At 62.6% G+C, this 57,671-nt stretch carries 40 protein-coding genes (2 of these 40 cut by a window edge); 20 read left to right on the top strand and 20 right to left on the bottom strand.

Annotated features, from left to right (window positions below):
* From ade to BC363_RS08085, 3 genes are all read right to left on the bottom strand, one after another.
* A protein-coding gene (ade, locus tag BC363_RS08095) for an adenine deaminase (RefSeq protein WP_065787372.1) crosses the window boundary here: on the bottom strand, positions 1-1,346 show its 5' portion. The gene continues 445 nt to the left of window position 1, outside the view; only the first 1,346 of its 1,791 coding nucleotides appear in the window; it begins with the start codon at positions 1,344-1,346; the stop codon falls past the left edge of the window.
* A gap of 71 nt (positions 1,347-1,417) precedes the next feature.
* Positions 1,418-2,821, bottom strand: coding sequence for an NCS2 family permease (locus BC363_RS08090; RefSeq protein ID WP_083223773.1), 1,404 nt, complete (start codon positions 2,819-2,821; stop codon positions 1,418-1,420).
* Between the two features lie 58 nt (positions 2,822-2,879).
* Entirely contained in the window at positions 2,880-4,682 is a 1,803-nt protein-coding gene (locus tag BC363_RS08085; protein WP_065787373.1) for an adenine deaminase, read from the bottom strand.
* A gap of 108 nt (positions 4,683-4,790) precedes the next feature.
* Here BC363_RS08085 and BC363_RS08080 point away from each other — a divergent pair, with 108 nt between their 5' ends.
* Complete coding sequence (locus BC363_RS08080) at positions 4,791-5,753, top strand: LysR family transcriptional regulator (RefSeq protein ID WP_065787374.1); 963 nt, start codon at positions 4,791-4,793, stop codon at positions 5,751-5,753.
* Between the two features lie 18 nt (positions 5,754-5,771).
* On the opposite strand, the gene BC363_RS08075 is transcribed toward BC363_RS08080, so the two are convergent.
* The 3 genes from BC363_RS08075 to BC363_RS08065 all read right to left on the bottom strand — a co-directional run bounded on the left by BC363_RS08075 (position 5,772) and on the right by BC363_RS08065 (position 8,207).
* Entirely contained in the window at positions 5,772-6,122 is a 351-nt protein-coding gene (locus tag BC363_RS08075) for a DUF1801 domain-containing protein (RefSeq protein ID WP_202618549.1), read from the bottom strand.
* A 67-nt stretch (positions 6,123-6,189) separates the two neighbouring features.
* Positions 6,190-7,545 (bottom strand): ATP-binding protein, encoded by a 1,356-nt coding sequence (locus tag BC363_RS08070; protein WP_065787376.1) that lies wholly within the window; start codon positions 7,543-7,545, stop codon positions 6,190-6,192.
* Positions 7,545-8,207, bottom strand: coding sequence for a response regulator transcription factor (locus BC363_RS08065; protein WP_065787377.1), 663 nt, complete (start codon positions 8,205-8,207; stop codon positions 7,545-7,547). The genes BC363_RS08070 and BC363_RS08065 overlap by 1 nt, the downstream gene beginning before the upstream one ends.
* 108 nt (positions 8,208-8,315) lie before the next feature.
* On the opposite strand from BC363_RS08065, the gene BC363_RS08060 reads away from it, so the two are divergent.
* Positions 8,316-9,077, top strand: coding sequence for a L,D-transpeptidase (locus BC363_RS08060; protein WP_065787378.1), 762 nt, complete (start codon positions 8,316-8,318; stop codon positions 9,075-9,077).
* Positions 9,078-9,172: 95 nt separating this feature from the next.
* Here BC363_RS08060 and BC363_RS08055 read toward each other — a convergent pair whose 3' ends face one another.
* A complete protein-coding gene (locus BC363_RS08055; RefSeq protein ID WP_065787379.1) occupies positions 9,173-10,141 on the bottom strand; it encodes a DUF808 domain-containing protein in 969 nt (322 codons plus the stop codon).
* A gap of 221 nt (positions 10,142-10,362) precedes the next feature.
* Here BC363_RS08055 and BC363_RS08050 point away from each other — a divergent pair, with 221 nt between their 5' ends.
* The 4 genes from BC363_RS08050 (at position 10,363) to BC363_RS08035 (ending at position 16,209) form a co-directional block, all read left to right on the top strand.
* On the top strand, positions 10,363-10,971 hold the full coding sequence (locus BC363_RS08050) for a TetR family transcriptional regulator (RefSeq protein ID WP_065787380.1): 609 nt from the start codon (positions 10,363-10,365) through the stop codon (positions 10,969-10,971).
* 108 nt (positions 10,972-11,079) lie between these two features.
* Positions 11,080-12,189 (top strand): efflux RND transporter periplasmic adaptor subunit, encoded by a 1,110-nt coding sequence (locus tag BC363_RS08045; RefSeq protein ID WP_141690253.1) that lies wholly within the window; start codon positions 11,080-11,082, stop codon positions 12,187-12,189.
* A gap of 26 nt (positions 12,190-12,215) precedes the next feature.
* The gene (locus tag BC363_RS08040; protein WP_065787483.1) at positions 12,216-15,368 is read left to right on the top strand and encodes an efflux RND transporter permease subunit; all 3,153 of its coding nucleotides are present in this window, start codon (positions 12,216-12,218) and stop codon (positions 15,366-15,368) included.
* A 262-nt stretch (positions 15,369-15,630) separates the two neighbouring features.
* Entirely contained in the window at positions 15,631-16,209 is a 579-nt protein-coding gene (locus BC363_RS08035) for a DUF922 domain-containing protein (RefSeq protein WP_065787382.1), read from the top strand.
* Positions 16,210-16,492: 283 nt separating this feature from the next.
* Here BC363_RS08035 and BC363_RS08030 read toward each other — a convergent pair whose 3' ends face one another.
* The 4 genes from BC363_RS08030 to BC363_RS08015 all read right to left on the bottom strand — a co-directional run bounded on the left by BC363_RS08030 (position 16,493) and on the right by BC363_RS08015 (position 21,094).
* Entirely contained in the window at positions 16,493-17,260 is a 768-nt protein-coding gene (locus BC363_RS08030) for a response regulator transcription factor (RefSeq protein WP_320416822.1), read from the bottom strand.
* 167 nt (positions 17,261-17,427) lie between these two features.
* Positions 17,428-18,108, bottom strand: coding sequence for a Crp/Fnr family transcriptional regulator (locus BC363_RS08025; RefSeq protein WP_244512660.1), 681 nt, complete (start codon positions 18,106-18,108; stop codon positions 17,428-17,430).
* 257 nt (positions 18,109-18,365) lie between these two features.
* On the bottom strand, positions 18,366-19,649 hold the full coding sequence (locus BC363_RS08020; protein ID WP_065787383.1) for a polysaccharide pyruvyl transferase family protein: 1,284 nt from the start codon (positions 19,647-19,649) through the stop codon (positions 18,366-18,368).
* Positions 19,649-21,094 carry a hypothetical protein gene (locus BC363_RS08015; protein ID WP_202618548.1) on the bottom strand — a complete coding sequence of 482 codons (1,446 nt, stop codon included), beginning with the start codon at positions 21,092-21,094 and terminating at the stop codon, positions 19,649-19,651. Before BC363_RS08015 ends, BC363_RS08020 begins: the two co-directional genes overlap by 1 nt.
* 241 nt (positions 21,095-21,335) lie before the next feature.
* Here BC363_RS08015 and BC363_RS08010 point away from each other — a divergent pair, with 241 nt between their 5' ends.
* From BC363_RS08010 to BC363_RS07990, 5 genes are all read left to right on the top strand, one after another.
* Positions 21,336-22,091 carry a glycoside hydrolase family 16 protein gene (locus BC363_RS08010; RefSeq protein WP_065787384.1) on the top strand — a complete coding sequence of 252 codons (756 nt, stop codon included), beginning with the start codon at positions 21,336-21,338 and terminating at the stop codon, positions 22,089-22,091.
* A gap of 347 nt (positions 22,092-22,438) precedes the next feature.
* Positions 22,439-24,388, top strand: a complete 1,950-nt coding sequence (locus tag BC363_RS08005; protein ID WP_083223774.1) for a non-ribosomal peptide synthetase — start codon at positions 22,439-22,441, stop codon at positions 24,386-24,388.
* Positions 24,385-32,472, top strand: a complete 8,088-nt coding sequence (locus BC363_RS08000) for a hybrid non-ribosomal peptide synthetase/type I polyketide synthase (protein ID WP_065787385.1) — start codon at positions 24,385-24,387, stop codon at positions 32,470-32,472. Before BC363_RS08005 ends, BC363_RS08000 begins: the two co-directional genes overlap by 4 nt.
* Complete coding sequence (locus BC363_RS07995) at positions 32,469-35,276, top strand: condensation domain-containing protein (protein WP_065787386.1); 2,808 nt, start codon at positions 32,469-32,471, stop codon at positions 35,274-35,276. The genes BC363_RS08000 and BC363_RS07995 overlap by 4 nt, the downstream gene beginning before the upstream one ends.
* Positions 35,277-35,300: 24 nt before the next feature.
* The gene (locus BC363_RS07990) at positions 35,301-36,887 is read left to right on the top strand and encodes a hypothetical protein (protein WP_065787387.1); all 1,587 of its coding nucleotides are present in this window, start codon (positions 35,301-35,303) and stop codon (positions 36,885-36,887) included.
* On the opposite strand, the gene BC363_RS07985 is transcribed toward BC363_RS07990, so the two are convergent.
* Both BC363_RS07985 and BC363_RS07980 read right to left on the bottom strand, forming a co-directional pair.
* Positions 36,808-37,608, bottom strand: a complete 801-nt coding sequence (locus tag BC363_RS07985) for a 4'-phosphopantetheinyl transferase superfamily protein (RefSeq protein ID WP_065787388.1) — start codon at positions 37,606-37,608, stop codon at positions 36,808-36,810. The two genes, BC363_RS07990 and BC363_RS07985, sit on opposite strands and share 80 nt — an antisense overlap.
* Positions 37,598-38,779: an aminotransferase class I/II-fold pyridoxal phosphate-dependent enzyme gene (locus tag BC363_RS07980; RefSeq protein ID WP_065787389.1), complete on the bottom strand. Its 1,182-nt coding sequence runs from the start codon at positions 38,777-38,779 to the stop codon at positions 37,598-37,600. The genes BC363_RS07985 and BC363_RS07980 overlap by 11 nt, the downstream gene beginning before the upstream one ends.
* Before the next feature lie 275 nt (positions 38,780-39,054).
* On the opposite strand from BC363_RS07980, the gene BC363_RS07975 reads away from it, so the two are divergent.
* Positions 39,055-40,779: a GMC family oxidoreductase gene (locus BC363_RS07975; RefSeq protein ID WP_065787390.1), complete on the top strand. Its 1,725-nt coding sequence runs from the start codon at positions 39,055-39,057 to the stop codon at positions 40,777-40,779.
* Positions 40,780-40,812: 33 nt separating this feature from the next.
* Here BC363_RS07975 and BC363_RS35070 read toward each other — a convergent pair whose 3' ends face one another.
* The 7 genes from BC363_RS35070 to BC363_RS07945 all read right to left on the bottom strand — a co-directional run bounded on the left by BC363_RS35070 (position 40,813) and on the right by BC363_RS07945 (position 49,727).
* Positions 40,813-40,965, bottom strand: coding sequence for a hypothetical protein (locus BC363_RS35070; protein WP_161952444.1), 153 nt, complete (start codon positions 40,963-40,965; stop codon positions 40,813-40,815).
* Between the two features lie 46 nt (positions 40,966-41,011).
* Positions 41,012-42,532, bottom strand: a complete 1,521-nt coding sequence (locus tag BC363_RS07970; RefSeq protein WP_161491358.1) for an oligosaccharide flippase family protein — start codon at positions 42,530-42,532, stop codon at positions 41,012-41,014.
* 441 nt (positions 42,533-42,973) lie between these two features.
* On the bottom strand, positions 42,974-43,681 hold the full coding sequence (locus tag BC363_RS07965; protein WP_244519819.1) for a sugar transferase: 708 nt from the start codon (positions 43,679-43,681) through the stop codon (positions 42,974-42,976).
* Between the two features lie 171 nt (positions 43,682-43,852).
* Entirely contained in the window at positions 43,853-45,160 is a 1,308-nt protein-coding gene (locus BC363_RS07960; protein ID WP_065787392.1) for a glycosyltransferase family 4 protein, read from the bottom strand.
* A gap of 4 nt (positions 45,161-45,164) precedes the next feature.
* The gene (locus BC363_RS07955) at positions 45,165-46,082 is read right to left on the bottom strand and encodes a glycosyltransferase (RefSeq protein ID WP_065787393.1); all 918 of its coding nucleotides are present in this window, start codon (positions 46,080-46,082) and stop codon (positions 45,165-45,167) included.
* On the bottom strand, positions 46,082-48,355 hold the full coding sequence (locus BC363_RS07950; RefSeq protein WP_065787394.1) for an exopolysaccharide transport family protein: 2,274 nt from the start codon (positions 48,353-48,355) through the stop codon (positions 46,082-46,084). The genes BC363_RS07955 and BC363_RS07950 overlap by 1 nt, the downstream gene beginning before the upstream one ends.
* 46 nt (positions 48,356-48,401) lie before the next feature.
* Complete coding sequence (locus BC363_RS07945; RefSeq protein WP_083223776.1) at positions 48,402-49,727, bottom strand: polysaccharide biosynthesis/export family protein; 1,326 nt, start codon at positions 49,725-49,727, stop codon at positions 48,402-48,404.
* Between the two features lie 331 nt (positions 49,728-50,058).
* Between BC363_RS07945 and BC363_RS07940 the strand changes: the two genes are divergently transcribed.
* From BC363_RS07940 to BC363_RS36205, 8 genes are all read left to right on the top strand, one after another.
* Positions 50,059-51,237: a glycosyltransferase gene (locus BC363_RS07940; protein WP_083222430.1), complete on the top strand. Its 1,179-nt coding sequence runs from the start codon at positions 50,059-50,061 to the stop codon at positions 51,235-51,237.
* A 111-nt stretch (positions 51,238-51,348) separates the two neighbouring features.
* The gene (locus tag BC363_RS07935) at positions 51,349-51,561 is read left to right on the top strand and encodes a hypothetical protein (RefSeq protein ID WP_065787396.1); all 213 of its coding nucleotides are present in this window, start codon (positions 51,349-51,351) and stop codon (positions 51,559-51,561) included.
* 343 nt (positions 51,562-51,904) lie between these two features.
* A complete protein-coding gene (locus BC363_RS07930) occupies positions 51,905-52,432 on the top strand; it encodes a DUF992 domain-containing protein (protein ID WP_065787397.1) in 528 nt (175 codons plus the stop codon).
* Between the two features lie 369 nt (positions 52,433-52,801).
* Entirely contained in the window at positions 52,802-53,797 is a 996-nt protein-coding gene (locus BC363_RS07925; protein WP_065787398.1) for an LLM class flavin-dependent oxidoreductase, read from the top strand.
* Between the two features lie 53 nt (positions 53,798-53,850).
* Positions 53,851-55,200, top strand: a complete 1,350-nt coding sequence (locus BC363_RS07920) for an LLM class flavin-dependent oxidoreductase (protein WP_065787399.1) — start codon at positions 53,851-53,853, stop codon at positions 55,198-55,200.
* 19 nt (positions 55,201-55,219) lie between these two features.
* A complete protein-coding gene (locus tag BC363_RS07915; protein WP_065787400.1) occupies positions 55,220-56,407 on the top strand; it encodes a M20 aminoacylase family protein in 1,188 nt (395 codons plus the stop codon).
* 25 nt (positions 56,408-56,432) lie between these two features.
* Positions 56,433-56,984 (top strand): GNAT family N-acetyltransferase, encoded by a 552-nt coding sequence (locus BC363_RS07910; protein WP_065787401.1) that lies wholly within the window; start codon positions 56,433-56,435, stop codon positions 56,982-56,984.
* Between the two features lie 47 nt (positions 56,985-57,031).
* Positions 57,032-57,671: the 5' portion of an amino acid ABC transporter permease/ATP-binding protein gene (locus BC363_RS36205; protein WP_083223777.1), read on the top strand. Its footprint extends 1,136 nt past the window's final position; 640 of the gene's 1,776 nt are visible here — the first part of the coding sequence; its start codon is at positions 57,032-57,034; the stop codon falls past the right edge of the window.

Genomic DNA, 57,671 nt, shown 5'->3' with positions numbered 1-57,671 from the left:
GCGATCTGGCAGACGTCCTGGGCGCGATCCATCTCGATGATGCCCCCGCTCGCTGAAAGTTCGGCCTCAAGCGCACGCGTCGGCGCCTGGTTCTCGACGACGCCGATCACCCGGACGCGCGCACGGGTCGCGGTGGTGTTGAGGCCGATGTCGAAATCGCGGGCCTTGAGCGTCTTGCCGAGGTGCACGGTGTCGCGGGCACTGGCAGGGTAGACGAAGGGCGGGATATCGCGCACCAGTGCGCCGGACTCTGCCAGCAGTTCGCCGCGGGCAAACACCATCTCGATCGGCAGCGAAGCCAGGTCCGAGGTGATGATCAGGTCGGCACGCCGGCCGGGTGCGATTGAACCGAGTTCCCGTTCGACACCGAAATGCTGGGCCGTATTGAGTGTCGCCATCTGGATGGCGGTGATCGGCTTCAGCCCTTGCGCGATGGCGTGGCGCACCACCCGGTTCATATGGCCATCGTGGACCAGCGTGCCGGAGTGGCTGTCATCGGTGCAGAGCAGGAAGTTGCGTGGATCGACGCCGGCCTCGGTGATCGCCTTGACCTGAGCGGCAACGTCGAACCAGGCGGAGCCGAGCCGGAGCATGGCGCGCATGCCCTGTCTGACGCGGGCGATGGCGTCCTCGACGGTCGTTCCTTCATGGTCGTCGGCCGGGCCGCCGGCGGCATAGGCGTGAAATTCACGGCCGAGATGCGGCGAGGCATAGTGCCCGCCGACGGTCAGCCGCGCATCCTGGGTTGCCGCGATCTCGGCGACCATCTTGGGGTCGTTGAAGGCGACGCCCGGAAAATTCATCATCTCGCCGAGGCCGATGATATTGGGCCAGCTCAAGGCTTCGGCGACGTCCTTGGCCGAGAGTTCGGCGCCGGCGGTTTCAAGCCCGGGCGCGCTCGGCACGCAGCTCGGCACCTGGACATACACGTTGATCGGCAGGCTCTGTGCTTCATCGTTCATCAGCCGCACGCCGGCAAGGCCGAGCACGTTGGCGATCTCATGCGGGTCGATGAACATCGTCGTCGTGCCGTGCGGGATGACGGCGCGGGCAAACTCGGTGACGGTGACGAGGCCGCTTTCGACATGCATATGCGCGTCGCAGAGCCCCGGCACGAGATAGCGGCCGCTAGCGTCGACGACCTTGGTGCCTTCGCCGATCGTATGGCTGGCGTCGGCCCCGACATAGGCAAAGCGGCCGGCTTTGACGGCGATGTCGGTGTGCGGAATGATCTCGCCGGAATAGACGTTGACCCACTTTCCGTTGCGGATCACGAGGTCCGCCGGCGTCCGGCCCATGGCGACGTCGACGAGCTCGGGTGCGGTCCTCGACCAGGATTGAAGCATGACAGGTTCCTTCGAATGGAGACGGTGCCGGCGCCCTTTTTCACTTCTCAACAAAAGGGCGCCGGCAGGCTTTACTGGGTCTGTGCGACGAGCGCTGCGGCCAGCAGGGCGACGAACCACATGACCGGCTTTACATCGCGGGGGCGGCCGCAGACCAGCTTGATCAGCACATAGGCGATGATCGCCAGCGACAGACCGAGCGTGATCGAGAATGTCAGCGGGATCAGCACGATGGCGAGGAAGGCGGGAATTGCCTCGTCGATGTCGGTCCAGCGGATCTTGCTCATCGGCTCGGACATGAACAGACCAGTGAGGATCAGCACTGGTGCGGTTGCCACCGCCGGAACGAGCGACAGCAGCGGCGACAGGAACAGGAACGGCACGAACAGCAGGCCGGCGACAAGGGCGACAAGGCCGGTTCGGCCGCCTTGGGCAATGCCGGCGCCCGATTCCAGGTAGACGGTGGCGGGGCTGGTGCCGAGCGGCGCGGAGATCAGTGCGGCGACGGCGTCGACATGCATGGATTGCTTGATGTTGCGCGGCAATCCCTGCTCGTCCTTGAGATCAGCCGCTTCGGCAAGGCCGAGGAAGGTCGAGAGCGCCTCGATGAAGTTGGTGAACAGGAAGACGAAGATGAACGGCACGTAGATCAGGCTCAAGGCGCCGACGAGATCGATCTGGCCGACGAAGCTGAAATCAGGCGCTGCGGAAAAGCCGCTCCAGTTGACCAGCGTGTGCACATCAGGCGTATCCGGCCAGAAGGCGCTGCCATCGCCCCACCAGCGGCCGATCGGGATGGAGAGGATGGTGGTGAGGATCATGCCGGCCATCATGGCGCCGGGAACCCGGCGGACCACCAGTGCCACCGTCAGGATAAAACCGGCGATGAAGGTAAGCGTGACCGGGTTGAAGGTCGTCAAGCCGACGATCGTGTCCGGATTGGCGACGATGAACTTGGCGTTTTCAAAGCCGATCAGCGCGATGAACAGGCCGATGCCGCAGGCGATGCCGTAGCGAAGGTCGACCGGGATCGCCTCGATGATCGCCTGTCTGAGATTGAAGAAGGCCATGATGGTAAAGAGCACGCCGGCCCAGAAGACGCAGCCGAGCGCGATTTCGAGCGGCACCTTGGCGCCGACGACCATCGTATAGGCAAACAGCGCGTTGATGCCCATGCCCGGCGCCACCAGGATGGGGCTTCGCGCATAGAGCCCCATGGCGCAACTGCCGATGAAGCTGACGAGCACGGTCGCCGTGACGCCGGCCGAGAAAGGAATGCCGGCATGGGACAGGATCGAAGGGTTGACGACGATCACATAGGATGCGGCGAGAAAGGTCGTCAGCCCGGCGAGAATTTCGGTGCGGATGGTCGAGCCGAATTTGGAGATCAGGAAGTAACGGTCGAGCAGGTTGGCGAGCCAGGAGGCTTGCGCCTTGCCCGATGCCGGCTCAACGGCCTTGGGTTGGTAGTTCATTTTGTTCCCCTTTTTTTGAAATGAGGAAGGGGCCGGCGATGCCGACCCCTCCAAGGCTTTATTCCGCTGCGGCGGCGTGCTCTTCCTCGCCGCCGTTCCCAGCGAGCGGCGAGATCACCTTGAGCTGAACGCAATCGACGACGCCGAGATCGGTAATGGCATATTCCGGGATCGCCGTGATCTGCAGCACGAACATATACATGAACGGCCATGGCAGCGTGCAGCCGAGCGCCCGTGCCGCATCGTCCAGTTCCTCCTCCAGCGCCGCCATTTCGGAGGGCTCGATGTCGGAGACGATGCCGCCGATCGGAAGATGCAGGAAGGCGACGACCTGACCGTCCCTGACCACCACCTGGCCGCCATGGTTGGCGATCAGGTGGTTGATGGCGACCCGCATGTCCTCCGGGTTGGCGCCGATGCAGATGATGTTGTTGTCGTCGGGCGCGGTGGAACTGGCGATTGCGCCTTCCTGTAGTCCGAAGCCGGAGGTGAAGGCGACGGGGCGGTTTTTCGTCTTGCCGTAGCGCTCGACCACGGTGACATATTGGATGTCCTGGGCCAGGTCGGCGAGCACGCAGCCGTCCTTCACCGGCAGGGTCACGTCGCGGCGCGTGCGCACGAAGATCTTCTCCGGCGTGACGGCGATCGCCATGGCCGCGGCGCTGTCGCCGGCGCCGTCGTAGCGCAGCTTCAGATCGTCGAGCTCAAGCGGCGCGACCTTCATCGACGTCAGCAACGCGGCGCTGCGCGGCGGCGGCGCGAGCTTGATCGTCAAACGGCCGTCGCGCGCGACTTCCTCGCCCTTGGCGATGACGGCTTCAATCCTGAATTCGCGCAGGTCGTTGACGAGCAGGATGTCGGCGGCGCGGCCCGGCGAGATCGAGCCGACCTTGTCGTCGATGCGAAGCGCATCGGCACCATTGATCGTTGCCATCTGGATCGCCGCCATCGGCGAGATGCCCATGGCGATCGCCATGCGGACCATGTTGTCGAGATGCCCGCGCTTGAGAATGTCGCTGGCAACGACGTCGTCGGTGCAGAAGCTGATGCGGCGCAGGGCCTTGACGCCCATCTCGGTGACGATGCGCAGATTGTCGGAAAGGAAGTGCGAGATCGAGGATTCGCGCACGACGACATGCATGCCGGCCCTGAGCTTCTCGAGCATTTCCTCCGGCGAGTAGCTTTCGTGGTCGGCGCGCACACCCGATTGCTGGTAGCCGTTGAGACGGGCGCCGCGGGTCATCGGGCAGCAGCCGAGCACCGGAAGCCGGCTCTTTTCGGCGAGCTCGAGCGCCGCCAGAACGTCGCTGTCTTCCTCCTGGATGAACTCGCGCACCGTTTCCCAGATGCCGACGCATTCCGGCCAGTGATGGGTGGCCTGGTGATCGGCCGGGCTGAAATAGTGGCCGACGGTCGAGCGCGGCATGGTGTAGGGGGTCTTGCACGGCGCGCCCCAGAACACCTTGAGCGGCGTCTCTCTGGCCTCGTCGAGGAATTCGCGCGCGGCGGCCGGCCCGCCGACGACGATGATCTGGTCAAGCCCGGTGACGATCGACGTCGTGCCGAGCGGCACGACCGCCTTGGCAAAGCTGGTCAGCGACATCTTCGAGCATTCGACATGCAGATGGCCGTCGATCATGCCGGGCGCCAGATACTTGTCGGTGGCGTCGACGATTTTCGTCTCCGGCCCGACATAGTCGGAGATGTCGCCGACAGCGATGATCCGTTCGCCATAGATCGCGACATCGGCCTGGTAGATTTCTTCCGACACGACGTTGACAAGCCGGCCGCCGCGGATCGCCAATGTGGCCTTGTTGCCGGTGCCGGAGGCTGCCCGGATGAATTCTCTGATATTGCTCACTGAAACCTCTCCCTTAGCGTCGGCGAATATTCCCAGTTTGGTTTCGTTTGTACAATGGGCCGAAATGGCGTATTTGTGGGACATATCATCCAAGATTTTGGACGAAAAATGGACCTCTCGCTTCTCGACTGCTTCGTGAAAGTTGCCGATTCCCGTTCGATTTCAGCGGCTTCGCGCCTGCATCGACTGCCGAAATCGACCCTCAGCCACAAGATCCGGCAATTGGAGGACGAGTTCGGCATCGAGCTCTTCGTGCGCGAGGGGCATCAGCTCCATGTGACCGATGCCGGAGCCGAACTCCTGCGCTACGCCAGGCTCATTCAGGCGAATTGCGAGGATGCGGCAACGGCGATGGCGGAGATGCGCCAGGAAGTAGCCGGCACGCTGCGCGTCGGCTCGACCGGCGAATTCGGCACGACGATCACCTCCGAACTGCTCTATGCATTTCGGCAGCAATATCCGCAGGTCAATCTCGACGTTGTGTTTCTGAGCTCCAGGCAGCCGTTCTCCGATGTCACCGAGCAGGCGCTCGACGGCATCTTTCACTGGGGCGAGCCGTCAGATGTCGACTACATCAGCCGGCGGCTCTCCGTCTCGTCCTACGGCCTCTTCGCCAGCCCCGAATATGTCGCCCGCCATGGTTCGCCGACAAAGCCGGATGAACTGTCCGGGCACCGCGGTCTTGTCTTTCGCCAGCCGACGCGCCTGCAATCCTGGTATCTCACGCGGCCCGGTCAAGTGGAGATGGATCTGCTGCCGGCTGCGACCTGCACGACCAACGACTACTGGACGATCAAGTATTTCGCGGTTGCGGGCGAGGGGATCGCCTACCTGCCGGAATTCTTCGTCGAGACGGAGCGACAGGCCGGCCTGCTTCAACCCGTTCTTGCCGAATGGCGTTCGCCGAAAACGGCGATCAACCTCATCTATTCGCGCCGGCGGCACGTGTCGAAGCGCTTCAGGGCCTTTGTCGAATTCTGCATCGACTTTTATCGCGATCGCGAGCGCACCAGCATTCCGCGCTACTACGTCGAGAAAGTCAGCCTGCCGTCGGATGGCGCGATCCGCTGACGCGGCGTCTCATCTTGATCAGCCGGCGGCTCCCAGAGCCAAGTCGACATAGGCGGCCACATGCTTTGCCGCGATGTCGGACAGGGACTGCATCTTGATATGGCGGCGCCCTTTGCCTTGGCCCATCAGCACCCCATGCGCGTCCGGCAATGCCGCGCCCTCGCTGAACTCCAGCGTGACATGAGCGGAATAGGGAAATATGCCGCAGAACGGCTGCGCCGCCGAAAACAGCAAGCCGCCATATTTGATTTCTTCCGAGATGCCCGCTCCGGAACCCAACACAATCTCGCGCAGCCGCGAAACGATCGCGAACTGGATCTCGCCACGGTCGCGGATATCGGCGAGGAAGGTTTCAATACGCTTGTCCATCATCGTTGGCTCACGACTCGCTGCAGAAATTGGTTTTGCCGATATGGCAGAGTCGGGCCAACCATGCTCACGCGATCAGGTGTTTGGGCAGGACGATCCTGGCGGACAATCCACCCCCGATCCTGTTTCGCAATTCCAACGCAGCGCCGGCGTGATCGAGCGCGAGTTCGGCAATGCTGAGGCCGAGGCCGCTGCCGATCGCGGCCTTGAAGCGACCGCGGAAGAAACGCTCGGTGACGTGGGCCATCTCCTCCGGCGGGATCCCCGGGCCATCGTCATTAATCGCGATTGTCGTGGTGCCGTCATCGTTTTCGAGCGAGCAGTGGATGGTGCCGCCGGCTGGCGAGTGGTGGAGTGCATTTTCCATCAGATTGCGCGCCGCAAGCCGTAGCAGGTCCGGATTGATTTTGACCCGCAATTCGAGGAGGTCGGGATCGACGACAACCATGGCGGCACTGCCGGCATGGCCAAGCAGTTCATTCCTGAGCGAAACCAGCATCTCGCCCGCGCTGACCTCCACCGCGGCGCACACCGTTTCGGATGCTTCGACCGAGGCGATGTCGAGCAATTGCTTCACGAGCCGTCCGGTACGGTCGACGCCGGCAACGATCTGGCCAAGGGCCTTTTCCCGGATCTCGGCATCGTTGCTCGCCAGCGCCACCTGGGCCTGGGTTTTCAATCCGGCCAGCGGCGTTCTCAGTTCATGGGCGGCAAAGGCGATAAAGTTCTGCTCGCGCTGACGCGCGCCGGCGACGCGGCCGAAAAGGCCGTTGAGCGCCCGAAGCACGGGGCTGATCTCGCTCGGCGTCGCGGTCTCCTCGATCGGGTGCAGGTCCGAGGCGTCGCGCGCGGCGAGATCGCCGGCCAGTTTTCTGAGCGGTGCCAGTCCGCGCCCGACGCTGAGCCAGATAAGGGTTGCCAGCAGCGGTATGATCAAGAGGGCCGGAAAGAGCAGGCCCTTGACGACGTCGTTGACCAGCCTGTCGCGGATGCGCAGGTTGTCGCCGACCAGCACGCGCACGCCGAGCTCGGCGTTCTCGACCGCATAGACCCGCCAGGTTTCGCCGTTGATCACCGTTTCGGAAAGGCCGGTCGCATGCGCCGACAGCGTCGTTTCCGGCGCGCTTTCCGACTTGCCGATCAGGGTGCCGTCCAGTGACCAGATCTGGCAGGAAAGCTGCCGGTCGTAGTGCGGGTGGTCGAGAACCGGGATCTTTGCCTTCGTCTGTGCCGGCCTGTCCGGGTCGATCTCCTGGTTGACCACCAGCGAGCTGACCATCTTCGCCGCCTCCATCAGCCGGGCGTCGAGCACCTGCTCGACCTCGGCGCGGGTGCTGAAGAAGATCCATAGGGTGGCCGACAGCCACATGAGCCCGGTGGTGACGAGCAGGATGAAGAAGAGCCGTGCGCGGATCGAGCGCATCAGATGTCGCTGCCGAGCCGGTAGCCGATGCCCCTGACGGTTTCGATCAGGCCGGCTCCGAGTTTGTTGCGCAGGTGATGGATATGCACCTCGACGGCGTTGCTTTCGACCTCTTCCTGCCAGCCGTAAAGCTTGTCCTCCAGCGTTGCCTTCGAAAAGATGGCGCCGGGCTGCGACATGAGCGTATGCAGGACGGAATATTCCCGGCGCGAGAGCCGGACCGGGATGCCGGCCTTTTCCACCGATTGCCGGGCCGGATCCAGCCGGATCGTCGCCCATTCGATGAGGGCGGTCGACCGGCCGGCAGAGCGACGCGCGAGCGCACGCAGTCGCGCTGCGACCTCATCGAGATCGAAGGGTTTGCCGAGGTAATCGTCAGCGCCCATGTCGAGCCCGCTGACGCGATCGGCCACCGTGTCACGGGCCGTCAGCAGCAGCACCGGCGTATCGTTGCGGGCGTCGCGCAGTTTCTTCAGCACGTCCGTGCCGGAGCCGTCCGGAAGCATGAGATCGAGCACGACGGCGTCGAAGCTGCCGGCGGCCAGCGCCGCCTCGGCGCTCTCTCGGGTGGCGACGGCATCGGTCGTAAAACCGGCGAGCGCCAGCCCGACCTTCAGCCCGTCCCGCAAGATGTCATCGTCTTCGACAATCAGTACCCGCACTTAGATCTCCACGACATAATCGGCGGTCGTTGTTTAGCACCTCCCTTAAGGCAGCCTTAAGGTAGCGCATTCCTTTGGGCGTCATCGTAACAAGCCCTGAGTCGATGAATGTCCGATAGAGTTGAACCGAACCAGTTGTCATCAGCCAAACCCGATATGTGGTCAGGCGGCGCGCTGACGCGCCGCAGCCTTTTCGTTGGTGCGGCTGCCATGCTGCTTTCAGGCTGTGCAGCAACCGCGCGTCCGACACCGAAACCGGCGGTGGTCGAGATGACGCCGCCGTCCAAGGGCGGCGTTCCGCCGATGTACTACGCGATGCCGGAGGAGCCGTTTCCCATTCCCGCGGTCGATGTCTCCCAGGTCGATCCGAAGTTCTGGCGCCAGGAAGTCGACTATCTCAGTGAGGAGCGTCCGGGCACGATCATCGTCGATACGCCGGCGAAGTATCTCTATCATGTGCTGCCCGGCCAGCGGGCCATGCGCTATGGTATCGGCGTCGGCCGCGAGGGCTTTGCCTGGTCCGGGCGGGCGGTCGTGGCCTATAAGCGGAAATGGCCGCGCTGGACGCCGCCTGACGAAATGGTGGCGCGGCAGCCGAAGCTCGAGCCCTTCAGCATCAAGAACGGCGGCATGGGGCCGGGCCTGAAGAACCCGCTCGGCGCGCGCGCGCTCTATATCCACAAGGACGGCAAGGACACGCTCTACCGTATCCACGGCAGTCCCGAGGCACGTTCGATCGGCAAGGCCGTCTCGTCAGGGTGTATCCGCATGCTCAATCAGGACGTGGTCTATCTCCACGATCAGGTCCGTGACGGCAGCCCGATCGTCGTTATTCCCGACCCGTCGAAGGCGCACCTCGCAACCAGTTGATCGCGGCTTGCCGGCTCGGCAGGTGTTGCCCAATGAACGTACATGTCTCTGGCCCCGATAGGGCCGGAGCTTGGTGGCGCCGGTACGGGACGAAGTCAGTGGCGTGCGGGTCTCAATCGGCCCCAGACCGGGGCGACAATGTTGCCCATCACGGCGATCGTTACTGCGCCGACGACGATCGCGAGCAGGGCTTGCTGCGCCGACGTGGCGATCCAGCCGACAAGACCCGGGGCAACAGACAGGGCGTGGACCATGGCTTCGGTGATGTCATGGATGATATGTTCCGGGCCCGGATATCCCATCTGCGCGAGGCCATGGACGAGAATGCTGCCCCCGACCCAGAGCATCGCGGCGGTGCCGATGGCGGCGAGAATTTTCAGAAAGATCGGCATGCCGACGACGAGGCCGCGGCCGATGGCACGCAGGGCCGAAACGGAGGTTTTGGCCAATGCGACACCCGCATCATCGGCTTTGACGATCAGTCCGACGACGCCATAGACGGCGAGCGTGATGGCGATGCCAACCGCGGCAAGCACTGCGGCCTGGGTATAGATGCTGGCGTCGGCAACGGTTGAGAGCGTCAGCGCCATGATCTCGGCCGACAGGATGAAGTCGGTGCGCACTGCGCCGGCAACCTTCTCGTTTTCCAGCGCGACGGGGTCGGTCTTGTGTCCGAGCACGGCGTTTTCGTGCTGGTGGGCCGCGTGCGGAAAAAAGACGCCATAGAGCTTCTCGGCACCCTCGTAGCACAGGTAGATGCCGCCGAGCATCAGCAGGGGAGTTATCGCCCAGGGGGCGAAATAGCTGAGCAACAATGCGCCTGGCAGCAGGAACAAGAGCTTGTTCTTGAGCGAGCCGAGCGCAATGCGGCCGATGATCGGTAGCTCGCGCTCCGGTGTCAGCCCGACGACGTAGCGCGGCGTCACGGCTGCGTCGTCGATGACCACGCCTGCCGCCTTCGTGCCGGCCTTTGCGGTCTGCGCGGCGATGTCGTCAAGCGAAGCGGCTGCCATCTTGGCGATGGCCGCAACGTCGTCGAGCAGGGCGATGAGACCAGTAGCCATTGAACGCTAACCCTTTGCGCTGAAATTCCGTGGAGCGGTTACTCCAGAGGATTCGGCAGTAACCACCGCAACGTGTCGAGTCAACGACATGCAAAACGGCTGGTCGGCGGACACCATATTGTGAGGCGAAAAACGGCTCGCTTGGATTGACGCAAAGTCGCTTTCGATTTACGACTGACGAAATACGAAAATCGTCAGTAGTAAATCGAAAGCAAGCTTATATGGACGACAGCATCGAAAGCCAGCTGGACACCACGCGTCAGGAAAACGTCTCGCGGATTCTGGATTCGGCCGAGCAGCTCTTCCGGCATTTCGGCTACTCGAAGACCAATGTCGCCGACATCGCTCGCGATCTCGGCATGTCGCCGGCCAACATCTACCGCTTCTTCGCCTCGAAGGCCGAGATTCACCAGGCGATCTGCGGTCGCATGCTGGCGGCCAGCTACCAGCAGGCCCAGGAGATCTGTCGGTTGCAGCTGAGCGCGACCGAGCGCTTGCGGCAATATATCCGCGCACAGCATCAGATGACCGTGGAGGTCATGCTCGACGACCAGAAGGTGCACGAGATGGTCGTCATCGCGATGGAGCGCGACTGGCATGTGATCGACAAGCATATCGATCGCCTGCACGCCCTTGTCGCCGAGGTGATCCGCGAAGGCATTCTTGCGGGCGAATTCCCCGAACAGGACGCCGATGCTGCCTCCAGATGCTTTGGGGCTGCAACCGTGATCCTCTGCCACCCGCAGATGGTGGCGCAATGTCTCTCGAAGGAAAACCGGGCGACGCCCGATGAGCTGATCGAATTTGCGATCAAGGCACTGAAAAACTGACCTGGCCGCCTGCGGCCCCGATGTGAACCGTTTGGCTGATGCCACCCCAGGAGTGCGGAAATGCCCTTGCCCGTTCAAACCCGTAGCCGTTTCGCGTTCCGCGGAAGGATGGCTCTTCTTGCTGCGATCTCCGTTGTTCTCGCGGCCTGCTCCGAGGAGGCCGAGGAGGCCAAGCCGGTCGTGCGGCCGGTCAAGGTGGTCGAAATTGGCGATGCCGGCGAAGCGCGGACGATGAACTATTCCGGTGTCGTGCGCGCCCGAACGGAGATGAACCTCGGCTTCCGCGTCAATGGCAAGATCACCGAACGTCTGGTGAACGTGGGTGACCGGGTGAAGTCCGGCGACCGGCTCGCCCGCATCGACGCGACGGACTATGACCTTTCGGTCAAGAGCGCGGCCGCGAACCTTGAGGCCGCGGAGCGTCAGGTCGAAACCACGGCGCTGGTCCGCACGCGGGCCGAACAGCTCTTCGCCAAGAAGGTCGCCTCCAAGGCGCAACTGGATCAGGCGACACTCAGCCATAACCAGGCCGCGGCAACGCGCGACGCCGCGAGCTCGGCGCTGTCTCAGGCGAAGAACCAGGTGACCTATACCGAACTGGTTGCCGACCGCAGCGGCATCGTCACCGCGATCGCGGCCGATGTCGGTCAGGTGGTCGGCTCAGGTACCCCGGTCGCCACGGTTGCCGTCGACGGCGAGAAGGAAGTGCTCATCGCCGTTCCGGAGGTCGACGTTGCCAATTTCAAGCCTGGCATGGCGGTCAAGACCGCCTTCTGGTCGGACCAGGGCCTGATGCTCGATGGCAAGGTGCGCGAGGTGGCCGGCAGTGCCGAACAGCCGTCGCGAACCTTTGCTGTGCGCGTCAGCCTGCCCAACGATCCGCGCGTTCTGCTCGGCATGACCGCGACGATCCTGGCGTCGGCAGGTGATGCCGAGCGTCACATGTCCGTGCCCCTGAGTGCTCTGGCTCAGAAGGACGGTGGGACAACGGTGTGGGTCGTCGACCCTGAAAGCCAAACCGTGAAAAGCCGGTCGATCGCCATTGCCGATTTTACCGGTGAGGGCGTGCGCGTGATGGACGGGCTGAAGCGCGGCGATCTCGTCGTTGCGGCCGGCACGCAGTTCATGACCGAAGACCTGAAGGTAGCGATATCGGGCGATGTCGTCCGGCAGTCTGCTGCGGCCGACAAGACCGCTGCCGCCGAAATCGTGCGCTGAAACAACCCAACCGCGGAATGATGCCGATGTCCATGCCCACCGAAGAAAAGCGGCCTTTCAATCTTTCGCGCTGGGCGATCGCCCATCCCAGCATCGCGCGTTTCCTGTTCGGCCTGATCATCATCACCGGTGCCCTCGGTCTGATGCGCATGGGTCAGAAGGAAGATCCCGATTTCACCTTCCGCGTCATGGTCGTGCAGGCTTTCTGGCCGGGCGCCTCGATCCAGGAGATGGAGGACCAGGTCGTCAACAAGATCGAGCGCAAGCTGCAGGAGACCCCGCATCTCGATTTCGTGCGCTCCTACACGCGCGCCGGAAGCGCGATCATCACCCTGCAGGTGGAGGGCGACACCAATGCTGAGCAGGTGGCTGACGCGTTCTACCAAGTCCGCAAGAAGGTCGGCGATATCGCCAATGAGCTGCCCGAAGGGCTGCTCGGGCCGTATTTCAACGACGAGTTCGGCGACACCTTCATCACCCTGCATTCATTGAGCGGCGACGGATACAGCTATCCCGAGCTGAAGAAGTTTGCGATCGAGGCGCGTGACATGCTTTTGACGACGCCGGGCGTCGAGAAAGCGGTGATCCTCGGCGACCAGCCCGAGAAGATCTATATCGACGTTTCCTCCAAGGTGTTGGCTGCGCGCGGTCTGACGCTCAACGATCTTAGAAATACCATCGCCGGACAGAACAATGTCGATCCGGCGGGCTCGGTCGATACCGGTACGCGCTCCGTGCGCATTTCCGTCGAGGGCGGCCTCGACAAGGTCGAGGATCTGCGCAACCTCAGCCTGCGCGCCGGCGATCAGGTCACCCGCCTTGGCGATATCGCCACCGTCACGTCTGGTCTTGAGGATCCCTATTCGCGCAAGTTCCGCTTCAATGGCCAGGACAGCGTCCAGATCGGCGTGGTGATGGCCAAGGGTTTCAAGGTCACCGATGTCGGCACTGCCGTCGAAGAGACCTATCAGCGTTTCGAGGCGGCCTTGCCTTACGGCGTCGTCGTCGACCAGATCTCCAACCAGCCGGAAGTGGTCACGGAAGCCGTCGGCGAATTCATGAAGGCGCTCGGCGAAGCGCTGGTGATCGTCCTTGTCGTCTCGTTCCTGTCGATTGGCTGGCGCTCCGGCCTGGTCATCGCCATCACCATCCCGCTGGTGCTCGCGGCGACCTTTGCCATCATGTACGAGCTTGGCATCGATCTGCAGCGCATCTCGCTTGGGGCGCTTATCATTGCCCTCGGGCTTTTGGTCGACGACGCGATGATCGTCGTTGAAATGATGGAGCGCAAGCTGGAGGAGGGGCTAGTCAAGGTCGAGGCCGCCAGTTTCGCCTACTCCTCGACGGCCTTCCCCATGCTGACCGGCACGCTCATCACCACCGCCGGCTTCATTCCGGTCGGCTTTGCCGCCTCGACGGCGGGCGAATATGTCCGCTCGCTGTTTTATGTGGTAGGCATCGCCCTGGTGGTCTCCTGGTTCGTTGCCGTCTATTTCACGCCGTGGCTCGGCAATATGATCCTGAAGCAGCGCCACCATGCCGGCGGCCACCACGATGTCTTCGACACGCGCTTCTATCGGCGCCTGCGCTCGACGGTGTCCTGGGCGGTTCACCATCGCATCATCGTGCTGTCGATGACGCTTGTCGCCTTCGTCGTCAGCCTGTGGGCGTTCCAGTTCATTCCGAAGAACTTCTTCCCGCAATCCTCCCGGCCGGAAATCCTCGTCGATCTGTGGCTGCCGGAAGGCACCAGCATCAAGGAAGTCGAGACCCAGGCCAAGGCGCTCGAAGCGCGGATGATGGACGATGCGGACAAGCGCTTCATTGCGACCTATATCGGCGAAGGCGCGCCGCGCTTCTTCCTGCCGCTCGACCAGCAACTGCGCAATCCGAACTTCGCCCAGCTCCTCGTCATGGCCAATGACGAGCCGGCGCGCGAACGGCTGATCGTCAAGCTGCGCAAGATCCTTGCCGAGGATTTCCCGTCGATCCGCTCCAAGGTCGATCGCCTCTTCCTCGGCCCGCCGACCGGCTGGCCGGTGCAGATGCGCGTGATGGGGCCGGATCGCCAGGAGGTTCGCCGCATCGCCGATCAGGTCAAGGCGAAGTTCGCCGAAAACCCGCAGCTCGGTGCCGTGCATGACGACTGGCTGGAGCCGGTGACGGCGATGAAGCTGGTGATCGACCAGGATCGCGCCCGTGCCCTCGGCGTCACCTCGCAGCGTGTCCGGCAGATGCTGCAGGCCACCATGTCCGGCGTGCCGCTCGACAACTTCCGCGATGGCGAGGAGACGGTCTCGATCGTCGCCCGTGAACCGGACGCCACACGCGCGCTGCTGTCGTCGGTGGAGTCCATCTATATCCCGACCGATTTCGGCAGTTTCGTTCCGCTTTCGCAGGTGGCCAAGGTCGTGCCCGTGCTCGAACAAGGTATCGAATGGCGGAGGGATCGGCTGCCGACCATTACCGTTCGCGGCACCTTGCCCGACGGTGTGCAGCCGAACGATGTGGCGTTGAAGATGTATGGCGACATGCAGACGCTACGCGATGGTCTTGCTCCCGGATACAGCATCAGCATCCAGGGTGGTGCCGAAGACGCGGCCGAAAGCCAGGGTTCGATCGCCGCCAAGGCGCCGATCATGCTGGCCGTCATCGTCGTGCTGCTGATGGTCCAGCTCCAGCATTTCGGCAAGGCGATGCTGGTTCTGGCAACCGGTCCGCTCGGCATTATCGGAGCGGCGGCAGCACTGCTGATCAGCGGCGCGCCCTTCGGTTTCGTTGCGATCCTCGGGGTTATCGCGCTGCTCGGCATCATCATGCGCAACTCGATCATCCTGGTGGACCAGATCGATCAGGATATCGCTGCGGGCATGGATCGCTCCGAAGCCATCATCGGCTCGGCGGTGCGCAGGTTCCGTCCGATCATGCTGACGGCACTGACAGCGGTTCTGGCGCTGATCCCGATCTCGCGCGGCGTGTTCTGGGGGCCTTTGGCCTATGCGATGATGGGCGGCATCCTTGTCGCCACCGTTCTGACAATTCTGGTGCTGCCGGCTGGCTACGCGCTGTTCTTCGGCCGGGAGCCGAAGAAGCAGACGCCCGAGCCGGAAACCGCTCAAAAGGGTGAAGCCGAGCCTGCCATACCGATGATCTATCCGCCGGCGGTCGCCGCCGAATAGCACTGCCGACGGGGGTGGCATCCAATGCCGTCGGTGGGCGGCGGCCGGTAGGATCAAATGACAGCGCAGCCGCCAAAGCTGTTGCAAGCTCGGCGGCGCCAGGAAAGTCGGTTGAATGAAGGCGGGCGCGCGAACGTGAAAACGTGCGGCCGCCTTTCTGCTTAAATCGATGCCGATCTCAGGAATTATGCAGTAGTGTCACGCGCGTTCAGGTGCCTTCCAGGGGATTCGGGTGAAGCTAGGCGTTCTCTTTTGCAGCATTATGATCTGCGCATTTTCGTGGCCGCACATGGCGCATGCGGAATGGCAGGCGGTCGAAAAGGTCAGCACCTATGCGATCTCCGGCCAGACGGGGGCTGAGCTCTATGCGTCGATCGGCGAGCGGGGACCAAAGGTCGGCGGATTGGTTCGCGCCATTGCTCACACCGATTTCAAACTGACCTGGACCAGGAAATATGAGCCGCAGGGCAATGCCTGCACGCTTGTTTCGGCCAAGCCGAAGCTCATCATCACCTATACACTGCCCAAGCCGTCGACACCGCTGCAGGGAGCCATGGCGCAGAATTGGGAAGCCTTTATCTCAGGCGTTCGCAGGCACGAGCTGGTCCATGGCGACTTCATCAAGGATCTGGTCAAGGCGATAGAAAGCACGTCGGTCGGGCTCTTCGTTGACGCTGACCCCAACTGCCGCAAGATCAGGACCGAGCTGACAAGGCGTCTGGGCGAGCTGTCCGTTGCTCAACGCCAGAGGGGCCGGGACTTCGATCGGGTCGAACTCAGCGACGGCGGCAATATCCACCAGCTCATCCTCAAACTCGTCAATGGTGCCGCAAGTCGTTGACGCAGGCGCATCTCCACCCGCACCTCGGAACGCAGGTCATCAGCACAGACCGCCTTGAAGGCCGATCGGCGCGCTGAAACAAGACGTCCACGTCGAGCTCTTGCCAAGCCTGGCGAAGGCGGGTGATTTCATCGCCACACATGTCTCCCCATGCCGGCCGCATTGCCGGACATAGGAGGGACGTGCCAGCCGGTCAGAGCCGCCGTCCGCAGACGGTGATCAAAACACGCCTGTCGGTGCCTTCATTGTTCGTGAGGCCTGCCGGGTCGTTTGCGCAGCCGGCCTACTTCATGAACTCCCTGATCTTGTAGGCGACCTCGGTGCGGTTGGTCGCGTTCAGCTTTTTCATGATGTTTCTGATGTGAACCTTCACGGTGCTTTCACACAGATCCATCTCATAGGCGATGATCTTGTTTGCCTTTCCACGGCGCAAGGCTTCGGCAACTTCGATTTCCCGCGGCGTGAACAGGCTGTCGGAGCAACGGGCGCCATTGACGACGGAGTTGATTGCCTCTCTCATCGTCAGGATGCTGCTTGCCGGAACGAAGACGCCACCAGCGCGCGCAAGCGCAATCGCTTCGGCGGCGACATTGATGCCGACATTGCTTGGAATGTAGCCACGGGCACCGCATTCCAATGCTTTGAGAATCTGGCCGAGTTCATCCGTTTCGGCGACCACGATCACCGGGCTGTACTTGAACTTCTCAACCAGCGTCTCGATCTTTTCGCAGACTGCGAGGTCGCCCACTTTGCTGCCGCCGACGATAAGAAGAATCGCGGAAGGGTCGGTCTGCAGCTTGCGGCTGCGCCATTCGTCAAACGATCCGACGGTGACGATCGTCAGCCCGGGGTCGTAGCCCGTCAGGCTTTTCGACAGACACTCCCGGTCGAGAGCACGAGGGTCGATGAGCAGGATGTAGTCGAGGTCCTCCTCCTGATCGGTCATATCCGAACCGGCCAGGCTTTGCGGCGGACGCTGCTCCAGTACGCTTGGGAAGGATGTCGGCCGCGTCGTGGTGTTTCTTGCAATTGTTGCTGTACGAATATCCATTGAATTTGCTCCTTCTTATTCTTATTTTCATGGGTGTAAATATTCTACATACAAGTATTGGTATTAGTATTCCTTCGGGTTCCTCTCATATTTTGTTGTTATATCTTGGCAATCAGACCACATATATTGGTGGTGCGCATTAACACAGGTTAAAGGACAGCCAGGAATCAACCGGGATTCGTGCTGAGATAGCCCGGATCGAAGTCGACCAGTTCGGCGAGCCGTCTGCGGTCGAGAAATTCGACGATGCCATTCCTGAAGGATAACAATCCCTTCAACCTCATCTCCTTCAGAACGCGATTGATGTGCACGGTCGACAGTCCGACGGCGTCGCCGATGTCGGACTGCGTCAGCGGGCATTCGAAGCCGTCAAATCCCGGCCTGTCGGGTTTACCCGCCCGGACTGCGAGCTCGAGCAGAAGGTGCCCCGTACGCTCCAACGCGTCGCGACGTGCGATGTTTGCCAACCGCTCTGTCAGTCTGGCCTGGCGCTTCAGCATCTCGTGCACGAAGTTCTGCTGGATTCTGGGTGACAAATCGGGTCCCCTGGTGCCGGGAGGCACCGCGAACTCGTAGGCGGTAACGTCGGAAAGTGCCTGGATCGTTTCCTGCGTCATGTCCGAAGACAAGGTCCAGACCATGTCGCCGCGCAGCATGAATTCGATGACAATGCGGGTACCGTTCGCCAGAATCTTGCGGCTGACGCTCCAGCCGGAGATGAAGAACAGAACGCATGATCTGCCTTCGGGCTCGAAAAGAATCGAGCCCGCCGGGAACACCCGCTTTCGCGCGATGGAGAGTTCCGACTTCTGCTGGTCTGTGTCGAAACTCGACGGTTCGCGATACACGGGCGAGCCTATCGATGCACCAAGTTGCCCCACCATAAAGGCGCACTCTCTCTTCGATCTTTTCGATTGTACTTAAGTATATAGCAAACAACCGGTGGTTAGGAATATTACCCAAGATGGTTAGTAATGGCGGGAAAACACATCGATATGAGCTTAATCCGGCTGGGTGGGGCCGGTGGTAAGAGGCTGAAGCGCTTGTGCTTTAGGCGTCGGCCGTGCCGAAGACCGCGCGCCGCAGTGGGCGTGACCCGTGATGGCTAGAGACCGTTTGACCAGGCGTAGTCGGCCATGCCTCTGTCGCTCGGCTCAACCACTGGCTGGGTATTCCGGCTCACGCCGCGGTTTTGATGTGCTACCAGGCAATCTCGCAGCTGGCTGATGCCTTCGCGGGCCTGATGGAGGACCGAGCCGTGGACCGCGGGGTCGATGCCCTTGCGCGCCGCCTCCTCAAGCAGCGAGGCCACGTGCTGTGCGGAGATATCGGCTTCTCCGGCAAAATACTCCGACCGGCCGACGAACTGGAAGAAGCCGTCGACTTTTGGATCCCAGCCAAGACCGACCTGTGGCACGCCGAGCGAATAGGCGGCGATGCAGGCGTGCAGGCGATGCGCCAGTATGACCTGAGTCGATGCGAGGATGTGGATCAGTTCCTCGGGCGTTTTGGGGCGGGGGGCGAGATAGAGATTACCGCTGTCGATATGGGCAGCGAGACCCCCGCCGTTGAGAACGCGCCGCGCAAAGGCCTGGTCTTCCTGCGCTCCATTGGTGAAGAGGCAGACCCGATATCCGGCATCGAGCATCAGGTCGAGCAATTGGTGATAGTCATCGGCGTGTCGGAACGGAATTCCTTGCGAACGGTGGCTGGAATGACGCCGCAGGATGAGCGGATCGGTGACGCAGATACCAATTGCCCGGTCATCGACTTTCAGCGGCTCGAGTGCGTGGCTTGCGACGATCTCGCGAACGAGCAACCCGGGGTCGGGCAGTATCCGGGCGTGCGGCCCGGCTGGAAAATGGCCGAGCCAGTTGCGGCCGGCAATGGTATCGCGAACCGAGACGTGGACGAGTTGGCTTTCCTCGAGCACGCCGAAGAGTTGCCTTGCCTGCGACGACCAGTCCCGGCTGGTGCCGACGGCATAGACAGCCAACGGTTTGCCGCTGCGTTTGACGCAATCGAGCGCTGCGCCGACCTTGAGCGGGAAGTTCAGATCATCGTCCTGAAACAGGTTTCCCCCGCCAATGACAACAGCATCGGCATCGTAGATCTCCTTCTGCCATTCCACTTGTAATCGGCGGAGTGTCGGACCAAGTGCCTGCCTTACGACCAGCCGACGCGCGAATGACGGCAGTGCTTGCAGCACCTTCAACAACTGCCGGCGCCGCCCGCCACCGCCGGTACCGAAAGCCGTCCTGCCGGCGAGATCGATCGTCTTGACCTCCAGTCCCCTGGCGCCGCGCGCCAGCGCCGTCTCCAGGCACTGGGCAAGGATGCCGTCGCCGAGGTTTTCGCTGTATTTGACGTTGAAGATGACGATCTTCATCAGGAGCCTCCCATGCGGCGCGGACTGGTCGCATCAACCAACCGCGGTCTTGCCGTTCTTGCCTCGACGATTTGCCGGCATGTCAGCGCCGACACGCTACCGGCGAGGATGTAGAACATCAGGCCCAGGTCATAGACGGTGCCCGATACGAGAGCCGTGCTGAGTGCGGCGATAACGCCGGCTTTCGCCGCCCTCAGCGCGGCAACGCTTTCTGTTCTCCGCTGGGCGCCTGGCGCCACGCGAGCGCACAGGATGGTCGTGACAAAGACGCAGAAAATGACGAGCCCCAGGATGCCGACATTCGAAAGGAGAACCATCAGATAGCTCGAGGCGCGTGCACTCCCCAGGCCCGCCCCCATGCCGAAGGTGTTGACGAAGGCCTCGTAGGCGGCAGCGTTCCACATCGCCCGCTCGCGGCCGGACTGGCTGTCGACCTTTGACAGGAGCATCTCATCGAGAAAGTCGTAAACAGTCGACACGGTTTCCGGAAACACGTTGACGACGGTGAGTATGACGAGCGGCACGACCAGGAAGAGAGCGGCCAGAAAGACTGGACGTGCCGGCTTTTTTCGCTCAAAGACCGTCACCAGCGCGCGTATCCAGAGAAATGGGAAGACGACCGCAAGCCCGAGCAGTGCGGTCGCCGAGGTGGAGAACACCAGCCCTGCGAGCGAGGCGGTCGCGAGGAAGGCTGTCGCTGGCGAACGCACCCGGTCGAGCCACAGGCTGGCGGTCGCGCCAAACAGGACCAGGGTGTAATCGGCAAAGGCCGATGCTTCGGGGAACGATCCGGAAATCCGCTTCAGACCACCTTTTTCCGCCGCGGTCAGAAGGGCGTAGTTGGCCGTCCGCACCACGCTCAGCAGATATTCGGTGCCGGAGAAATAGGTGACAATGTCGGCCGCCGCGAAGGCGAGGTTGACCGCTGCAGCAATGAGGATGGCGTTGACGAGGTGTGACGGTGCGGCCGTCCGGCGCAGATAGGCATGACAGAATCCGAAACAGGCAAGGCCGCCGAGCGCATAGACTGCCTGCGTTATGTTGTTGGACGAAAATCGCAGCGGCGACAGCGATATGAAACTTCTCGCGCCGACCGATCGCTCGACTGTCATCACGTCGACGGCGCCCTGGAAGAGGCGAGGCGACAGGACCGCCGTCAGCACGCCGAAAAAAGTGAGCACCATCAGCCAGAAGCCGGCACCGGCCGGCGCGAAGGCAGCAAGCACGGGCCCCTCGCCATAGGCCATCAGGATGCGAAGGCCGAAGAACAACAGGAGAACATTGGGAACGAGGATGGATGCACCACCGAGCGCGGGAAGGTTGATGGCGGCCGCAGAGCCGAGAGCCGTTGAAACGACCATGAACGTCAATGCCCAGTGGATCGGCGCCATCAGGACGCCCACTCCAACGAGTACGGTAGCGAAGCCGATCAGTTCGAAGCTCATGCCACTAGTTCCAGTTACCGGAACAATCCTATCAAAGGCGGCATGTCGCGTATTTACGCCTGCGGCTAAGCCTTTCGCATAAAGCGGCGGCCTGAATCGGTAATGGACCCTTGATGGGGGGCCGCGTTAGTTTTGCAGCATGACCCCATCTGTTCGCGAAGCTTGCCCTTGCCCGGCCCGCCGCCTGCCAGTTCGGTTTTTCATCCGGCCTGTCGTCGGCTGCCTGTGGTTGATGATGCATATGTCGGTGACCTATGCCGACGGATATACGGCCGGCGATACGGGCGATGAGCTTCCGATCGACGACATGCCGCTGACCTTCGACGAGAATTTCGACGATCTGAGCGTATCTGCCTGGGGCCCCGGCACCCGGTGGATCGCACATACGCCGTGGTCGGGGGATTTCGGTGGAGCTCGCTTTGCCAATCCCGGTCAACGCACTCCGTTCAAGACCGAGAATGGCATACTGAGGATCGAAGCCAAGCGTGACCCGGAAGGCGACTGGCAGTCCGGCCTGCTGGCCTCGGTGGACGCCAAGGGCAATGGCTTTGCCCAGCAATACGGCTATTTCGAAATGCGCGCGCGTTTGCCGGTCGGCCCGGGCGTGTGGCCCGCCTTCTGGCTGATCGGCAAGGACCGCTCGAAGTCGACGGCCGAGATCGACGTGATGGAATTCTACGGCGACAAGCCGGAAGGCTATTCCTCGGTCATCCATGTCTGGCATCGCGGTGACAAGGACGATTCCCAATTCAGCCGGATCGAGGTATTTCGCGATGCCGACCCCGGAGAATTTCATAGCTATGGGGTGAAGATCGATTCCCAGTTCATCCGGATGTATTTCGATCGGAAACTCGTGTGGAAGGCCGAAACGCGGCCTGAACACCGGCAGCCGATGTATGTGCTGCTCAACCTCGCGCTCGTCGAAAAAACCGCCGACCAGGCGCCGGATCCATCTCACATGTTCATCGACTATGTGAGGGCCTACGACCTTCAATAGGCGGCGCCGGCCAAGTCGTTTAGCCTTCCTCGCTCCACCTGGGCGCGTTCTGCCTGCGATCGGGAAAAATCCAGAAAAAACAAATCGATGACGAGCGGGTTTGACCGCCAGGCCTGCGTGTCGTTCGTGCATCTCCGTGGCTTGCATCCCCCTAAGGACTAAGCGGGCCTAACCCTTTTGATGGCCGGGTGGCGATGCGGCTATCCCAATGATCATCTGTTCATTTTCCGCCACCATGGAATTCTGGCTGACGACGGCATTGCAGCAAATTTCGCCGGCCGTCCGCTGCAAGGAGACGTCTTCGTCTTCCGCGGGGGTAGCGAAGCGAGAGGGACAGGAGGCGAAAGATGGCTGAGTTCCGATTTTCCGAGCCCGACGGTTCGGCGGCGATGTCCGGCGGTGCGGCGGGCCGCTCGCGGGAAACGCTGCACTATGACCCTGACCGCTCCGTTCAAGCCGTTGTTCACCAGCAGGCCCAGGCTGCCCCGCTTGCAACGGCGATCGTTTTCGACGACCACTCGATCACCTATGGCGAACTTGATTTGTTGTCCGATTTGCTCGCCGTCTATCTGATGGGGCAGGGCGTCAAGAAGGGCGATATTGTCTGCCTCTTCGTTCCGCGCTCCCTTGAAACGATCGTCGCCATGCTGGCCACCCTCAAGGCCGGCGCTGCCTATCTTCCCCTCGACACGACCTTTCCCGTCGATCATCTCGACTATGTCATCGGCGACTGTGAGCCCAAGGTGATCTTTGTCGATACCTGTACGCTCGCCACCATGCGTCTGGTGCCGAGCGCCAAGGGGATGATCGTCGATCTGGATGCCGTTGTCGCCGATCTCGCGCAGCAAGCCGAGAAAAAGCCGTTCGATCCAGTGCGGGTCGGCGGCGGCGATATGGCCTACGTTATGTACACTTCCGGTTCGACCGGCCGGCCAAAGGGCGTTTCCATTCCGCATCGTGGCATTACCCGCCTCGGCCTCGATCAAAATTACGTGCAGATCGGCAGTGCCGACGTGATGCTGCACGCCGCTACAATCGCTTTCGATGCCTCCACGTTCGAGATTTGGGCCACATTGACAAACGGTGGGACCATCGCCGGGTTGCCAGACGGAAATTTCTCGATTGGCCGGCTTAGGGACGTCATCCGCGACAACGGCGTCACCGTTTCCTTGCTCACCACCGGCCTGTTCAACCTGCTCGCCGATTTCTCCTGCGGCGAGCTGCCGGCGTTGCGGCACATGTTGTTCGGCGGCGAAGTCGCCTCGGCCGAACATGTCAAACGCTTTCAGAAGGCACACCCGGGTTGCCGCCTGACCAACGGTTACGGACCGACGGAAATCACCGTCATCGCCACTGCTTTCGAGATTCCCGCGGGTTTCGACGGCAAGGACGTGCCGATTGGCGGCGCTGTCAGCCACACCGGAATATTGATCGTCGATGAGGACCATCGCCCGATCGGGTGCGGCATAGAGGGTGAGCTCGTCCTCACCGGCGAGGGCGTTGCCATCGGCTATTTCCGGCGTCCCGAGCTGACGGCTGAACGGTTCGTCACCATCCGCACCGAACAGGGCGATGTGCGCGGTTACCTGACGGGCGACCTCTCCGTGCTCAGCGACGACGGCATCCTGCTTTTCCGAGGGCGGCGGGACCGGCAGATCAAGCTGAACGGAAAACGCATTGAGCTTGACGAGATCGAAGCCGCCTTGCGGCGTGACCCGCGGCTCGCCGACGGTGTCGTCATCTGCCAGCATCTGGATCAGTCGCACAAGCGCATCGTCGGCTACCTGTGCCCGCGTGAGGGCACCCGTGCAGATGACGCCGAGCTGATCCGCGGCGTGATGGAGAGACTGCGCAACAGTCTGCCCGCCTACATGATCCCGAGCAGCGTCATCGTGCTCGACCAACTGCCGCTGCATCAGTCGGGCAAGGTCGACCGTGCCAGCCTGCCGCTACCGGTGGACGCTTTGCCGGCCGAAAACGCGCCGGTCGCCAGTCGGACCGAGGCACTCTTGCGAGACCTTTGGCGCAATGTGCTCAGCCTGCAGGCCGTGGAGCTCGATCGCAATTTCTTCGATTTGGGGGGTACGTCGCTGCAACTGATGCGGGTGCATGCGGGGCTGGAGGCAAATCTCGCCCGTCCGATCGACGTGGTTGCCCTGTTCAAGCACCCGACCATTCGCGAGTTGGCTGGCTTCCTCGACGGAAAATCGCCGGCCGGTGCCCGGGCGATGACGGCGGCCGAACGTGCCGCGTTGCAAAAGAAGAACATGTCCCACTTCCGCAGGAGCGCTTCATGACCGTTTTCAACGATGCGGGTGACGCCCGCGGTTCGGATCGCAATGACCAGGAGGTGACGGGTATTGCGATCATCGGCATGTCTGGCCGCTTTCCGGATGCCCCGTCGGTCGAGGCGCTTTGGGATCTCGTGTGCGAGGGGCGGCACGCATTTTCGAAATTGAGACCGGAAGAAATCGAGGATGCATTCACCGACGAGGAACGTGCGGCGGCGAACTATGTGCCGGCCCGGCCGCAGCTCCCTGATATCGACATGTTCGACGCCGAGTTCTTCGGCATGTTCCCGCGGGAGGCGGCGGTCACAGATCCCCAGCACCGCGTCTTTCTCGAGGTCTGCTGGGAGGCGCTGGAGCGGGCCGGGTACGATCCCCACCGCTATCCCGGCTTGATCGGTGTCTTCGCCGGGGCTTCGATGCCCACCTATCTCATCAACAATGTCCTGGGCGAGAGGGCGAAGACCGAGGAGTTCACCTCCAACTATCAGATCGGTTGTTTCCAGCAGATCGTCGGCTCGGTGACGGACGTTCTGGCGACCCGTATCGCCTACAAGTTCAACCTGCGCGGACCGGCAATCGCCATCCAGTCGGCCTGCTCCACGTCTCTGTTGGCCGTGTCCCAGGCCTGCCAGAATCTGCTGACCTACAGCTGCGACATGGCGCTTGCGGGCGGGGTATCGATCACGATCCCGCAACGGCGCGGCTATATCTACCAGGAGGGCGGCATGGTTTCGCCCGACGGCGTCTGCCGACCGTTCGATGAACAGGCGGCCGGAACGGTTTTCGGCAGTGGCGCGGGCATCGTTTTGTTGAAGCGGCTTGAAGACGCGCTTCGGGATGGCGACCGGATCTTCGCGGTCATTCGCGGCTACGGCATCAACAACGACGGTTCGGACAAAATCGGGTTTACGGCGCCAAGCGTCGACGGACAGGCGGATGCGATTTCGTCGGCTCTGGCAAATGCAGGCGTCGATCCCCAGACGATCGGCTATGTCGAATGCCACGGCACCGCGACCCCGCTCGGCGATCCGATCGAGTTCGGCGGATTGCGCGCCGCCTTTGCCGAGGCGGGCGACAAGCGGCAGCTTTGTGCCCTGGGCTCGGTCAAGGGCAATGTCGGTCACCTCGACGCGGCCGCGGGCGTCTGCGGACTGATCAAGACCACGCTGGCGCTCTATCACGCCAAGATACCGGGAATGGCGAATTATCAACGGCCGAACCCGCGCATCAATCTCGACGACAGCCCCTTCTACATTCCCGCCAGCACCACCGACTGGCCGGCCACCGAAGGTCCGCGCCGTGCCGGCATCAGCTCGTTCGGCGTCGGCGGCACCAATGTCCATCTCGTGCTTGAGCAGGCGCCGGTGTCGCAAGGCGACGTCGCCGACATGGCGCGGGGGCCGTATATCCTGCCGCTGTCTGCCCGCAACGAAGCCGCGCTTGCGGCCATGCGGCTGAACCTGCGTGATCATCTGCAGGCGCATCCGGCGTTGCCGCTGTCGCAGGTCGCGCACACGCTGCAAACTGGACGGCGCGCCTTCAGCCATCGCACTGCCATTGCCGTCAACGATATCGACCAGGCGATCGAGCGCCTCGGCGGCGAGCGAACGCCGAGCGCGGTCGCGACGGACAGGCCGTCGCTCGCCTTCATGTTCCCCGGCCAGGGATCGCAATATGTCGGCATGGGAGCGGCGCTCTATAACCGCGAGCCGGAATTCACCCGCTGGATCGACAGGGGCACGGAGTTGCTCCGGGCACCGCTGAAGACGGACCTGCGCGATTTCATCTGCCACGCTGGCACGGTGAGCCAGGCCATGGCCGACGAACAGCGCGAGACCCGCATAGCGCAGCCCTGTCTCTATCTCGTCGAATATGCTCTGGCACGGCTATGGATGAGCCGTGGCTTGAAGCCCGACGCCATGATCGGCCATAGCGTCGGCGAATTCGTCGCCGCGACGCTCGCCAATGTCATCTCTTTCGAGGACGGAGTGCGGCTCGTCGCTGCGCGCGGACGCTTGATGCAGTCGCAGCCGCAAGGCGCGATGGTTTCCGTGCGTGCGGATGTCGAGACAGTCTCCGCCCATCTCGGCGACGAGGTCGAAATCGCCGCAGTCAATGCCCCGAAACTCTGCGTGATCTCCGGCACCTTCGCCGCCGTCGATGCGGCGTGCGCTGCGATGGAGCGCGCCGGTATCGCCTTCAGCCGGCTTCACACGTCCCATGCGTTTCATTCGGCGATGATGGACGGCGTCACTGATGCCCTGCGCGAAGAGACGGCAAAGGTCACCTACGGTACTGCCATAACGCCCTATATCTCCTGCGTCACCGGCGGTTGGCAGACGATCGAACAGGGCATGTCACCCGACTACTGGGCGAAGCATTGCCGCGCCGCCGTCCGGTTTTCCGACGGGCTGTCGGCCCTTTGCGAGGGGCGGAAGCCTGTCTTGCTGGAGGTCGGCCCTGGTCGCACTCTGTCGGTCTTTGCCGCACAGACGCTCGCCCGCGATGCCGTCACCGCAGTCGTCCAGTCGCTGCCGGAACATGACCGCGCGCATGCCGCCGGCGAAACCCTCGCCGAGGCGCACGGCAAGCTCTGGATGTCGGGCTGCGACATCAATTGGCCGACGTCGCCTTCTGCCGGCAGGGCACCGCTGGTGCTGCCTACCTATCCCTTCCAGCGACAGCGCCACTGGATCGACGCTCCAGCCTCGGCGCGGCGCGGCGAAAGCCGGCCGGCGTTGTCGGCGGTGCAGCCACCTGCCGCCGAACCGTCTTCCACCGACACTCAAGCGCAACCGTTTGACGGGATGAAAATCATGGATGTTGTCACGCCAGTTGCCGCCGCAAGCCGTATTCCTGCATTGCAAACCTCCCTCATCACCCTGCTCAGCGACATGTCGGGGGAGGCGCTTGGACCGGGCGAAACGGGCGCGACATTCCTGGAGCTCGGCTTTGACTCGCTCTTCATCGGCCAGTTCGCCCAGAGGATCGAGAAGGACTACAAGATCAAGCTCTCGTTCCGGGAGCTCCTGAGCAATATTCCCACCATCCAGGATCTGGCCGCGCATCTCGATCGGCAGCTGCCGCCCGAGCCGCCGCAGGCATCGGCGATCGCGCCGGTGGCCGTGCCGCCACTTGCAGCAGTTGCCGCTCCGGCGGTGGTAGCACAGGTGGCGCTGCCGCTTCCGGCTGCCCCCGTGACCACGGCAGCGACCGTTGCCGGCATCGAATCCGTCCTCCAGTCCCAATTGCAGACGCTGCAGACGATCGTTTCGCAGCAGCTGCAGGTGCTTCAGGCGGCAGGTTCCGTCGCCGCTGCGCCCGCAACGTCGACGGTAGCGACGGCGGCGACCGCCGCTCCGATCGCGGCGAATGAGTCGCAGCCGATACCGGTATCGAAGAATGAGGTCGATCGCCCCGCCGATGGCGAGATCGGAGCGGAGCGCATCAAGCTCTACCGCCCGGGCGCCAAGAGCCTCTCGACGGAGATGACACCACAGAAGCAGGCGTTCGTTTCGGATTTGATCGCGGCCTATGAGGCACGCAACGGAAAGTCGAAGAGCTTCACCGGCCAGAACCGAAAGTGGCTGGCCGATCCGCGCACCGCTGCCGGATTCCGCCAGGACTGGAAGGAGATCGTCTTCCCCGTCGTCTCCGACCGGTCGAAGGGCGCGCGCATATGGGACGTCGACGGCAACGAATATATCGATCTGGTCAACGGCATGGGGCAGACGGCCTTCGGCCATGCGCCGGATTTCGTCGTGGAAGCGGTGAAGGCGCAGGCCGACGCCGGGTTTGCCATCGGCCCGCAGACGCCGCTTGCCGGCGAAGTCGCCGAGATGATCGCCGATATGACCGGGCATGAGCGTGTGACCTTCTGCAACACCGGCTCCGAAGCCGTCATGGCGGCCATGCGGGTGGCGCGCACGGTGACCGGCCGGGATCGGATCGTGATTTTCGGTAACGATTATCACGGGCAGTTCGACGAAGTGCTGGTCAAGGGTAAGAACCGGGCGGGCGCGCCGGTCGCGATACCGGTTGCCGCCGGTATCCCGTCTGCCTCCGTCGCCAACATGACGGTGCTTCGTTACGGCGATCCGGAAAGCCTTGAGTGGATCAGAACCAATGCCGGCGACATCGCCGCAGTGATCATCGAGCCGGTTCAAAGCCGCCATCCGGAATTGCGGCCGGTCGAGTTCGTGCGCGAGCTGCGCGAGATCGCGACAAAATCCGAGTTCGCACTGGTCTTCGACGAGGTCGTCACCGGCTTCCGGGTCGATCCCGGCGGCATGCAGGCCGTCTGGGGCATCAAGGGCGACATGGCGACCTATGGCAAGGTCATCGGCGGCGGCATGCCGATCGGCGTGCTGGTCGGCGATAGCCGCTTCATGGATGCGCTTGACGGCGGATGCTGGAACTACGGCGATGATACCGTTCCGATGACCGCGCCGACCTTCTTCGCCGGGACGTTCGTGCGCCATCCTCTCGTGCTTGCGGCGGCCAAGGCCGTTCTCCAGCACATCAAGGGCGAGGGGGCTGCACTCTACGGCGCCGTCGCCGATCGTACGCAGGCTCTGGTCGCGGAGATCAACGCCGACCTCGCCCGCCGCGGGATCGCCAAGACCGTCAACGGCTACAAGAGCTGGTTCTTCACCGACTTCGGCAGCAACGACCCGCTCGGCTCGCTCATCTATGCCAAAATGCGCATGCAAGGCGTCCATATCCAGGACGGCTATCCCTGCTTCCTGACGACCGCCCACAGCGAGGCGGATTTCCAGGCGATTGCCGCCGCCTTCCGCACGAGCCTTGACGCATTTCAATCGGTCGGAATCCTGGGCACGCAACGCCAGGCAGAGGATATTGCGCCAGCGCCCGCCGCCGTGATCGCTGCCCGACCGTCAACGGCGCCGCTGACGGAAGCGCAAAAGGAGATCTGGCTGGCTGCCCAGGTCGGCGACGAAGCCTCGTGTTCGTTCAACGAGTCCTTCACGATGGTTTTGGACGGGCCGCTTGACCGCGAGCGCCTTGGTCGGGCGCTCGACGCGGTGGTTGCAAGACACGACGCACTGCAGATCCGCTTCGGCCGGGCAGGCGATCATTTCGAATTCATTCCCGATTTCGAGCTCGATGTGGCCGATATCGACCTTGCCGGTGAGAGCGATGGCGAGGCGTTGTTCCGACAGCTGATCGATGAGGATGCGCACACCCCCTTCGATCTTGCCAACGGGCCGCTGGTCCGGGCTTCCATCGTCCGGGTGGCGCCCGAAAGCCACCGCCTGGTCCTCACGGCGCATCACATCGTCTGTGATGGCTGGTCGGTGAATGTCCTGATCCAAGAGCTTGCCACCACCTATTCGGCCTATGTGCGCAACGCCGAGGCCGGGCTGGCGCCGCCGCTGTCCTTTGCCACCTATGCGACCGATCTGGCTCCCAATGCGGAGATATCAAACGCGACCGAACAGTTCTGGCTCGACCAATACAAGGATGTCCCCGACCTGCCGGAAATGCCGCTGGATCGGCCGCGGTCGGATCGCCGCAGCTTTGCCGGCGGCACCGTCACCGGCAACATCGAGGCGGAAACCTACAAAGCCCTGAAGAAGGCGGGTGCAAAGTCCGGCGCCACGCTGTTTTCGACCTTGCTGGCGGCGCTGCAGATCATGATCTCCCGCCTCTCCGGGCAGGACGACATCGTCGTCGCCGTGCCTTCGGCCGGGCAGAGCTTGCTCGATGGCCAGACGCTCGTCGGCCATTGCGTCAATCTCCTGCCGCTTCGCCAGACGGTCTCGTCCGATAAACGCTTCGACGAGCACCTCAAGGCGACGCAGCAGCTCGTGCTCGGCGCGTTCGAGCACCAGGACTACACCTACGGTACGCTGGTCCGAAAGCTCGGCGTCAAGCGCGATACGCATCGCCTGCCGCTGACCGAGATCCAGTTCAATCTGGAGCGGGTTCCGGACAATCTGGAGTTCGGCGGGCTGCAGACCAGGATCGCGTCGAACGCCAAGGCGTTCTCCAATTTCGACATGTTCTTCAATCTGACCGAAAGCCCCAAGGGCGTTCGCATCGATGTCGACTACAATGCCGAAGTGTTCGAGCGCAGCACGATCGAGCGCTGGATCGGCCATTTCGCGACACTGGTTACGGCGCTGGCTGCCGACATGACCCGGCCGATCCACGATCTGCCGCTGCTGTCTGCGGCCGAACAGGCCTGGCTTGCCGAGGGCCTGAACGATACGTCCGCCGACTACGATCGCGACGCATTCGTCTTCTCGCTGTTTGCCCGCAGGGCTGCCGAGCAGCCGACCGCGGTCGCCGTCGAACTCGACGGCGAGACGATGACCTATGGCGATCTCGAAACGCGATCCAACCAGCTGGCCTGCCGGATCCAGAAGGCAATCCCGGAACCGGGGCAGCGCGTGGCACTTCTGGTCGAACGGTCGCTTGAAATGGTGATCGCCCTGCTGGCGATCATGAAATCGGGACATGCCTACGTGCCGCTCGACCCGGCGCATCCGGAAACGCGCCTGTCGCAGACACTGGAGGTTGCGCGGGTCGCGGGCATGATCTGCGATAGCGACCGGGCGGAGGGGCTGGCGGGCAAGGATGTCGCCATCCTCCGCATCGACGGCGCCGCCGGGGCTGCAAACTTGGCAACGGAGCTGCCGAAAATCCCGACGGACGCAGCGACAGCCGCCTATATCATCTTTACCTCGGGATCGACCGGAGCCCCGAAGGGGGTCGAAGTTTCCCATCGTGCCCTGGTCAACTTCCTCATGTCGATGGCGCGGGAACCGGGGCTTAACGATCGCGACACGATCGTCGCGGTGACGACGATCTCCTTCGACATTGCCGGCCTCGAACTCTACCTGCCGCTGATCACCGGCGCCAAGGTCGTGCTTGCCGGCCGGCACACGGTGCGGGACGGTTTTGCTCTCGTGCGGCTCGTCGAAAGCAGCCGTGCGACCGTGCTTCAGGCGACGCCGACGCTCTGGCAGATGCTGGTCGAGGCCGGCCTCAGCTGCCCGGGCCTCAAGATGCTGTGCGGCGGCGAACCGCTTCCCAAGGCGCTGGCATCCTCATTGCTCGGTCTCGGGGCCGAGCTGTGGAACATGTATGGCCCGACCGAGACGACGGTCTGGTCGTCGGTGCAGCGGATCGAAGATGGCGAAAAGCCGATCACCATCGGCCATCCCATTGCCAACACGCAGCTCCTCATCCTCGACAAGGCCAACCGGGTTGCCGCCATCGGCGTCACTGGTGAACTGCATATCGGTGGCGAGGGCCTCGCCAACGGTTACTTCGCCCGCCCGGATCTCACCGAGAAGGCCTTTGTCGATATCGACATCGGCACCGGAACTGTCCAGCGTCTCTACAAGACCGGCGACGTCGGCCGGCGGCTCGCGGATGGTTCGCTGCAATTGCTTGGCCGGCGCGACCAGCAGATCAAGCTGCGCGGTTTCCGCATCGAGCTCGGCGACATAGAGGCTGCGATAGCCAGTGCTCCCGGTGTTCGCCAATGCGCTGTTGTCGCCGCCCAGAACAGCAACGGCGACAAGCAGCTGGTCTGCTATGTCATTCCGGAAAACCAGGACAGCAAGCCGTCGACATCCATGCTTGCCGCGCATGCGGAGGCCAATCTGCCTGCGCATATGGTGCCCGGTTTCTGGGTGCTGGAGGAGGCGCTTCCCCAGACGGCGAACGGAAAGCTCGACCGCAAGACGCTCGAACAGCGCGGCCTGCCGCAACGCGAGGTCGCCGCCATCAGGGTGCCGCCGCGCACCGCCATGGAGACACGGCTCTGCGAGATCTGGTGCGACGTCCTGAACTCGCAGGAGATCGGCGTCGAGGACAACCTCTACGCGCTCGGGGCGGATTCACTGATCATCTTCCGCATCGCCGCCCGCATGCTGGACAGTGGCCTGCGCCTGGAGGCGAAACATCTGATGATGCATCCCTCCATCGCAGAACTCGCCACCTTTGCCGAGACACGCGACGACATCGATCTGAACGGCACCCAGCCGCAGGTCCCTTCGCTGAGAGATTTCCGCAACGGCGCCCGGCGCCGGTTTGAGCAGGTATCACGAGCATGAAAGAGACCAACAACACTGCACCTGTGGCCGAACCCACTGTAATTGCGGAGTTCCCTTGCTCACAGACACAGTTGCGCTGCTGGATCCTCGATCAGTTGAGGCCGGGCAATCCGGCGCTCAACGTTGCCGTGCGCTGGGAGATCCGTGGGGCGTTCCGCTCCTCGACGTTGGAGGCGGCCTTCCGAACGGTGATCCAGCGCCATGAGATCCTTCGCACTCGCTTCGTCGAGGTCGGCGGCAGGCCCTGCCAGCAGGTGGTCGATCAGGTCGACTTCAAGATGTCCGTCATCGACCTGCGAAACGTGGCGGCAGAACAGCGCGATCAGCGCATCCTGTCGATCGGCGAGGAAACCGCCCGCGCGCCGTTCGATCTCACCAGCCCCTATCTCTTCCGTGTATCTCTGCTGATGGTGGAGAACGAGCGGGGCTTCTTGCTGATCACCGCCCACCAGAGTTGCTTTGACGGTTGGTCGATCCGCGTCCTCGGTCGCGAGGTCGGCGAGATCGCAGCGGCGCTTGATGTCGGCCGGCAGCCGTCTGTTCCGGATCTGCCGCTGCAATACGGCGATTTCTCGCTGTGGCAGCAGGAGTATCTGAACAGCTACGGCTTTGAGACGGAGAAATCGTTCTGGCGCGAGCAACTGACCGGCGCGCCGTATTTCGAGGTTGTTCCCGATACGCCGCGCGGGCCGGTAAAGACCAGCCGTGGCAACATCCTCTCCGTCAACAATACGGGTGATTTCAGCGAGCGGATCGACGCTGCTGCACGCGCACACCGGGTGTCGCTCTACAGTTTCGGGGCTGCCGTCGTCAGCGCTTTGCTCCATCGCTACACCGGACAAAACACCGTCATGTTCGGGTCCCAGGTTGCCGGGCGCGACGAGACGGACCTGGAGAACCTCATCGGGGTCTTCATCAACAATGTCGTTCTGCGCTTCGACATGGCCGGCGACATTTCCTTCGCCGAGCATGTGCGTTCGGCGAGTGAAAAGGTGACGGCTGCGCTCAACCATCACAGGATGCCGTTCAACAAACTGGTCGAGCTGGTCAACCCGGTCCGCGACCCTTCGCGCAACCCGCTGATCTCAGTCAACTTCAACCTGCAGAAGGCCTTCCTGGAAGATCAGCAATATGGCGGTTTCGAGCTGATCAGCGCGCCGTCGCAATCTCCGGGCGTTATCTACGATCTGAGCTTCATCATGGTCGGCAGGCCGAGCGGATGGCGCATGTCCATCGAGTATAATGCCGATCTGTTCGAAAAGAGCACGATCGAATCCCTGCTGCGGCTTTGGCAGGAGGCCTATGAAGCAGCGCTGGAGCATCCCTCGGCTCCGCTTTCGGCGCTGGTCATCCCCACGCGGGAGATCAAGACCCAACGGGTAGAGACCGGTTGGGCAACGGCGATCGAACAGATGCTTGCCGCCCATCCATCCGTCGGCTCGGCCGTGGTGCTGGTCGAGGACGACGGAAAGCGCGTGCATGCCTTTGTCACCCCGGCATCGACGATCACCGAGCCGCTCGACCGCCTGCCGGAGCATCTGATGGAGTATCTCGGGCGGCAACTGTCCCAAACGGCCATGCCGGGCGGCATCAGCGTGTTCCTCAACTTTCCGCGCGATGCAAGCGGCGCCGTCGATCGCGCCGCGTTGCGCATCCCGGCAGCGCCGACCGCCCTCGCCAAGACCGTGACCGGTCGCGTCGAACCGGCCGGTGTTCCGGTGGCGCTACCGACAGCGCGAGCTGATCAGACCAAGACGCTTGCGGCGATCTGGGCAGAGGTGCTCGGTGTCCCGACGATAGCGCCCGATGACAACTTCTTTGCGCTCGGCGGCCACTCGCTCCTGGCATTGCGCATGCTCTCGGGCGCCCGATCGAAGCTCGGAGCCAAGGCTGACCTGGAGCTGCTCTTCAAGCAGCCGACATTCGCCGGCTTCGCCAATGCGCTGTTCGGCGGCGCGGAGCGGAGCGAGAATGCGTTGGAACCGGCAAGTCCCAGTCCCTGGAGCGTGAGCGCCTGCGGACGCACCGATGCGCCCTATACGCTTTACACGCTCAATCATCCGTTTCTGTACTACCGGCTTGCCACCGATCTCGGCGATGTCGTGTCGGTCTACAACGCCAACATGTTCCATGCGGATCTCACCGGACCTCTCGCCTCCATGTCGCTCGAGGAGATCGCCGGGCATGCCGTCGACAGCATGGGCGCGGACATTCTCAAAGGGCCGGTCGGCGTGATGGGGCTTTGCGTCAACGGCGTGCTGGCTGTCGAAATCGCCCGTCAGATGCGCGACCGCGGCGCCGATCTTCGTTTCACCGCCGTGATCGATGCCTGGGCCCCGGGTTATGTCAGGTCGCAGCCCCGGCTCCGGCGCCTTCGCTGGAACAGCGAGCGCCGCGTGAAGCGCATCGGCTACTTCACCCGAAAGCTCTTTTCCGGACGCGTCAGTTTCGTCGACTATCTCAGGGAGTTCAACTTCACGCTTGCCTTGCTCAAGCGTCTGGGATTGCGGGCGGGGACCTATTCCCAGGAAGAAGCCGCCAACGCCGATGTTACCGACCTGTTGGTCAATGCGGCCCGTCGCTACCGGCCGCCACCGACGAATGAAAAGTCGGTGCTGCTGTTTCGCAGCGAAGCAACGCATCGCCGCGCACGCAAGCTGCTCTTCGGCTGGGGTGGTGCGATTGCCGGGGACAGCGAAGTCTTCGATCTTGAAGGCTGGCATGAGGATAGTCTCAACAGCAACAGCATTCAGGCCCTGGCGACCATCGTCATCAACAGATTCCGCTCTCATGGCGAGAGCTGAACACGACGTGCGAAGGCAACATCCATGCGTGTCACAAGCCTCCCATTGCGCATCGGCATCCTGGTCGAACAGAACGAGCATTTCGAGAATTGGCAACTGATGGTCTTTGATCGGATCGTTGCCGATCCGCGATATTCCTTGACCGCCTTGCTTGCTCACCCGGCGCCATATGGGGCGGGCAGGAGTTCCGTTCTCTTCAAGCTTGCGCATCGGCTCGAGCAGGCGGTGTTCGGTCGCCAGGCGGTATACAATCCCTGCAACTTCGATGGGCGCAAGCAGCGCATCGTGCCATTGGCATCATCGCAGCCTGGCGCCGTCCAGGCGCAGGTGGCAGAGCTTGGACTTGATCTGGTGATCCGCATGACGCCGAGCGGCCTGCCCGACGATGCCGTGCGCGAATTGCCCTATGGCGAATGGGCGCTCTCTTTCTCCGACCAGAAATCGGGAGCAGGCGAGTGGTTCAGCTATCTGGAGGTGGTCAGTGGCGCGCCGGCCGTGGACCTGGCGCTCTATGTTCGCCTCGGGGCGTCGGCGTCGTCCGTTGCCATCGCTTCATCCTCCTTCAACATCAAGTTCAGCGCGGTCAGAAACATCAATTTTGTCAAGGAACGTGCCGCTACTCTGCTGCTACGCGAACTGGCGCGGCTGGCCGATACCGGTGAGCTGATCACGACACCGCTGCCGACGCGCCGGCCAGCCTCGCCGCCGTCGATTGATGAGTTGGCCAGGTACCTCGGCATCCTCAGCAGCCACCTCGCCGGGCGAGTGAAGAAGGCAGTGCAACACAAGGCCGGGACCGGGTCGGCCGTCTGGACGCTCTTTACCGGGAGCGGCCGTATCGACGATTTCGAGCCGGGCGTTTCCGTCGAGATCCCGCCGACGTTGACGGATATCAAGGCCGATCCGTTCCTGCTCCAGCATGAAGGCGAGTGCTACCTGTTCTACGAGGCCTATGCCAATGGCGACCGCAAGGCGCATATTGCTGTGGGCCGCTTCGACGGCGACCGCCTCGAGCCGGTGGGTATCGCGCTGAACTGCGACTATCATCTGTCCTATCCGTTCGTCTTCCGCGACGGCGACGACATCTTCATGATGCCGGAGACGCATCAGTCCAAGCGCATCGAAATCTGGCGCTGTGTCGAGTTCCCGTTGAAGTGGGAGCTGCACGCAACGGCGCTCAACGGCCTGTCCGCCGCCGACAGTGTGCTCACCCGCCATGACGGGCGGTGGTGGCTGTTTACGAACCTCTCCGAGTTCCACGCCTATGAGGACCATTGCAGCGAGCTTCATATCTTTGAAGTCGACGGGCCGGGGCTGGCGCGCATTACGCCGCACAAGCGCAATCCGGTGGTGCTCGGCAGCACCTTTGCGCGCAATGCCGGCCGGATCTTCGCGCGCGAGGGCCGCGTCTTCCGCCCGTCCCAGCACAATGCCCACGGCATTTACGGCTATGGGTTGAACATCATGGAGATCGAGCAGCTGGACCTGGAGAACTATCGGGAACGGTGCATCAGGACGATCAAACCCGATTTCAAACCCGGATTGCTCGGTTGCCACCATTTTGACGCTGCCGGGGATCGCTATGTGCTGGATGCGCGACTGACGCTTTGAGCGCGAGCACATCATCATTCCAGTAACGAAGATGGACGGCGTTGCCGAGGGTCAGCGCCGCCAGGGTGCCGGCGAACCCAGGCGGGGTCGCGACATCAAATAGGCTCCAGTTCAGCGGCGCGTCCCTATCTCCATCCAGGGATTCGAGCTTAGGGCGGGAGGCCGCGTCGACGGTGACGTCGAAGGAGTCGAGTGGTAGCGACAGTCCGGCGCCGTGGGCCTTCACGAAAGCTTCCTTCCGCGTCCAGCAGCGATAGAACGCGTTGAGATAGTCGTCGCCGTCGAACGCGGCTAGAGCATTGCACTCGCGTTTCGAAAAGAAATGCCCGGCAATATCCTCTTCCAGAGGTTTGATCGCTTCGATGTCGATGCCCACCGGGTAATGGTCGGAAACCGCCAGCATCGCCACGTCGGCGCTGTGGCTGAGATTGAAATGCAGCAACTCTGATGCGCCGGCGATGCGCGGCTTGCCGAAGACGTTGTAGGTCAGACCGATGCGGTGTGGCGGAACATGGAGGTAGTGGCCAAGCACGAGGCGCAGGCCGGCACGTCCGGCGATGAAACGTTGACGGTGTTCCGGATACACGAAACGTGAGGCTCGTGCCTTTTCCTCGCCGCTCAGCATAGGGAATAACGGATCGATTTCGCCCTGGGCCGGGTCGAGGTTCCAGCGCCAGATGTCGATGAAGTTGGGACCGATCCGGTCCAGGCTAGGTCGCATAGACGAGGCTCCCCTTCGAGGCGGGCCGTTGGCGCAGCATGCGTCGGGCGAAATAGGTCATGAGCGGCAAGGGATAGTTCTCGCCGAGCCCGATGCGGCACGTCCTCTTCAGGATATCCAGCGACCGGGGGCACATATCCGGCGCGTACTCGATCTTGCGGGACGCCCAGGCATAGGGGTTCATCTTCGGATTTGCCGTGCGCTGTTCCAGCACCGGTAACCAGTTGCTGTAGACGTGCCGGCTGGAATCGTAGGGGCGGTAGACCCCGCGTTTGTTTTCGGCGGCAAAGGCCCGGGCCTCTTCGGCCGTGTCGAAGATCACGTGAAGGCCGGCGGCATTTGGCCGATCGTTGTGCGGGCCGACGCGCATCGCATTGCTGGCGGACAGGATCTCGGCAATCGCATCGTAGCGACGGCGCATACGGCGGATCATCGGGTCCAGTTTCTTCAACTGCACGTTCAGCATCGCGCCCTGGATCTGGCTGGCCTTGAGATTGACGCCGAGCATGGGCGGCTCGTTGGCATTGTCGAGGTGGCCGCGAAACAGCGCGCCGATGTCGTGATACATGCGGGCCCTTGCAAAAAGCTGGTCGTCGTTGGTCACGACTGCCCCGCCTTCGCCGACATTGATGTTCTTGAACTGGTTAAAGCTGAAGGCGCCGGCATCGCCGATCGTGCCGACGCGCACGCCCTTGTAGGTCAACCCGACGGCCTGGCAGGCATCCTCGATGACGACGAGCCCGTGCTGGCGGGCGATCTGCATGATGCCGTCCATGTCGCACACCATGTTGGCCATGTGCACGGGAACGATGGCGCGCGTACAGGGCGTGATCTTTCGCAGAACATCTGCCGGATCCATCGTCAAGGTCTCGTCTATCTCGACGATGATGGGGACAGCTCCGACGGCCAGTGCGGCGCCGGCTGTCGCAATCCAGGTATAGGCGGGCACAAGCACTTCGTCGCCCGGCCCGATGCCCGCTGCCGCCAGAGCAGCGATCAAGGCGCCCGTGCCACTACTGACGGTCAGCACATGGCCTGTGCCGAACTTGGCCGAAAAATCCGCCTCGAAGCGCGTGAGCGGCCCGTTGCCGTCACCGCCGAAGCGGGCGAGGTTTCCTGACGCAAAGACAGGTGCGAGAGCCAGCCATTCCCTTATGCCTACACGCGCCATCCTGTGCTCTCCGATCCTCGCCGGCTCTCCGCGCGCGCCGACCATCGGCGTCCAGGGATGAAGACAAATCGCCTGCTGGGTACCGGCCCCAATGAACAAGCCTAGTCGCGTCGCGACATCGTTTCAAAATGGCCTTCCGGCCAGCGCCTGAACAAAGTGTGCAGGCTCCAGCTAGCCGAAATCAGTAGTTGCCCTACTCCCCTATGCATATTGGGAGATTTCGGCGCGATAGCGCTGGTGCTACGACCGATATGTAGCACGCGGGAGTTCCTTTCATGCCGATCCGTGACCTCCGATCAGCGCCCAAAGGCACCGAGTTTCGTCCGGATGTGGCGATCGTCGGCGGCGGCCCCGTCGGCCTGACGATAGCCCGGGAACTCGCCAACAGCCGCTGCCGGGTGCTCGTCATCGAAAGCGGCGGCGCCGACTTCGAGGCCGCGCAGCAGACGTTGAATGCCGTCGTGAATGTCGGCGAGCCTATTGCCCGAGACGGGGTCGAAAAACCCGGTCGCGGTTATAACGGCAGCCTTGCGTGGCTGAATGACATCCCCCCTTTCGAGTTGCGCAACCGAGTGCTCGGCGGCAGCACGCATACCTGGATCGGCAAATGCGCGAGCTTCGACGAAATCGATCTCGAGCAAAGGCCGTGGCTGCCGGTGTCCGGTTGGCCGATGACACGCGAAAGTCTGGCGCCGGCGCTTGATCGCGCGGCGCGCCTGCTCAATCTTGGACCCAATCTCTATGACGAGAGGCTCTTTGGCCGGCTGCATTCGCCGCCGGACGAACGCGGCTTCGACCGCGATCTGTTGCGCCCGTTCTTCTGGCAGTTCAGCCATGAACGCGATCGGCACGGCGAACCCATGCGGTTTGCCAATGTGGCTGCCGATTTGGTGGCGCTGAACATCGACATCCTCACCCATGCCACGGTCACGGCGATCCATCTCGACGAGGGCGGACGGCGTGTCGCCTCTCTCGATCTGCGCAGCCTTGACGGAACCGCCGCAAGTGTGCGGCCCGAGATTGTCGTTCTGTGTACGGGCGGCATCGAGAACGCCCGCCTGCTGCTGGCTTCGAGATCGGTCATGCCAGGCGGCGTCGGCAACGGCAGAGGTGTCGTTGGGCGCTACCTCGCCGATCACCCGCGCTCGACGCTTCTCCGGTTTGACCGGCGGGATATCGACGCGGTGGCACGGCACTTCAACTTCTACGGCCTGTCCGAGGAAGGGGCGACCCGGTTCTATCTCCATGGTCTGCGCCTGAGCCCGACCGTGCAAAGACGCGAGGCGCTCGTCAACTGTGCTGCCTATCCGGTGCAGATCCATTCGGCTGGTGATCCCTGGGCGGCACTGAAGCGACTGATGCGGGGCGATCGTACGCGGCTTGCGAGCGATCTTGCCGTCGTCGCTCGATCGCCTGCCTTCCTGGCGAAGGGCACCTTCCGACGGATGGTACAAAAGCGGGGATTGATGCACAGATCCGATGAGCTGCGCTTCGATGTCATGGTCGAGCAGAAGCTCGACGCGGAGAGCCGCGTCACCCTCTCGGATCAGCGGGACCCACTTGGCGTGCCGCTGCCGCGCGTCGCCTGGAAAATCGGCCCCACAGAGGTGCAGAGCGTCAAACGGCTTGCCCGGGCACTGGCCTCCGAATTCGTACGCAATGGCCTTCCACAGCCGCATCTGGTCGACTGGATAGCCTGGGATGACGATGGGAAGGCTGCGTTCACCGACATGGCGCATCCGTCCTGCACGACACGCATGGGAAGCGACCTCGCCACCAGCGTCGTCGATCCGAATGCCATGGTGCACGGGGTGGAAGGCCTTTTTGTCGCCGGCGGCTCGATCTTTCCGACGCCCGGCCACGCCAATCCGACATTGATGACGCTTGGCCTGGCGATGCGTCTCGCCGACCATCTGAAGATGCGGCTGGAAAAACATTCGGCAGCGACGTCGACGCCTCGCGCGGTGACTGAAGACGCAGTTGCCGCACCCGGGCTTTGATGTCGGTCCCCTTCCCCTATTGGCGTCTGGTCGTCATCGCAGTTTGAAATAGAAACCGGCGCTTTCGCTCGACATATATCGCAGCCGTCCGCCGGCTGCCTTCAGCGGGGTCAGGGAGCGGTTGAGGCTACGCATCGCGCGACGCAGAAGCGGGTAGGCAGTGTTCTTGATGTCGCTGGTCAGCACGATGCGTCTCCCCTGATTTTTGCGCCTGCGTTATTCCGTGCGTTCCTCATCCGTGGCGACCGAACGCGAAGATCGGCCGCAGGGCGTCGCTCCATCGCTGCAGAATGGCGAGTGCTGCGACATAGATCGCCGCACCGGCAACGACCTGCAAGGCGATCGTCGACATCTGCCTCAGCGACGACGCTTCGGCTATCCGGCCGAACAGAAAGACGGCGGCCGCCATGGCGCAGACGGCGATCGCAACCAGGCCGCAGTCGCGAAGGACGCGGTTCCAGGCAAGCTCGCCCTCGCGCGATTGCAGCCGCATCGATATGTTGAACGAGAACACTGCGGCGACGCATTGTCCGAGCGCCGTGGCAACGGCGCCGAACGGGGTCAGGAGAATGATCAGGCCGACGGAAACCGCGCCGTTCAACAGCACCGCCCTCGGCATCCTGTGAATGTTGCCGCTCAGGGAAAGTAGCGGCTCGGTCACATAGCCCGGAATCAGAAGCGTCTGTTTCGCGGCGAGGATTGCAACAAGGATCGCCGCCGGTGCCCATTTCTCACCCAGCACGACGTCGATCAGTTCTGCGGAGATCAGTGCGAGACCGAGATAGATCGGTGTCGAGATGGCCATCAGAACGGTCATGAACGTGGTGGCAGTCGTCCCGATCGCGACCCGGTCGACATCACCCTTGTCCTTGCCCGCGGCGCGGCCAAAGAGGATCCAGGCAAACATCCGGGCCGGTTCGCCCAAGAGCTCGGAGAAGGCGGCGACGATCCGTTCCGCCGCGCGGTAGTAGCCCGCTTCAGCCAGACCGAGGAAACTGCCGACCACCAGCGTGCCCGCGTATGAGCGAAAGAACACGACGAGCCGGCTGGCGACGATATGGCGCGAGAACTCCAGCACCTGCTTGGCGTATGAGCGGTGTAGGCGCAGACGCGGCAACCACCGCAGCAGGATCATCGAGGCAATCAGGATCGTCAGCTGTTGCGCCAACCGCCCGCAGATGAGCGCAACGATGTTCCACCCCTGTGAAAGCCCGCCGATGGCCACCAGCAGCCCGATGATCTCGGCCGCGATCCTGATGATGGATTGGCCTCGCAATCGACCATGCGAAATGAGAATGCCGTCGTAAACCGTCGACAGCGACGCCGGCAGATACCAGGAACTGAAGAGGGCGATCAGCAACGCGTTCCAGCCATGCCCCAGCATGAGCATGGTTGCAGCCGTACACAGCCCCAGGAGCGTGGCGATAAGGCCGGACAATATCGACAGGGTCGCAAGCTGATCGAGGTCGGTTTTGTCAGTGCCGCCTTTCATCACGAACTCACCCCAGCCGCCCTCGGCGACGACAAGAACGAAAATGGCGAAGGAGGAGGCGAAGGCAAAGAAGCCGAATTCGGCTGCCGCGAGTACATGCGCCGCAACGATGAAGATCGACAACTGAGCGGCCTGTGAGATGACTTTGGCGCACAGGGCAGCGAAGCCGTCGCCGATCAGATGCGGTAGGCGCAATGCGCGGGGGAAGCCCGGTAATAGCCTTCGCAGCTGCGGAAGTGCCATCTCGAACCAGCGGGACATCATTGCACCACGGCGGGGAGTAAGCGGCGTTGCCGGGAACGTGAGAAGGCACCGGGCTCAAGTGGGCGTGGCAGGTCCTGCATGCCGGCTTTTGCGAAATTGCCCCGTTTTGCTGAAAATTCGCAACTCCTAAGGTATGGTGTGCGTTGACGCCGTGATTCGGGTATAGGCCGTTTTGTGCGGCGGAATGCGCTATGGCATGAACGTTGGCGCCCGCAGTTCGCCTGAATTCCATGGCCGGTTGCGGCCAGGGAAAAACTGAAGATGTCCGCGGGAGAGGGGAGCTCGCAATAGATGTTGAGACGGATCTCGTTGGATAAAGAGGGCGCCATGACCAATCGGCCTTCATGGAACACGAAGCTGGCCATTCGCTGGTCCGTGGTCGTGCTGTGCCTTGTTTTCTGGGCGGCCGTAATCTTTTTCATCTGGTAAACGCCCCCGTCAGATCTCGTTTGTTGCAAAGAGGACGACGCCTACCGTTTTTACGATAATCACGATGTCGAGGTAGATCGACCGAGACTGGTAGTAGTCAATGTCGAGCTGAACCCGCTCGTCATAGGTGGTTTCCGGCCGTCTTTTGACTTGCCACATACCGGTGATGCCCGGCTTCAGTGCTGTGTAGTAGTGCAGGTTCGGGCCGTATCTCTCCGTTTCCTCCAGCGAGATCGGGCGAGGCCCGACAAGACTCATATCGCCGCGCAGCACGTTGTAGAACTGCGGCAATTCATCGAGGCAGGTCATCCGCAGGATCTTGCCGAGCCAATGGACACGCGGGTCGCCGACAAGCTTGCGTTTTTCCATCCACTCCCTGTTTCGCTCTGGGTCCGTCGCCAGAAGTTCGGCAAGTCGTTCCGCCGCATCGCGGCGCATGGTCCGGAACTTGAGGCACTCGAACATTTTCCCCTGTGCACCCACGCGGGCTTGCCGGAAGATGATGGGTCGGCCGTCGACGATGACAAGCGCGATTGCGATCAGCGCGAGGGCCGGCGCAAGGAAGATGAGCGCCAGGATGGATACCGTCACGTCGATCAGGCGTTTAGACCTGCTGCCGCGTCGTGCTGCGATGGTTCCGCGCGCGGCGTGTCCTTGATGTGCAGCGCCATCAGAAACAGACAGCATATCTCTCACCCCCCCAACACCGTTCGCCATTAACAGGCTGCCAGCGGGCGCCTTGATTTACAATCGATCCTGATGGGCAAGGCCTAGTCCAATGGAGGTACACACCGGGCAGGATTGCCGTGCCGCCGGTTAAACGTCCTAATCGGCGGGAGACGGAGGCCCTTCGCTGGCAGCTTGTTCCAAGCACTGATCGAAGCCGTTTCATCGGGGCTCACCACTGCGCAGATCACTCAGAGCCGCGGCGGCGACCAGTTGGTGCCGTCGGATGTCGACCGTGCTCCGGTTGGCGCGTTGCAACACGCGACCGTAGAGGTCGATCAACGCGTCCACCCAGGATTCCGGCGTATGCGCGAGCGTGGCCGCCGCCCTGAAGCAGTTTCCGCTCATTTGCCGTACCAGTGCGTCGTTGGCAGCAAGGGAGCGCATCGCGGCGGCAAGATCCTCGACATCGGCGATGCGGAATTTGACGCCGCAGCCCAGGGCCGCAATCTCGTCCGCGAGCAAGGCGGCGTCGGTCAGGATGACCGGTATGCCGGTGGAGATGGCTTCAAGGGCCGCCAGGCCGAACGGTTCCGGTACACGCGACGAGACCACGACGGCGCGTGCGCTGCGAATGATATCCCGCATCTCGTCCTTGGATTTCCAGCCGTGAACGGTTGCCTGGGGAAACTCCTTTTCGATAAGCGCGCGGCCGGCGCCATCGCCGATGAAATGAAGCGGCACATTGGCAAGGCTTGCCGCCTTGGCTGCATCCTCGAACCCCTTTTCAGGCTCCAATCGGCCGACGAACACGAAGTTGCGGTTGGTCCAGGGCTGGAGCCCGGCGCTGAGGAAGGGAAGGACAGGATTTCGGATCGTTTCGATCTGAGCCCCGTTCGTGCCGGCGCGCTCGAAGTAGCCCCGCATCCTCTCGTGCACGACGATGATGTTTGCGGCCACCCGCTTGGTCGGGAAAAGGTGTTCGCGCAGCATATGCCGCGCCGAGCGCCAAGCCTTCTCGTGCAGGCCGCGTTTGTCGCATTGCGTTGTGAGGCAACGGCTGGACATCGGCTTCAGTTGACAGACGCGGTGGGTCTGGAAATTGACGAAGCCGCCATTGGGGCAGGCGAGGAAATAGTCGTGAGCGTGGAGGACCACGCGGTCGCGCACGGGCGCGAGCGCCCGGAAGATTGCCGGCGACAGGATCTTCGACCAACCATGAACGTGGTAGATCGTCGACGGGGTATCGCGGCTTGTGATCAGCCGGTTGAGCGCCTCGTAGACGGGCGGATCGTAAAGGCCGAGACGCATTGCGTCGCTCCGCCGTCGCTCCAGCAAGGGAACAGCGTTGAGATTGATCGTATCGGCGGCCGGCTTGTCGTCCGGCGCACGGTCGCCGGCAAAGAACGTGACCGAGATTCCGCGCTGCTGGAGCAGCTCGGCGGAAAGTATGGCCAGGTTCGTGGCGCCGCCGACCCTGGTGGAACGATCGTTGATGACGACGACGCGGTCGGGCGGCTGAACCATCATGGCGCTACTCGAGCCTTTCGACGTTCCGCGGCGCCAGCCGACCGGTGAGCAGATCCAGGAATGCGCGTGCATTGCCGCGCAGGCGGCCTTTTCGATCGACCCAGGGCTCAGGCTTCCAGACCTTGACCAAATTCGCCGCCAGATTGCGCACGATCTGCACGCTGGCGTGCCGAACGCTCATCGTGTCCTTGCGGATCAGGTAGATCGGGTTGGCGATCTGCGAGTAGCCGAACTTGATGCCCGGCGTCCTCGCCAGCTTGGTTCCGAGATGGACGCCGACGAGATTGCTGGATTGCACCACCCGACCGAGCGCTGCGGCCATCCGGCTGAAGTCGACGTCCTCCAGCCAGCCGTAAAGGGGCAGGTTCTCGTCGAAAGCCAGCTGGGCGTCGCGGACGGGGCCGGTCCTGACCGCCATGTTGCAACCATAGGCGTTGTAGACCGGCCTGAAGACCTGCGTCGATTTGGGGAGGCGATCGTCCGCTTCGATCAGCTCCAGGCCACCGTCGACCGAAATGCCCGGCCCGATGATGCCATCGGCGACCAGCGTGCCCGTGGCGATGACCACGTCTTCGTTTTCCGCGAATAGCCGCCCGACTTCCTCGATATAGGATTGCGCCATCAGGAAATCGTCGTCCAGAAAGAGAATGACATCCGACCTGGCGGCGGCGAGGATGCGGTTTCGCTGTCGACAGCTGCCGCGCTCAGAGATGATCACGATGACGCGGACCGCAAGCCCCTCCACGCAGCTCGGGTCCATATCCTCCGGCGACGAGAGGCAGACGTAAATTTCGTCCGGCTGCCGGGTCTGCCGGGCGATGAGGGGCAGGACGGCGGAGAGAATGTCTCTTCGTCCACAGCTCGGTATGCCGATGGCAACCGTTACCGGATGAACATCGGGATGATTGTCCGTTGCTGACATCATTTTCTCAACTTGCGCCATTGTTTTCGGTCCCAGCGGATGTTGGTACGGCGCGGGCCGTCGCTTCTGTTCGAAATGACGCCGAGCAGCGCGACGCGTGATTTGCCGAATGTCGCCAGGGCCTCGCCGAGCCGTTCGACGGTCATCTTGTCGGATTGCCCGAGAACCACGACGATGCCGTCGAGATAGGTGCAGATGACGCGCGTATCGGCGGAATCTTCGAACCCGGACATGTCGACGATGATCACCTTGTAGCGCTGTCTCAGCAGCTCGAGTTCTGATTTCAGCGCCGGCAGGTGGCCGTAGCGTTGATGCGCGACGGCGGCCTTGCGCGTCTGGTCGACCGTCAGAACCGGCACGCAGCGCACGGCCTTGCCGTCAAATTCCTCGACGTGCTGCAGCGCCTCGCTCGATCTGCGCCGGGAATATTGGCCGGGAATGCCCAGGATCCGCAGGCTCTCCATGCCGAAGCCCGCGCCGTCTTCGGTGGCTACGCGGCTGAGGCGGGAGCCGACGAAATCCGCATCCACGAGCAGGACCGAGGCCCCTTCGTTCATGTAGAGCTGGGCGAGGTTGGCAGCGATCGTGGTCTTGCCTTCGCCGGGACCGACCGAGGTCACGCCGATGACCGCGGACGCATTGGCCGGGAAGGCGGAATCGACGGAGTTCTTCACCCCGCGCAAGGCCTCGGAGAACCGCGAATAGGGCATGTCCAAAACCGATCGCAGCGGCAGCATTGTGGAGGCGATCGGAGGCTGATGGGGACGCGGGCTGCTTCTGAACATCGGCACATGGCCGAGCGATGTAATGCCGAGCTCGGCGCGGAGGCGCTCGCTGGAGCTGACGCGTCGGTCGAGGCCATCGCGCAGCACAGACAGGATAAGCCCGGTCGCCAATCCGAACATCAGGGAAAACGGCATGATCGTCGAAGGCTTGGGCCAGGTCTTGCCCAACGGCGCAGTCGCCGCCGTCACGATACGAGCCTTGCCGAGGGGAAAGGATTGTTTTTGCATCGCGCCGATGAGCTGCTGAAGAATACCCTCGTACATATTGCGATAGGTCGTGGCGCGGCTTTCCATCTCGGAGAGTTCGACGCGGGCGACGTTCTTGCCGGCACCCGTCGCGGTTAGATTGGCAAGCTCGCTTTCCAGCAGCTCTTCCCGGGTCTTGGCGATCTCGACATTCGACTTGTAGAACTGTTCGATGCGCAGGAATTCGTTACGAAGTGCGGCGTCCAGTCGAGCGATATCCGCCTCGGCGGCGACAATGGCGGGGTTTCCGCTGTCGTATCGGGTCTTGAGATTATCGAGCTTGGCGGTTGCCAGGCGCATTTCTTCGTTGAGCTTCTGGATCTGTGGGTTGTCGAGGCTGTCGTTGACGCTGGCGACCATCGTGTCTCTCGACATGAGTTGTTGCAGCGTCATCAGTTTGGCGGACTCAGCCGCAGTCGCGGCGCGCGCAGCCAGCATCTGGCTGCTGAGTTCGGAAAGCTGCTGCTGATCGAGTGTCGACGTGGTGCCGACCGTGGTGATGTCGTTCTTGGCCCGGAACTCTTCCACGGTCATTGCCGCTGCACGCGCCTGCGCGCCGACTTCGATCAGGCGGCTCTCCAGCCACCTGGCGCCGCTCCTTGCAGCGTCGGATCGCTCGTTCATGCCTGTCCGGATATAGGCGCCGGCAATGGCATTGGCTGTTTTGGCCGCCTTTTGCGGATCGGTGGAGGAATAACCAATCTCGAGGACGTAGGACTGACCGACGCGCCGAACGGTGACGCGCGAGAGGAAGGTGGCCATGGTGCGCCGCATCAGGTATTCGTCATCAGCCGCATTGTCTTCGGCACTTTTGGCGCCCGACGAGAAAAGCGAGCCGATCATGCTTCGGATCGAGACGCCACCGCCGACGACTTCCGGATCGTTGGTCAAGTCGAGCTGTTCGATGACGGCGCGGGCGATCGCCTCGGATTTGACGATTTCGACTTCGCTGGCGATCTCGGCTGCTTCGATGATGATCGTTCCGGTCGAGGCATCCTGGGAGGCGATGCGGCCCTGCTCGGGGTCGATCACCAGACGGACGGTCGCCGTAAAGGTCGGTGCCGTATTGAAGATGTAGAAGGCGCCGAGCGCCAGTCCGATCACGCCACAGATCGCGATGCGAACGAGGTGTCGCCGCAGGAAGTCGGAAACATCGCGGAAGGATATGTTCTCCTGACCGGCCGAACGCTTGGCCTCGAAGTTCTCATCCAGCACGATTTTTGAGATGTCATGCACGACCATTGGTGTTCCCCACGAAATACACTACGCCTCAGTCGATCTGCCGCTGCTATTGGGACTGTTCGATGCCCACCGATGTCAGGAGCTTGTTGTCCAGCGCTGCCGTCAGCGCCGAGCGAACGTCGAGCAGGTCGCCCGGATCCAGCAATGTGGTGTCCAAGACTTTGATGGCCGTGCCGTTCCCACCGCCGTGGGTTATCCAGTACTCCAGCGGCTCCAGGTCCATCGCTTTCCTATCGGCGAAACGGGAGAGGGAAGCACCGTTGATCTGCAGCAGTTGCAGCGTCGTACTGCGCTTGAGCTTCAGATCCTCGATCGCGGCTTCCGTCATCTGCAGATCGCGGCCGGCTTCGGTTCGGCGCTGACCCTGCAAGGTCACTGCGTCGCGCTCCGTCTCGCTGAGTTTCTGTTTGGCGCGCATGGCGGCCACCTGAAGGTCGAGCTTGTCGCTTTGCAGCTCGGCGACGATCCGCTCGAGCGAAGTCTGGCGCGACTTCGTCACCGTCTGGTCGTTCACCAACTTGGATATGCCTTTGAGCTCATCCTGCGCGATCTCGATCTGACGCTGCTGGACGGCCGTCTTTTCATCAAGCACGTCGATTTCGTTTTTCAGCAGGGTGCCAAGCTCGGCAAGGGAATCGAGCTGACGGCGCATGGCCTCTACCCGGGCGTCGAAGAGCGTACTCTCGTCGCGCACGATCTGCTGGATGGCGGCGCCATCGGCGACCTTGAGCGCTTGGGGAAACTCGATCTTGGTACTGTCCGTGAACTCTGCCCTCAGCCGGGCCCGACGGGCGGCGAGCTGCATCATCTCGAGTTCCATCCGGTTCAATTCGCCGGTGTAGCGGATCTGCTCCATGTCGGAGTAGCCGCCGGCAGGGTTTGTACGGCGTTCGCGTCCGCCCGCCATTGCCACCGCCTGCATCACGGTCATGCCCGGCCGGAATTCCAGCTCGCTTGGCCGGTCGACCAGACCGGTGACGTAGATCATGGGGTAGCGGACAACTTCGACGGATGTCTCCGGCGCCTTGCTGAGGCCGGTGCGCTCCTTCAGGAGGTCAGCGATCGTGGCCGCCAGTTCCGCAGGTGTTCTATCCCCGGCCTTGACTTCACCAACCAGCGGAACCGAGATCGTACCGGCAGGGGAGACGACATACTCGCCGTTGAGCGCGGTCCATTCCTTGTACTCGCCCGTCGAGGCGACCCATTCGACGATTGCGACCTTGATCCTCGTCTGCGGCTGCAGACGGAACACCGGCTCGGCCTGAGCCTGATGGAGGGGAGCAAGAGTGCTCAGGCTGATTGCCAGGCACAGGGTCGAGACACGGCCAAGGGACGACAGGCGATGTAAGATACGGTGATCGGCATGGGGCATGGGGCCTCGCAGATGTTCCTGGGCGCAACGGTGCCGGACAGATCAGCTTGGCGTGGCGCGTCGGATTGATTGTCGGCCCAAAACGTTCGAGGTAAATTCCCTGTGGTCTAATCGCGGCTAATCCCTTTAGGGGAGCAACTCTAAACCGGCGGCACCATCGGATAGGATAGCCTCTGCCGATGTCTAAACCCCGCACGGCCACTGCTGGTCGCTAAACCTTTCGAGTAGGGCGATCGTTCCTTCGGATGCACCGCCGGACCGATCTTGGCGCTGTGCACGCGAGCCCCGTCTGCCCCATGCTGCGACAGGATCGTTGCAATGGGGGAGCGCCATGCGCGTCGCAATCGTTCATTATTGGCTGGTATCGATGCGGGGCGGGGAGAAGGTGATCGAGTCGCTTTGCGATCTTTATCCCGAGGCCGACATCTTCACGCTGGTCTATGATCAGGGGCGCGTGTCCGACACGATCAAGAAACACAAGGTCACCTCATCGTTCCTGCAGCGCATTCCCGGCGCCATCGGACACTATCAATCATTGCTGCCCCTGATGCCCTTCGCGCTGGAGAGCCTCGATCTCAGCGGCTACGACCTGATCATTTCAAGCGAATCCGGGCCGGCGAAGGGGATCATCCCGCCGCCGCATGCGGCCCATATCTGCTATTGCCATTCGCCCATGCGTTACCTCTGGGATCACTACCATGCCTATCGGTCGAGTGCGGGCCTGTTGTCGCGGGTGATGATGCCGGTGCTGGCACCGATGTTGCGGACCTGGGACGTCAACACCAGCATGCGGGTGGACCGCTTTGTCGCCAATTCCCACCACGTGGCGGCGCGCATCAGCAAATACTACCGCCGTCCGGCCACGGTGATTTACCCGCCTGTCAGCACCGAGGACTTCGCGCCCTCGATACAGATCGAGGACTTTTATCTCTGCGCAGGCCAGATCGTCCCCTACAAGCGGATCGACCTGGCCGTCGAGGCTTTCACGAAGATGGGCAGGAACCTCGTCGTGATCGGCGACGGCAAGGAGCAGGATATAGCCAGGTTGAAGCGCATGGCCGGTCCCACCGTGACCTTCCTGGGGCGAGCGCCCTTTGCGGTGCTGAAGGAAAAGCTAGCACGCTGCCGCGCCCTGGTTTTTCCCGGAGAGGAGGATTTCGGCATCGTGCCGGTCGAGGCCATGGCGAGCGGCCGCCCGGTCATTGCCTTTGGCGCCGGGGGTGCGCTTGAGACTGTCGTGCCCAATCTGACGGGGCTGCTTTTCGAACAGCAGAGCGTCGATGCGCTGATCAAGGCGATCTACGCCTTCGAGGCCCGGGAAGATGCCTTCCGGCCTGATGTCATCAGGGCGCACACGGGACAGTTCAGCGTCCGGAAGTTCAAGGCCGGCATGCAGGCGGTCATCGATGACGAGCTTCGCCAGCGCCGGGCGTTGCCGTTCGGTGACGGAAAGCTGGCGATCGGCGGATACCAGATGCGCGAGGCCGAAGGCGCGACGCCGTTGCATTGAGCGCGCGGCGCCACGGACTGGTCGCGAGCCTGCGAAAGCGGCGGGTTGTGGTCTTAGAAAAGGATTTGCCGGTGCGCTGCTTTGGCTTGCTGCCGGCCGGAAGAGGTAGGCATGCGTTTCCTTGTTCGTCGGCTGGGGGCTTTCAATCGGGATGAGTTGCCCGCGTGGCGCGGCGCTCAGCCGACGTCGTTGAAGGTTCTCCTGTTCGTGCCGCGTCTCGTCGAATTCCTGGTGATGTATGCTGTCGGTTTATGCGCGCTCGCGGCAATCCTGTTGCTGATGGCGATTGGGTGGTTGACGGGACTCGACCGCAAGGCAAGCTGACGCGCAGGCGGACGAAGCGGAGAGGCTTTGCGGCCGTGCCTTCTCCGGGCCTTTCCCCCATATGAGGCCTTCGCGCCACACTGGTCCTATGCTCTGGCGATCCTATGTCTACGTTGGCGCAGCTGCGGTTCGGCAGGTGTCCGCCGGCGATTGGTATTCTCCATGATTAGGTGTTCTCTGGGAGCAACAGTCCGCCGCAAAGTTGCATGCGGGGGGCGTCGCGTCCGACGCGGTGCCTTCGAAATGTCCGATCCGCGTTCAACGGTGGCGTCTCTGTTGCTCGATTCGTTTCCCAGAAGACCGAGTGCTGTTGATCAATAACGACCCGAAAAGGAGCGAACCTATGAAAAAGAGTCTTGCGCTGACACTTGCCGCCGCCTCCCTGGCGTTTGCCGGTGCGTGGGCTGTCAATGCTGCCGACCTGCCGACCTACAAGGAAACCTACCGGGAGCCGGACGCGCGCAATGGCGTGAAGATCGGTTACCTCGATTGCAACATTGCCGGCGGTGCCGGCTATGTCCTGGGTTCGGCCAAGGAAGTCGAGTGCGTCTTCCGTTCGACTGTCGGTGCCGAGGCTTCCGACCACTATGCCGGCGCGATCCGCAAGCTCGGCGTGGACGTCGGCTTCACCACCCGCAGCCGGTTGATCTGGGCAGTGTTCGCGCCGACTGCCGGCTACCACAAGGGGTCGCTCAGCGGCATCTACCAGGGTGCGACGGCCGAAGCCACGCTCGGTGCTGGCGTCGGGGCCAACATTCTTGTCGGCGGTACGGCCGGCGCCATCCATCTGCAGACGGTCAGCGTGACGGGCCAGCTCGGTCTCAATGTCGCCGCCACCGGCACATCGATGACGCTCACCTCGGTGAACTGATTTTCTATCGGCGCGCGGCTCAGCTGCGCGTCGATGCTTCTCCTGTCTTCTTTGACGTCTTAACTTTCCGGATCGCCGCGCTGCCGCAGTCGAAGCTGAGGGCTGGGCGATCCTGCCGCGCGACCACGCTTGAGCGTCATTCCCGCAAGGCTGAATTCAGCCCATCTCCTGCACGTTCCGTCCAGCGCCTGTCTGCCAGCGCGTGTAGCGGGCCCTGCCTTCAATCGAATTTCAGGGGCCGAACTCCGGGCGGGTTTTCTCTCAACCCGCCACGAAATAGAAATGCATTTCTTATAATGCATATTGTCTATGTGTTTTATAGATTAACGGCGGCCGACAGTGGCGCTAAGACAATCTGGAACACGTGGCATGTCCTATCTTCTCAGCCTTCTCGACAAGAGCCCGATCGATCCCGGGAGTACCGCGACTGAAGCGCTGCAGGCGACCGCCAGGCTGGCGGCGAAAGCGGAGGAGTGGGGCTATCACCGCTTCTGGTTGGCCGAGCATCACAACATGACCGGCCTGGCAGGCTCGGCGCCGGAAACGCTGATTGCCTATCTCCTGGCGCGCACGTCCAAGATCCGCGTCGGCTCCGGCGGCGTCATGTTGCAGCATTACAGCGCCTACAAGGTCGCCGAAACGTTCAACCTCCTGGCGTCGCTTGCGCCGGGACGGGTCGATCTCGGCGTCGGCAAGGCGCCAGGTGGCTTTCCGCTCGCGACACGGGCGCTGCAGATCGCAGCCGATCCCGAGCGCAAGCCGGGTTTCGCCGAGCAACTGAGCGATCTCAACCACTATCTCGCACCCGGCAAGACCGAAGCGAGCGCGCTTCTGGCAACGCCATTGCCGGCGCATGCGCCGGAGCGGTTCCTGCTCGGCGCCAGCGTCGAGAGCGCCGAACTCGCTGCAGCGAAAGGCTGGCAACTGGTCTTTGCCGCGCACCTCAACGGCGATCCGGAAAACCTTGAGCGAACCGTCGCAGCCTACGAGCGCGCAACGGGCGGCGGACGGCCGATCCTGGCGGTCGCGGCGCTGGCGGCGGAAAGCGAAGAACATGCTCGAGAACGTGTGGCCGGTCTTCGCATCTTCAGGGTTTTCCTCGGCAACGGCCAGAGCGTCAATGTCGGCAGCGAGGAGCAGGCCGCCGAGTTCGCGCGCCAGGCCGGCGTCACCGACTACCGGGTCGAGGAAAAGAGCCCCAGCGTGCTGCACGGAACACCGCGTCAGGTCCGCCAGGAACTGGATGCGCTTCATCGTCGCTATGGCGTCAAGGAATTCGTGATCGACACGCCGGCCCTTCCTGCGGCCGAACGCTTCGCATCGATCGAACTCATCGCAAGAGAGCGGCTCTCGCTCGTCGCCTGAACATCCCGAAAAGGATCTCGCCCATGACCAGGAAGCCCGTGACCAGGAAGCCCATGACCAGAAAGAAAATCACCTTCGGTATCATGCTGCAGGGCCCCGGCGGCCACATGAATGCCTGGAAGCATCCGAGTGGGCCCGCAGACGCCAGCGTCAATTTCGACTTCTTCGTCGACACAGCGCGCAAGGCCGAGGCGGCCGGCATCGCCTTCGCCTTCGTTGCCGACGGCCTCTACATCAACGAACAGTCGATCCCGCATTTTCTCAATCGCTTCGAGCCGCTGACCATTCTCTCCGCGCTTGCTGCGTCCACCTCGAAGATCGGGCTCGTCGGCACGGTTTCGACCTCCTACAGCGACCCTTTCACCATCGCCCGCCAGTTTGCCTCGCTCGACTTGATCAGCGGCGGGCGCGCCGGCTGGAATGCGGTGACGTCGCCGCTGGAGGGCTCCGGCCGCAACTACGGGCGCGAGCATCCGGAACATGAGCTGCGCTATGAGATCGCCGACGAATATCTGGATGCGGCCAAGGGCCTCTGGGATTCCTGGGACGACGATGCCTTTGTCCGCGACCGCGAGACGGGCGTCTATGCCGACAAGGCCAAGCTGCGCCGGTTGAACCACAAGGGCCGCTTCTTCCGCATCGAAGGGCCGCTCAACATCAGCCGGTCGCGCCAGGGGCAGCCGGTGGTTTTCCAGGCGGGGGCTTCCGATTCAGGCATCCGTCTCGCCGGCAAACATGCCGATGCCGTCTTCACCAATGGCGGCCCGATCGAAGATGCTCAGGGCTTCTACAAGCTGATCAAGCAGAGCGCGATCGCGCAGGGGCGAAGGGCGACCGATGTCGGTCTCTTCCCGGGTATCGCCCCGATCGTCGGCTCGACCGTCGAGGAGGCGGAAGCCAAGTACCAGGCGATCCGGGCGCTGGTCACTGTCGAAGAAGCGCTGCTTTACCTCGGCCGGTTCTTCGATCACCACGATTTCAGCGCCTATCCCCTGGATGAACCATTTCCCGATATTGGCGATATCGGCAAGAACAGCTTTCGCGCGACGACAGACCGCATCAAGAAGACGGCACGCGAGACCGGCCAGACATTGCGCGAGATCGCGCTCGATGTCGCCACGCCGCGAACCGCGTTCATCGGCACTGCGGAGCACATCGCCGACGAGATCATCCGATGGGTCGATACCGATGCCGCAGATGGCTTCATCCTCGGCTTCCCGGTCATTGCCGAAGGCCTGCAGGACTTTGCCGCCCACGTGCTGCCGATCCTCGAACAGCGCGGCTATTTCGACCCGGATCTGAAGGGCGAGACGCTGCGCGACCATCTCGGGCTGCCTTACCGCCAGTCTCGCTACGCAGTGCCGACGGAAGAAATCGAGCAGGGAAGGGCCGTCGGCGCTTGAGGCGCCGACGGAGCCGCCCATGAACATGATCGTCAAGGATACTCAGGCGGCGGATCCGGTCGAGCGAGGCATCGGCGCCTATCTCGATGAGATCATCGCCCTGCGCCGTGACTTCCACCGACATCCGGAGCTTGCGTTTCACGAACACCGGACCAGCGAAATCGTCGCCGGTCGGCTCTCTTCGTGGGGCTATGAGGTGACGACCGGAATTGCCGGGACGGGCGTCGTCGCCACCTTGAGCCGGGGCAAAGGCGCACGCAGCATCGGCATTCGCGCCGACATGGATGCCTTGCCGATCGAGGAGGCAACGGGGCTTGCCCATGCCAGCCTCTATCGCGGCGTCATGCATGCCTGCGGGCACGATGGCCATACGGCAATCCTGCTTGCCGCCGCCCGTTACCTCGCTGAGGCGGGCCGCTTCGAGGGAACCGTGCGGTTGATCTTCCAGCCTGCCGAGGAGATCGGTGCCGGCGCGCGCAAGATGCTTTCGGAAGGGCTGTTTAAGCGCTTTCCCGTCGATGCCGTGTTCGGCCTGCACAATTGGCCGGGCGTGCCGGCCGGGCAATTCGGCTTCGTCACTGGAGCGGCCATGGCTTCGGTCGATCAGTGCAATATCAGGGTTGTCGGCAAGGGTGGCCATGGGGCGGAACCGCAACTGACCGTCGATCCGGTGCTGGCAACCGCGTCGCTGATCACGGCCCTGCAAAGCGTGGTCTCGCGCAACGTCGATCCACAGGAAATGGCAGTGGTCACTGTCGGCTCGATCCATGGCGGTTCGGCTTCCAACGTCATTCCCGAAAGCGTGGCGCTGAAGCTGACCATGCGGGCCTTCAACGAGACCACGCGCGGGCTTTTGGGTGAGCGCGTTCCGGCGCTGGCGCGCGCGCAGGCGGACAGCTTCGGCGCGGTTGCGGAGGTGGATTACCGCCGTGGGTTCCCGGCGCTGATCAATCACCGCGCCGAGACGGAGCTTGCCCGCAGCGTTGCGCTTGAAGCCTTCGGTCCCGGCCAGGTCGTAAGCGACTTCAAGCCGCGCACGGCAAGCGAGGACTTCGCCTTCATGCTGGAGGAGAAGGCCGGCAGCTATCTCTTCGTCGGTAATGGCGACAGCGCGCCGCTCCACAGCGCCAACTACGACTTCAACGACGCAATCATCGCGCCTGCCGCCCGCTATTGGGTGCGGTTGGCCGAAACCTTCCTCGCATGATGACGACAACGGGATTGGCGAAACCATGAGCGATACGTTCTTCTACACCAGCCCTCTCGATCCGCGCGCCAAGCCGCTGATCGACGAACTGATCGTCGAATATGACAGCCGTTACGGCACCTACTTCAGCGACGAAGGTGCCGCGGCAGAACTCAACCGCTATCCGCCGGAGGCTTTCGCGCCGCCGCATGGCAATTTCGTGCTGCTGATCCGCAACGGCGAAACGGTCGGTGGCGGCGCCTTCAAGCACTATGACGACCGCACCGCCGAGTTCAAACGCATCTGGACTCGGTCCGACCTTCGTCGCCAGGGGCTGGCGCGCAAGGTTCTGCTCGAACTTGAAGCGCAAGCCGCACGCCAAGGCTATTCCCGCATCTATCTCACGACCGGTTTCCGGCAGCCGGAGGCTGTCGGCCTTTATCTCGTCAACGGCTACACCGCATTGTTCGATGTCGACGCCGATCCGGAGATCTACAAGACGCTGCCGTTCGAGAAGGACATCACCCATCTCGTCGCGTCGCTCGCGCTTCTCGCAGAGCCGCGTCCATCGCATCCGCAGGCTGCCAATCACCCTTAGCGCCAACGTCCGACGGACGCGCGAACCACTTCCAGAGAGGATGCATCATGGCCATTCTGACCGATTATGCCGGCGCTGCCGGTGCCGGGCGAACGAGCGAACCCAATCCGGGTTATGCGCACTATCGCGTTGTGCCGGCCCGCCACCCAGGGCGCGCACTCGGCACTCTGTTTGCTGCACTGGTCATTGCCGGCGTGCTTTATTCGGTGCTGACCAATCCACGCTGGGGTTGGCCGGTCTTTGCCGAGTGGTTCTTTGCCGAGCCGGTGCTCGCTGGTCTCGGGCGGACATTGCTGTTGACGGCGCTCGCCACAGTCTCCGGCTCGCTGTTGGGAACGGCGCTGGCGCTCGCCCGGGTTTCGAAGTCGCCGCTGCTCGGCGGCCTGTCCTTCGGCTACATCTGGCTGCTGCGCTCCATTCCGCTGATCGTGCTGCTGCTCGTGCTGAACAATCTCGGTTATCTCTACGAGACGATCTCGGTCGGCATTCCCTTTACCGGCACCACGTTCTTCAACTACCCGACCACCCAGCTGCTGACGCCGTTTGCCGCAGCGTTTCTCGGGCTCACGCTCAATCAGTCGGCCTTCTTTGCCGAGATCGTGCGTGGCGGCATTCTCTCCGTCGATCACGGGCAACATGAGGCCGCTGCCGCACTTGGCCTTCCCCGTCACCGCCAGGCGTTCCGGA

Source organism: Ensifer sp. LC384 (genome assembly GCF_001695865.1).
Lineage (GTDB): Bacteria > Pseudomonadota > Alphaproteobacteria > Rhizobiales > Rhizobiaceae > Ensifer.
Note: the sequence above shows the minus strand (reverse complement) of the source record. Positions and strands in the feature narration are given on the sequence as shown.

Excerpts from the sequence above, each read along its gene's own strand:
- BC363_RS08090 (WP_083223773.1), bottom strand. The coding sequence starts at position 2,821 with ATGAACTACCAACCCAAGGCCGTTGAGCCGGCATCGGGCAAGGCGCAA.
- BC363_RS08080 (WP_065787374.1), top strand. The coding sequence starts at position 4,791 with ATGGACCTCTCGCTTCTCGACTGCTTCGTGAAAGTTGCCGATTCCCGT.
- BC363_RS08075 (WP_202618549.1), bottom strand. The coding sequence starts at position 6,122 with ATGGACAAGCGTATTGAAACCTTCCTCGCCGATATCCGCGACCGTGGC.
- BC363_RS08070 (WP_065787376.1), bottom strand. The coding sequence starts at position 7,545 with ATGCGCTCGATCCGCGCACGGCTCTTCTTCATCCTGCTCGTCACCACC.
- BC363_RS08060 (WP_065787378.1), top strand. The coding sequence starts at position 8,316 with ATGTCCGATAGAGTTGAACCGAACCAGTTGTCATCAGCCAAACCCGAT.
- BC363_RS08055 (WP_065787379.1), bottom strand. The coding sequence starts at position 10,141 with ATGGCTACTGGTCTCATCGCCCTGCTCGACGACGTTGCGGCCATCGCC.
- BC363_RS08050 (WP_065787380.1), top strand. The coding sequence starts at position 10,363 with ATGGACGACAGCATCGAAAGCCAGCTGGACACCACGCGTCAGGAAAAC.
- BC363_RS08045 (WP_141690253.1), top strand. The coding sequence starts at position 11,080 with ATGGCTCTTCTTGCTGCGATCTCCGTTGTTCTCGCGGCCTGCTCCGAG.
- BC363_RS08040 (WP_065787483.1), top strand. The coding sequence starts at position 12,216 with ATGTCCATGCCCACCGAAGAAAAGCGGCCTTTCAATCTTTCGCGCTGG.
- BC363_RS08035 (WP_065787382.1), top strand. The coding sequence starts at position 15,631 with ATGATCTGCGCATTTTCGTGGCCGCACATGGCGCATGCGGAATGGCAG.
- BC363_RS08030 (WP_320416822.1), bottom strand. The coding sequence starts at position 17,260 with ATGGATATTCGTACAGCAACAATTGCAAGAAACACCACGACGCGGCCG.
- BC363_RS08020 (WP_065787383.1), bottom strand. The coding sequence starts at position 19,649 with ATGAAGATCGTCATCTTCAACGTCAAATACAGCGAAAACCTCGGCGAC.
- BC363_RS08015 (WP_202618548.1), bottom strand. The coding sequence starts at position 21,094 with ATGAGCTTCGAACTGATCGGCTTCGCTACCGTACTCGTTGGAGTGGGC.
- BC363_RS08010 (WP_065787384.1), top strand. The coding sequence starts at position 21,336 with ATGTCGGTGACCTATGCCGACGGATATACGGCCGGCGATACGGGCGAT.
- BC363_RS08005 (WP_083223774.1), top strand. The coding sequence starts at position 22,439 with ATGGCTGAGTTCCGATTTTCCGAGCCCGACGGTTCGGCGGCGATGTCC.
- BC363_RS08000 (WP_065787385.1), top strand. The coding sequence starts at position 24,385 with ATGACCGTTTTCAACGATGCGGGTGACGCCCGCGGTTCGGATCGCAAT.
- BC363_RS07995 (WP_065787386.1), top strand. The coding sequence starts at position 32,469 with ATGAAAGAGACCAACAACACTGCACCTGTGGCCGAACCCACTGTAATT.
- BC363_RS07990 (WP_065787387.1), top strand. The coding sequence starts at position 35,301 with ATGCGTGTCACAAGCCTCCCATTGCGCATCGGCATCCTGGTCGAACAG.
- BC363_RS07985 (WP_065787388.1), bottom strand. The coding sequence starts at position 37,608 with ATGCGACCTAGCCTGGACCGGATCGGTCCCAACTTCATCGACATCTGG.
- BC363_RS07980 (WP_065787389.1), bottom strand. The coding sequence starts at position 38,779 with ATGGCGCGTGTAGGCATAAGGGAATGGCTGGCTCTCGCACCTGTCTTT.
- BC363_RS07975 (WP_065787390.1), top strand. The coding sequence starts at position 39,055 with ATGCCGATCCGTGACCTCCGATCAGCGCCCAAAGGCACCGAGTTTCGT.
- BC363_RS07970 (WP_161491358.1), bottom strand. The coding sequence starts at position 42,532 with ATGTCCCGCTGGTTCGAGATGGCACTTCCGCAGCTGCGAAGGCTATTA.
- BC363_RS07965 (WP_244519819.1), bottom strand. The coding sequence starts at position 43,681 with ATGGCGAACGGTGTTGGGGGGGTGAGAGATATGCTGTCTGTTTCTGAT.
- BC363_RS07960 (WP_065787392.1), bottom strand. The coding sequence starts at position 45,160 with ATGATGGTTCAGCCGCCCGACCGCGTCGTCGTCATCAACGATCGTTCC.
- BC363_RS07955 (WP_065787393.1), bottom strand. The coding sequence starts at position 46,082 with ATGTCAGCAACGGACAATCATCCCGATGTTCATCCGGTAACGGTTGCC.
- BC363_RS07950 (WP_065787394.1), bottom strand. The coding sequence starts at position 48,355 with ATGGTCGTGCATGACATCTCAAAAATCGTGCTGGATGAGAACTTCGAG.
- BC363_RS07945 (WP_083223776.1), bottom strand. The coding sequence starts at position 49,727 with ATGCCCCATGCCGATCACCGTATCTTACATCGCCTGTCGTCCCTTGGC.
- BC363_RS07940 (WP_083222430.1), top strand. The coding sequence starts at position 50,059 with ATGCGCGTCGCAATCGTTCATTATTGGCTGGTATCGATGCGGGGCGGG.
- BC363_RS07935 (WP_065787396.1), top strand. The coding sequence starts at position 51,349 with ATGCGTTTCCTTGTTCGTCGGCTGGGGGCTTTCAATCGGGATGAGTTG.
- BC363_RS07930 (WP_065787397.1), top strand. The coding sequence starts at position 51,905 with ATGAAAAAGAGTCTTGCGCTGACACTTGCCGCCGCCTCCCTGGCGTTT.
- BC363_RS07925 (WP_065787398.1), top strand. The coding sequence starts at position 52,802 with ATGTCCTATCTTCTCAGCCTTCTCGACAAGAGCCCGATCGATCCCGGG.
- BC363_RS07920 (WP_065787399.1), top strand. The coding sequence starts at position 53,851 with ATGACCAGAAAGAAAATCACCTTCGGTATCATGCTGCAGGGCCCCGGC.
- BC363_RS07915 (WP_065787400.1), top strand. The coding sequence starts at position 55,220 with ATGAACATGATCGTCAAGGATACTCAGGCGGCGGATCCGGTCGAGCGA.
- BC363_RS07910 (WP_065787401.1), top strand. The coding sequence starts at position 56,433 with ATGAGCGATACGTTCTTCTACACCAGCCCTCTCGATCCGCGCGCCAAG.